General features: G+C 63.8%; 65 protein-coding genes (2 of these 65 cut by a window edge). 13 read left to right on the forward strand and 52 right to left on the reverse strand.

Annotated elements, in window-relative coordinates:
• Together BM310_RS05740 and BM310_RS05745 are read right to left on the reverse strand one after the other, a co-directional pair.
• On the reverse strand, positions 1 to 19 hold the 5' portion of the coding sequence (locus tag BM310_RS05740; RefSeq protein ID WP_089805458.1) for a DUF7541 family protein. The gene continues 347 nt to the left of window position 1, outside the view; only the first 19 of its 366 coding nucleotides appear in the window; the start codon lies at positions 17 to 19; its stop codon lies off the left edge, out of view.
• 53 nt (positions 20 to 72) lie between these two features.
• Complete coding sequence (locus tag BM310_RS05745) at positions 73 to 273, reverse strand: VNG_1110C family protein (RefSeq protein ID WP_089805460.1); 201 nt, start codon at positions 271 to 273, stop codon at positions 73 to 75.
• Between the two features lie 119 nt (positions 274 to 392).
• Here BM310_RS05745 and BM310_RS05750 point away from each other — a divergent pair, with 119 nt between their 5' ends.
• The 3 genes from BM310_RS05750 (at position 393) to BM310_RS05760 (ending at position 2846) form a co-directional block, all read left to right on the forward strand.
• Positions 393 to 1505 (forward strand): OBG GTPase family GTP-binding protein, encoded by a 1113-nt coding sequence (locus BM310_RS05750; RefSeq protein WP_089805463.1) that lies wholly within the window; start codon positions 393 to 395, stop codon positions 1503 to 1505.
• A gap of 33 nt (positions 1506 to 1538) precedes the next feature.
• Entirely contained in the window at positions 1539 to 2351 is an 813-nt protein-coding gene (locus BM310_RS05755; RefSeq protein WP_089805465.1) for a hypothetical protein, read from the forward strand.
• A 63-nt stretch (positions 2352 to 2414) separates the two neighbouring features.
• Positions 2415 to 2846, forward strand: coding sequence for a TIGR04206 family protein (locus BM310_RS05760; RefSeq protein WP_089805467.1), 432 nt, complete (start codon positions 2415 to 2417; stop codon positions 2844 to 2846).
• On the opposite strand, the gene BM310_RS05765 is transcribed toward BM310_RS05760, so the two are convergent.
• On the reverse strand, positions 2843 to 4282 hold the full coding sequence (locus tag BM310_RS05765; protein WP_089807047.1) for an MATE family efflux transporter: 1440 nt from the start codon (positions 4280 to 4282) through the stop codon (positions 2843 to 2845). The two genes, BM310_RS05760 and BM310_RS05765, sit on opposite strands and share 4 nt — an antisense overlap.
• A gap of 133 nt (positions 4283 to 4415) precedes the next feature.
• On the opposite strand from BM310_RS05765, the gene BM310_RS05770 reads away from it, so the two are divergent.
• From BM310_RS05770 to artA, 3 genes are all read left to right on the forward strand, one after another.
• Positions 4416 to 5192, forward strand: a complete 777-nt coding sequence (locus BM310_RS05770; protein WP_089805469.1) for a VOC family protein — start codon at positions 4416 to 4418, stop codon at positions 5190 to 5192.
• Between the two features lie 322 nt (positions 5193 to 5514).
• Complete coding sequence (locus tag BM310_RS05775; protein ID WP_089805471.1) at positions 5515 to 8223, forward strand: BGTF surface domain-containing protein; 2709 nt, start codon at positions 5515 to 5517, stop codon at positions 8221 to 8223.
• Between the two features lie 183 nt (positions 8224 to 8406).
• Entirely contained in the window at positions 8407 to 9351 is a 945-nt protein-coding gene (gene artA, locus BM310_RS05780) for an archaeosortase A (RefSeq protein ID WP_089805473.1), read from the forward strand.
• A 15-nt stretch (positions 9352 to 9366) separates the two neighbouring features.
• Here artA and dph5 read toward each other — a convergent pair whose 3' ends face one another.
• Positions 9367 to 10146 (reverse strand): diphthine synthase, encoded by a 780-nt coding sequence (dph5, locus tag BM310_RS05785; protein WP_089805474.1) that lies wholly within the window; start codon positions 10144 to 10146, stop codon positions 9367 to 9369.
• 593 nt (positions 10147 to 10739) lie between these two features.
• Here dph5 and BM310_RS05790 point away from each other — a divergent pair.
• The gene (locus BM310_RS05790) at positions 10740 to 12041 is read left to right on the forward strand and encodes a tyrosine-type recombinase/integrase (RefSeq protein ID WP_089805476.1); all 1302 of its coding nucleotides are present in this window, start codon (positions 10740 to 10742) and stop codon (positions 12039 to 12041) included.
• Here the strand turns inward: BM310_RS05790 and BM310_RS05795 are convergent.
• The 8 genes from BM310_RS05795 to BM310_RS05830 are packed head-to-tail and all read right to left on the reverse strand — an operon-like array spanning position 12002 to position 16070.
• Positions 12002 to 12166, reverse strand: a complete 165-nt coding sequence (locus BM310_RS05795; protein ID WP_089805478.1) for a kinesin — start codon at positions 12164 to 12166, stop codon at positions 12002 to 12004. The genes BM310_RS05790 and BM310_RS05795 overlap by 40 nt on opposite strands.
• Positions 12159 to 12467, reverse strand: a complete 309-nt coding sequence (locus tag BM310_RS05800) for a hypothetical protein (protein ID WP_089805480.1) — start codon at positions 12465 to 12467, stop codon at positions 12159 to 12161. The genes BM310_RS05795 and BM310_RS05800 overlap by 8 nt, the downstream gene beginning before the upstream one ends.
• Entirely contained in the window at positions 12467 to 12967 is a 501-nt protein-coding gene (locus BM310_RS05805; RefSeq protein WP_143105111.1) for a hypothetical protein, read from the reverse strand. Before BM310_RS05805 ends, BM310_RS05800 begins: the two co-directional genes overlap by 1 nt.
• Positions 12968 to 13012: 45 nt before the next feature.
• A complete protein-coding gene (locus tag BM310_RS05810; RefSeq protein WP_089805484.1) occupies positions 13013 to 13390 on the reverse strand; it encodes a hypothetical protein in 378 nt (125 codons plus the stop codon).
• Positions 13387 to 14115 carry a hypothetical protein gene (locus BM310_RS05815; RefSeq protein WP_089805486.1) on the reverse strand — a complete coding sequence of 243 codons (729 nt, stop codon included), beginning with the start codon at positions 14113 to 14115 and terminating at the stop codon, positions 13387 to 13389. Before BM310_RS05815 ends, BM310_RS05810 begins: the two co-directional genes overlap by 4 nt.
• On the reverse strand, positions 14112 to 15194 hold the full coding sequence (locus BM310_RS05820) for a hypothetical protein (RefSeq protein WP_089805488.1): 1083 nt from the start codon (positions 15192 to 15194) through the stop codon (positions 14112 to 14114). Before BM310_RS05820 ends, BM310_RS05815 begins: the two co-directional genes overlap by 4 nt.
• Positions 15187 to 15651, reverse strand: a complete 465-nt coding sequence (locus BM310_RS05825) for a DUF7344 domain-containing protein (RefSeq protein ID WP_089805491.1) — start codon at positions 15649 to 15651, stop codon at positions 15187 to 15189. Before BM310_RS05825 ends, BM310_RS05820 begins: the two co-directional genes overlap by 8 nt.
• On the reverse strand, positions 15651 to 16070 hold the full coding sequence (locus BM310_RS05830) for a PadR family transcriptional regulator (RefSeq protein ID WP_089805493.1): 420 nt from the start codon (positions 16068 to 16070) through the stop codon (positions 15651 to 15653). The genes BM310_RS05825 and BM310_RS05830 overlap by 1 nt, the downstream gene beginning before the upstream one ends.
• 239 nt (positions 16071 to 16309) lie before the next feature.
• Between BM310_RS05830 and BM310_RS05835 the strand changes: the two genes are divergently transcribed.
• Complete coding sequence (locus BM310_RS05835) at positions 16310 to 16654, forward strand: hypothetical protein (protein WP_089805495.1); 345 nt, start codon at positions 16310 to 16312, stop codon at positions 16652 to 16654.
• A gap of 1 nt (position 16655) precedes the next feature.
• Here the strand turns inward: BM310_RS05835 and BM310_RS05840 are convergent, their stop codons facing one another.
• On the reverse strand, positions 16656 to 16916 hold the full coding sequence (locus BM310_RS05840) for a hypothetical protein (protein WP_089805497.1): 261 nt from the start codon (positions 16914 to 16916) through the stop codon (positions 16656 to 16658).
• Positions 16917 to 17059: 143 nt separating this feature from the next.
• Here BM310_RS05840 and BM310_RS05845 point away from each other — a divergent pair, with 143 nt between their 5' ends.
• Positions 17060 to 17953, forward strand: a complete 894-nt coding sequence (locus BM310_RS05845) for a DUF4352 domain-containing protein (protein ID WP_143105112.1) — start codon at positions 17060 to 17062, stop codon at positions 17951 to 17953.
• Positions 17954 to 18069: 116 nt separating this feature from the next.
• On the opposite strand, the gene BM310_RS05850 is transcribed toward BM310_RS05845, so the two are convergent.
• The 6 genes from BM310_RS05850 to BM310_RS05870 all read right to left on the reverse strand — a co-directional run bounded on the left by BM310_RS05850 (position 18070) and on the right by BM310_RS05870 (position 22301).
• Positions 18070 to 20409, reverse strand: a complete 2340-nt coding sequence (locus BM310_RS05850; RefSeq protein ID WP_089805502.1) for a pentapeptide repeat-containing protein — start codon at positions 20407 to 20409, stop codon at positions 18070 to 18072.
• 200 nt (positions 20410 to 20609) lie between these two features.
• Positions 20610 to 21122, reverse strand: a complete 513-nt coding sequence (locus BM310_RS05855) for a hypothetical protein (protein ID WP_089805504.1) — start codon at positions 21120 to 21122, stop codon at positions 20610 to 20612.
• A complete protein-coding gene (locus tag BM310_RS05860; protein WP_089805506.1) occupies positions 21119 to 21490 on the reverse strand; it encodes a hypothetical protein in 372 nt (123 codons plus the stop codon). The genes BM310_RS05855 and BM310_RS05860 overlap by 4 nt, the downstream gene beginning before the upstream one ends.
• Positions 21491 to 21853 carry a hypothetical protein gene (locus BM310_RS05865; protein WP_089805508.1) on the reverse strand — a complete coding sequence of 121 codons (363 nt, stop codon included), beginning with the start codon at positions 21851 to 21853 and terminating at the stop codon, positions 21491 to 21493. It abuts the gene before it with no gap.
• Entirely contained in the window at positions 21850 to 21984 is a 135-nt protein-coding gene (locus BM310_RS21825) for a hypothetical protein (RefSeq protein WP_281246517.1), read from the reverse strand. Before BM310_RS21825 ends, BM310_RS05865 begins: the two co-directional genes overlap by 4 nt.
• Positions 21984 to 22301 carry a hypothetical protein gene (locus BM310_RS05870; RefSeq protein ID WP_089805509.1) on the reverse strand — a complete coding sequence of 106 codons (318 nt, stop codon included), beginning with the start codon at positions 22299 to 22301 and terminating at the stop codon, positions 21984 to 21986. The genes BM310_RS21825 and BM310_RS05870 overlap by 1 nt, the downstream gene beginning before the upstream one ends.
• A gap of 205 nt (positions 22302 to 22506) precedes the next feature.
• On the opposite strand from BM310_RS05870, the gene BM310_RS21265 reads away from it, so the two are divergent.
• Positions 22507 to 22647: a hypothetical protein gene (locus BM310_RS21265; protein ID WP_177232540.1), complete on the forward strand. Its 141-nt coding sequence runs from the start codon at positions 22507 to 22509 to the stop codon at positions 22645 to 22647.
• Positions 22640 to 23080: an HNH endonuclease signature motif containing protein gene (locus BM310_RS05875; protein WP_089805511.1), complete on the forward strand. Its 441-nt coding sequence runs from the start codon at positions 22640 to 22642 to the stop codon at positions 23078 to 23080. The genes BM310_RS21265 and BM310_RS05875 overlap by 8 nt, the downstream gene beginning before the upstream one ends.
• A 426-nt stretch (positions 23081 to 23506) precedes the next feature.
• Here BM310_RS05875 and BM310_RS20865 read toward each other — a convergent pair whose 3' ends face one another.
• Positions 23507 to 24139 (reverse strand): hypothetical protein, encoded by a 633-nt coding sequence (locus BM310_RS20865; RefSeq protein ID WP_143105113.1) that lies wholly within the window; start codon positions 24137 to 24139, stop codon positions 23507 to 23509.
• Between the two features lie 932 nt (positions 24140 to 25071).
• Between BM310_RS20865 and BM310_RS05890 the strand changes: the two genes are divergently transcribed.
• Positions 25072 to 25329 (forward strand): hypothetical protein, encoded by a 258-nt coding sequence (locus tag BM310_RS05890; protein WP_089805517.1) that lies wholly within the window; start codon positions 25072 to 25074, stop codon positions 25327 to 25329.
• 403 nt (positions 25330 to 25732) lie between these two features.
• Here the strand turns inward: BM310_RS05890 and BM310_RS05895 are convergent, their stop codons facing one another.
• From BM310_RS05895 to BM310_RS21275, 30 genes are all read right to left on the reverse strand, one after another.
• Entirely contained in the window at positions 25733 to 27736 is a 2004-nt protein-coding gene (locus tag BM310_RS05895) for a hypothetical protein (RefSeq protein WP_089805519.1), read from the reverse strand.
• Entirely contained in the window at positions 27733 to 28044 is a 312-nt protein-coding gene (locus BM310_RS21915) for a MarR family winged helix-turn-helix transcriptional regulator (RefSeq protein ID WP_394328053.1), read from the reverse strand. The genes BM310_RS05895 and BM310_RS21915 overlap by 4 nt, the downstream gene beginning before the upstream one ends.
• 125 nt (positions 28045 to 28169) lie before the next feature.
• A complete protein-coding gene (locus BM310_RS05905) occupies positions 28170 to 28667 on the reverse strand; it encodes a hypothetical protein (RefSeq protein ID WP_089805523.1) in 498 nt (165 codons plus the stop codon).
• A gap of 184 nt (positions 28668 to 28851) precedes the next feature.
• Positions 28852 to 29295, reverse strand: a complete 444-nt coding sequence (locus BM310_RS21920; RefSeq protein ID WP_089805525.1) for a helix-turn-helix domain-containing protein — start codon at positions 29293 to 29295, stop codon at positions 28852 to 28854.
• Positions 29276 to 29536: a hypothetical protein gene (locus BM310_RS05915; RefSeq protein ID WP_089805527.1), complete on the reverse strand. Its 261-nt coding sequence runs from the start codon at positions 29534 to 29536 to the stop codon at positions 29276 to 29278. The genes BM310_RS21920 and BM310_RS05915 overlap by 20 nt, the downstream gene beginning before the upstream one ends.
• A 140-nt stretch (positions 29537 to 29676) precedes the next feature.
• Complete coding sequence (locus BM310_RS05920; RefSeq protein WP_089805529.1) at positions 29677 to 30360, reverse strand: hypothetical protein; 684 nt, start codon at positions 30358 to 30360, stop codon at positions 29677 to 29679.
• Between the two features lie 19 nt (positions 30361 to 30379).
• The gene (locus tag BM310_RS05925) at positions 30380 to 32164 is read right to left on the reverse strand and encodes a hypothetical protein (RefSeq protein ID WP_089805531.1); all 1785 of its coding nucleotides are present in this window, start codon (positions 32162 to 32164) and stop codon (positions 30380 to 30382) included.
• Position 32165: 1 nt separating this feature from the next.
• The gene (locus BM310_RS05930) at positions 32166 to 33233 is read right to left on the reverse strand and encodes a hypothetical protein (RefSeq protein ID WP_143105114.1); all 1068 of its coding nucleotides are present in this window, start codon (positions 33231 to 33233) and stop codon (positions 32166 to 32168) included.
• A 139-nt stretch (positions 33234 to 33372) separates the two neighbouring features.
• Positions 33373 to 34731 carry a hypothetical protein gene (locus BM310_RS05935; protein WP_089805535.1) on the reverse strand — a complete coding sequence of 453 codons (1359 nt, stop codon included), beginning with the start codon at positions 34729 to 34731 and terminating at the stop codon, positions 33373 to 33375.
• 106 nt (positions 34732 to 34837) lie between these two features.
• Positions 34838 to 35335 (reverse strand): hypothetical protein, encoded by a 498-nt coding sequence (locus BM310_RS05940; protein WP_089805537.1) that lies wholly within the window; start codon positions 35333 to 35335, stop codon positions 34838 to 34840.
• A gap of 6 nt (positions 35336 to 35341) precedes the next feature.
• Positions 35342 to 39106, reverse strand: coding sequence for a hypothetical protein (locus BM310_RS05945; RefSeq protein WP_089805539.1), 3765 nt, complete (start codon positions 39104 to 39106; stop codon positions 35342 to 35344).
• Between the two features lie 413 nt (positions 39107 to 39519).
• Complete coding sequence (locus BM310_RS05950; RefSeq protein WP_089805541.1) at positions 39520 to 40041, reverse strand: hypothetical protein; 522 nt, start codon at positions 40039 to 40041, stop codon at positions 39520 to 39522.
• Positions 40042 to 40065: 24 nt separating this feature from the next.
• On the reverse strand, positions 40066 to 40554 hold the full coding sequence (locus tag BM310_RS05955; protein ID WP_089805543.1) for a hypothetical protein: 489 nt from the start codon (positions 40552 to 40554) through the stop codon (positions 40066 to 40068).
• A 105-nt stretch (positions 40555 to 40659) separates the two neighbouring features.
• A complete protein-coding gene (locus BM310_RS21270; protein ID WP_089805545.1) occupies positions 40660 to 41121 on the reverse strand; it encodes a hypothetical protein in 462 nt (153 codons plus the stop codon).
• Positions 41122 to 41124: 3 nt separating this feature from the next.
• Positions 41125 to 41589 carry an HK97-gp10 family putative phage morphogenesis protein gene (locus BM310_RS05965; RefSeq protein WP_089805547.1) on the reverse strand — a complete coding sequence of 155 codons (465 nt, stop codon included), beginning with the start codon at positions 41587 to 41589 and terminating at the stop codon, positions 41125 to 41127.
• The gene (locus BM310_RS05970) at positions 41589 to 41969 is read right to left on the reverse strand and encodes a hypothetical protein (RefSeq protein ID WP_089805549.1); all 381 of its coding nucleotides are present in this window, start codon (positions 41967 to 41969) and stop codon (positions 41589 to 41591) included. The genes BM310_RS05965 and BM310_RS05970 overlap by 1 nt, the downstream gene beginning before the upstream one ends.
• Before the next feature lie 3 nt (positions 41970 to 41972).
• Positions 41973 to 42155, reverse strand: a complete 183-nt coding sequence (locus tag BM310_RS05975) for a hypothetical protein (protein ID WP_089805551.1) — start codon at positions 42153 to 42155, stop codon at positions 41973 to 41975.
• A 1-nt stretch (position 42156) separates the two neighbouring features.
• The gene (locus BM310_RS05980; RefSeq protein WP_089805553.1) at positions 42157 to 42855 is read right to left on the reverse strand and encodes a COG1361 family protein; all 699 of its coding nucleotides are present in this window, start codon (positions 42853 to 42855) and stop codon (positions 42157 to 42159) included.
• 5 nt (positions 42856 to 42860) lie between these two features.
• The gene (locus BM310_RS05985; protein WP_089805555.1) at positions 42861 to 43298 is read right to left on the reverse strand and encodes a hypothetical protein; all 438 of its coding nucleotides are present in this window, start codon (positions 43296 to 43298) and stop codon (positions 42861 to 42863) included.
• Between the two features lie 2 nt (positions 43299 to 43300).
• Entirely contained in the window at positions 43301 to 43696 is a 396-nt protein-coding gene (locus BM310_RS05990) for a hypothetical protein (RefSeq protein WP_089805557.1), read from the reverse strand.
• Position 43697: 1 nt separating this feature from the next.
• Positions 43698 to 44063: a hypothetical protein gene (locus BM310_RS05995; RefSeq protein WP_089805559.1), complete on the reverse strand. Its 366-nt coding sequence runs from the start codon at positions 44061 to 44063 to the stop codon at positions 43698 to 43700.
• Position 44064: 1 nt separating this feature from the next.
• Positions 44065 to 45198, reverse strand: coding sequence for a hypothetical protein (locus BM310_RS06000; protein WP_089805561.1), 1134 nt, complete (start codon positions 45196 to 45198; stop codon positions 44065 to 44067).
• Positions 45199 to 45200: 2 nt separating this feature from the next.
• On the reverse strand, positions 45201 to 45713 hold the full coding sequence (locus BM310_RS06005; RefSeq protein WP_089805563.1) for a hypothetical protein: 513 nt from the start codon (positions 45711 to 45713) through the stop codon (positions 45201 to 45203).
• Entirely contained in the window at positions 45713 to 46990 is a 1278-nt protein-coding gene (locus tag BM310_RS06010) for a DUF2213 domain-containing protein (RefSeq protein ID WP_089805566.1), read from the reverse strand. Before BM310_RS06010 ends, BM310_RS06005 begins: the two co-directional genes overlap by 1 nt.
• 30 nt (positions 46991 to 47020) lie before the next feature.
• Positions 47021 to 47902 carry a phage head morphogenesis protein gene (locus BM310_RS06015; protein ID WP_089805567.1) on the reverse strand — a complete coding sequence of 294 codons (882 nt, stop codon included), beginning with the start codon at positions 47900 to 47902 and terminating at the stop codon, positions 47021 to 47023.
• On the reverse strand, positions 47903 to 49816 hold the full coding sequence (locus tag BM310_RS06020; protein WP_089805569.1) for an anti-CBASS protein Acb1 family protein: 1914 nt from the start codon (positions 49814 to 49816) through the stop codon (positions 47903 to 47905).
• 6 nt (positions 49817 to 49822) lie between these two features.
• The gene (locus tag BM310_RS06025) at positions 49823 to 51340 is read right to left on the reverse strand and encodes a hypothetical protein (RefSeq protein WP_089805571.1); all 1518 of its coding nucleotides are present in this window, start codon (positions 51338 to 51340) and stop codon (positions 49823 to 49825) included.
• A gap of 1 nt (position 51341) precedes the next feature.
• Positions 51342 to 52031, reverse strand: coding sequence for a hypothetical protein (locus BM310_RS06030; protein WP_089805573.1), 690 nt, complete (start codon positions 52029 to 52031; stop codon positions 51342 to 51344).
• A gap of 50 nt (positions 52032 to 52081) precedes the next feature.
• Entirely contained in the window at positions 52082 to 52432 is a 351-nt protein-coding gene (locus BM310_RS06035) for a hypothetical protein (RefSeq protein WP_089805575.1), read from the reverse strand.
• Positions 52429 to 52566, reverse strand: coding sequence for a hypothetical protein (locus BM310_RS21275; protein WP_177232541.1), 138 nt, complete (start codon positions 52564 to 52566; stop codon positions 52429 to 52431). The genes BM310_RS06035 and BM310_RS21275 overlap by 4 nt, the downstream gene beginning before the upstream one ends.
• Positions 52567 to 52785: 219 nt before the next feature.
• Here BM310_RS21275 and BM310_RS06040 point away from each other — a divergent pair, with 219 nt between their 5' ends.
• Positions 52786 to 53202, forward strand: coding sequence for a DUF7522 family protein (locus BM310_RS06040; RefSeq protein ID WP_089805576.1), 417 nt, complete (start codon positions 52786 to 52788; stop codon positions 53200 to 53202).
• 143 nt (positions 53203 to 53345) lie between these two features.
• On the opposite strand, the gene BM310_RS06045 is transcribed toward BM310_RS06040, so the two are convergent.
• Both BM310_RS06045 and BM310_RS06050 read right to left on the reverse strand, forming a co-directional pair.
• Positions 53346 to 53885, reverse strand: a complete 540-nt coding sequence (locus BM310_RS06045; protein WP_089805578.1) for a hypothetical protein — start codon at positions 53883 to 53885, stop codon at positions 53346 to 53348.
• Positions 53878 to 54084, reverse strand: partial view of a hypothetical protein gene (locus tag BM310_RS06050; protein WP_089805582.1) — the 3' portion only. 90 nt of this gene lie beyond the right edge of the window; only the last 207 of its 297 coding nucleotides appear in the window; the start codon falls outside the window, past its right edge; the stop codon is at positions 53878 to 53880. Before BM310_RS06050 ends, BM310_RS06045 begins: the two co-directional genes overlap by 8 nt.

Below are 54084 nucleotides of genomic sequence, written 5' to 3' on the forward strand. Positions count from 1 at the left end.
GTCCCGGCGCGTCGTCCATACCGCACGTAGGTGTCGCGTCGTACAAAGCGCTTCGGAAGGCGCTCGTCCCGGTCAGGGAATCGTCACGCCGTGTCGGGTGAGGAACTGGTTGACGGCCTTTATCTCGACGGGGCTCCCGATTATCTTGCACGTCCCGTTCACCGGAAAGACCGTCACCGTGAACTCCCGTTCTAGCTGGTCTCGCACGTCGTCCAGCGAGGAACACGGAACGACTATCTGTGTACTGTCCCGGAGTTTGGACGGGTCGGGCATACTACTCCGTGCATCCTCTCACGAGTTCGAGTGATAACGGTGTCGAAGTCTTCGCGCGTGCGCGCGAGCCGACGAGCGAAGGAACAACTTTTTCGACGTACGTGGCCGAGAAGTAGCCGATGGGACTGGAGGAGGAAATCGACGAACTCCGCGAGGAGATCGCGAACACGCCGTACAACAAGTCGACCGAGTCGCACATCGGTCGGTTGAAGGCGAAACTCGCGGAGAAAAAAGAGAAACTGGAGAATCAGTCCTCCAGCGGAGGCGGTCACGGCTACGCCGTCGAGAAGACGGGCGACGTGACCGTCGCACTCGTCGGGTTCCCGAGCGTCGGCAAGTCGACGCTCATCAACGCCCTCACGAACGCGGAGAGCGAAGTCGGCGAGTACGAGTTCACGACGCTGAACGTCAACCCCGGCATGCTCCACTACAACGGCGCGAACATCCAGATTCTCGACGTGCCGGGTCTCATCGAGGGTGCCGCCGGCGGCCGCGGCGGCGGGAAGGAAGTCCTCTCCGTCGTGCGGACGGCGGACCTCGTCGTCTTCATGCTCTCGGTGGTCGAACTCGAACGCTACGAGCGACTGCAGGAGGAACTGTACCAGAACAAGATTCGGCTCGACACCACGCCGCCGAACCTCTCCATCTCGAAGAAGCACAAGGGCGGCATCCAGGTGACGATGACCGACGACGTGTCGCTGGAGGCGGACACCATCAAGGACGTGCTCCGCGAGTACGGCTACGTCAACGCCGACGTCACCATCCGCGGCGACCTGACCATCGACGAACTCATCGACGGCATCATGGACAACCGGGTGTATCTCCCCTCGATGGTGACCGTCAACAAGGTGGACCTCATCGACGAGGACTACCTCCCCACGGTGAACGAACAGCTCCGAGAGCTTGACATCGACCCCGACGAGGCCGTCTTCATCAGCGCCGAGGCCGAGAAAGGCCTCGAGAGCCTGAAAGAGACGATGTGGGAGCGCCTCGGACTCATCCGCGTCTACATGGACAAACCCGGCCGCGGCGTCGACTACGAGGAACCACTCGTCCTCCGAGAGGGCGAGAACACCGTCGACGACGCCCTCGGTAAACTCGGCGGCACGCTCGACGAGCGGTTCCGGTTCGCCCGCGTCACCGGCCCGAGCGCGAAACACGACGAGCAACAGGTCGGCCGCGACCACGAACTCCTGGACGAAGATATCATGCGAGTCGTCGCCCAGCGGTAAGGTTTTTCTCCCGATACCGAACATCGTTCGACCGTGCCCTCCACCAGACGCCTCGCCGTCGCCGGCCTCCTCGTCGCCCTCGCTCTCGGCGCGGCGTGGGCCGGCGGCGCGTTCGACCGCCGTCCACCGAGCGACCCGGCCGCAGAGCGACTCGCGAATCGAACCGCCGCGGCGACGGCGGACGTGCCCGCGTACTCGTTCACCGTCGGCGGGAGCGTCGTCGTCGAACGGGGCGACGAGCGTCGGACGGCCGCCTACGACGGCCGCGGCGCGTTCAACCGCTCCGAGCGGGCGTACCGCATCGAAATCGCCCTCGGCGAAGCCGGCGGCGGCTTCGACGCCGACAGCGAGACGCGGTTCGTCCGCGGTCACACGCTCTACACGCCGTGCCCGTACTCGCGGTACGTCAACGTCGAGGACGTCTCGTACGCGACGGCGCTCCCGGAGAATCGGTCGTGGACCGCGTACACGATGCTCGGCGGCCAGCGACGCCTGTTCGGCGTCTCGCGCGTCTACGACCGCGGGACCGACACGGTGGACGGCGAGCGAGCCCGCGTCGTCGAAGTCGTCCCCGACCGCTCGAAACTGTCGTCGTTGTCGGCGGGCGTCCCGGGCGACGACGAGGTGCGGCGGACGAACGCCGGGGCCGGGAACCTCCACGCGACGCTCTATCTCGCTCCCGACTCCGCGCTCCCCCTCCGCGTCGTCGTCGAACGCGAACGCGGCGGCGGGTTCGGCGGTCCGACGGTGCGAGAGCGAATCATCTACGACTTCGACTACGGGCCGACGACAGTCGAGCCACCGGAGCGGACCGTACGGAGCGAGGACGCCTGCCCGAGGCCGTGACGCCGGTGCGTCGCCTCGACCCGGACCGTGCCCTTCTTCTCGCGCCGCACCCGACGTTCGGACGTGTCTCGAACGCCCGACTGGACCGTCCCCGCACTCCTCGCACTCCTCCTCGTCCCGTGGTCCGTGCAGGTGTTCTCGGGCCGGGACGCCACGCTCGTCTTCGCGTGGGGGCTGGTCAACACGAATCCGCTCGGCGTGACGACGCTCACCGACTTCCTGTTCGTCTACACCGCCGGACTGCCCGACTACATCCACTCGTGGCCGCTGTCGGTGGCGCTCTACCTCCTCGCACTCGGGTTCGCCGTCGTCGGCCCGCGGGTCGGCTACGACGACAGGCGCGTCGTCGCGGGACTCCTCGCCGTCGCGGGCGTCGCCCAGTTGTCGCTGGCGCGGGGGTTCTCGGTCCAACCCGGCCGGATGGCGTGGCCCGTCGGGACGCTCCTCCTGTTCGGCGTCGCGGCGTACGTCTACGGCGTCGGCCGCGGCGATTAATCGCCCGCCGACGCGCCGGGGCGGTACTTCTGACTCACCTGCTTCCACTTCCCGGTGGTGAAGCGGTAGTAGTTGATGGCGGCCGGCACCGTCGTCTCCGCGAGGAACGCGACGTACAGCGCTTCGATGTGCCCGGTCTGCGCGCCGAGGTAGGCGATGGGGATGGAACAGCCGAACATGCCGAGCAGTTGGCTGTAGAACGGCACGCGGGTGTCGCCGCTGGCGTCCAGCGGTCCGGCGGCGGCGCCGGAGACGCCCTGCATCACCACCGCGAGGCAGGCGGCGTAGACGAGCGACACCGCGACGGGAATCGCGGGCGACGACGGGTCGTTCACGAACAGGCGGACGATGGATTCGGCGAAGACGGCGACGAGAACCGCGCTGACGACGTACGTGGCGACGGCGAACCGCACTATCTCGCGGCCGTACGCCTCGGCGGTGTCCTCGTCGTCGCCGCCGAGGCTCTGCCCGACGAGACTCGAGGACGCCAGTCCGAAGCCCCACCCGGGCGTGTTCATCAGCCCCCAGATGCGCCGCGCGATGACGAACGCCGCGACGACGTTCTCGCCGAAGCCGTCGACGATGGCGAGCATCGGGAACTCCGCGACGGTCCAGACCAGCGAGCGTCCGAAGACGGGCAGTCCGATGGAGACGATGTCGGAGACGGTGTCCCGGTCGACGTACCGTCCGAACGGGTCGATTCGGATGGGGAACTCGCCGACGACGGGGAGGCCGCCGCGCGCCAGTCCGAGGACGAACGCGGCCGTGACGACGACGTTCGAGAGGACGGTTCCGACCGCCGCGCCCTCGACGCCCATCCCGAGGCCGAAGATGAGCGTCGCGCTGAGGACGACGTTGACGACGGCACCGCCGGAGCGGAGCAGCATGGCGATGTAGGCGTCGTCCGCGCCGACGAGCGTGCGACTCCCGACGAGGTTCAGCCCCGCGAACGGGACGCCGATACCGACGAGTCGGAGGTAGCGCGCGCCCAGTTCGACCGCCTCGGCGTTGTCCGTCAGCACGGCGATGAACTGCGTCGAGAACAGCCAGAAGGCGGCCGTCACGGGGAGACTGGCGAGGAGGACGAGCAGCGAACTGGACCGGACGGCGAGTCCGAGTCCGTCCGAACGCCCCGCGCCGTAGCGCTGTGAGACGAGGGCGAGGGTTCCGGCCGCGACGCCGCCGCCGAGGGCGAACGCGACACCCCAGTACGGCCCGGCGAAGCCGACGCCGGTGATGGCGGCGGTGCCCGAGGCGATGCCGACCATGGCGACGTCCACCGCGTTCTTCGACATGCGCGCGATGCCGGTGACGATGCGGGGCCACGCGAGTTCGGCCGTTCTGACGGCTCTCTCGCGGTCGACGACGCCGAAGTGGGCGAGGACGAGACCGATGACGACGATGCTGCGCCTGATTGGGTTGGGGAGTCGAGACACGTCGGAGGGACACCTATTTCGATTCGATACACCCCCTTTCGATTCGACCGTCTTGTGCGTATCGAAGCGGTCGTTCCCGCCCGTCGCTTCCTCGTTCGGTACCCTTTTCGACGCGCCGTGCGTCGTCTCGACCATGTCCGGAGTACTCGACCACGTGATGATGCGCGTCGAAGATCTAGAGGAGTCGCTCGACTGGTACCAGACGCATCTCGGCTACGAGGAGAAGGGTCGCTGGGAGGCGGACACGTTCACCAACGTCTACCTCGGTCCCGAGGAGATGCACGAGGAGGGCGCGATGCTCGAACTGACGTACAACCACGACGACCGGACGTACGAGATGGGCGACGCGTGGGGGCACATCGCCGTCCGCGTCCCCGAGGGCGAACTGGAGTCCTCCTACCAGCAGTTGATGGACGAGGGCGTCGAGGACTACCGCGACCCCGAGTCCTGCGGCGGCCGGTACGCCTTCGTGAAGGACCCCGACGGTCACGAGATAGAGATCGTCAAGCGCGACCCCGACCTCGGGTCGAAGTGGAGCATCGACCACACCATGATTCGCGTCGAGGACGCCGACGAGGCCCTCGGGTTCTGGACGCGGAAGTTCGAGTACGAACACACGGGTCGCTGGGAGTCCGACACCTTCGCCAACTACTTCGTGAAGCCCGAGGGTGCCTCCGACGAGGCGATGGCCGTCGAACTCACCTACAACTACGACGGCCGGACCTACGACCTGGGCGACGCGTGGGGTCACCTCTGCGTGCGCGCGGACGACCTCGGCGACTACTGGGAGACGCTCATGGAACGCGAGGCCGAGGACTACCGCGACCCCGAGTCCTGCGACAACCGCTACGCGTTCACCAAGGACCAGGACGGCCACGAGATAGAGGTTCTCGAACCGAGCGACGACTGACGACCCCGCTCCGTCTTCCGCTTTTCTCCGACCCGTCCGCAGGTGCCGACGAGTCTCGCGGCACGTGACTCGGGGATGACATTCTCTGCGGAATGCTGTTTCGTTACGAACAGTTACGGCGGGAAACAAGTATTTTTCTCGGAAATTTACTAGATAGAGTCATTCAGGAACACAAGACATTTATCCGGGTGGTAATAGACTTGCATCGTACCCCTACCCAAGGTGACACAGTGAGTACCGCCGTGCAAGTCCGGTCTATCCGGGCGTCAGCGCTCAGGACGGCCGAAAGGTGTCGTTGCCACTGCAACACTACTAACAAAACATGACACGGAAATCACAACAGTTCCGCGCTGTCGTGCTCGCGGCGCTGATGGTTCTGTCGGTCTTCGCCGGCACCATCGCGTTCACGGGTTCGGCTGCTGCGGCTGCTGCCGATGGCAATATCGACCTCGGGGCAGGCAACGGGACGCAGGTCTCTGTCGAGGCCGGTCCTTCTGCCACCCTGACGACTGTAGAAATTGGAGACACCGACCCCTCGTCCAACAGCCGCGCGGTTGTTTGGGTTGACGAGAACGAGGACGGTTACTGGAACTCGTCCGAGCCTCAGGTCAACGTGACCACGAACGGCAACGGACTCATTGACGTTGGCGACCTTGATGTCTCGTCCCTGTCGGCTGGTACGTACAACGTATCCGCTGCGGACGAGCCCAACGACAATGCCTACGACGGCATGATGGCTAACACGACCGTCGAGGATCAGCTCGAAGTTACGTCCTCGAAGGCTCCGGTGCTCCAGAGCGCCGTTCACTACGACAACGACACGACGTCGTCCGTCGACGCCGAGGTCGAACTCGCGTTCAACGAGGACGTCACCGTCGACGAGCTGAACGTCTCTGTCGAGGGCGAGAGCTCGAACCTCACGCAGGACGTCATCGACGTGAAGAACGGCCGCGTCGTCGCGACGCTCGGTCAGGTCTACACGCAGGACCTCGAAGTCACCTACAAGGTGACGGACACGCAGGGTAACACCTACTCCAACGCGAAGACCGAAGAGGTCGACTTCGCCGCCGTCTCGGTGAAGGCCGACGACACGAAGAACGCCTACAAGGGCTCGACGGCCGCCGTCATCGCGGGTAACGCGAGCGCCGACGTCGAGATTACCGGCACGGACGACGACAACAACTTCTTCCGCTCCGGTTCCACGGGCACGAACAGCCACGTCTACACGTTCGACACGACGAACCGTGACCTCGGCGACTACGAAGTCGTCTTCGACGGCGGTCAGATCGCGAACGTCACGATTCGTGACCTCGGCCTCGGTGTCTCCATCGAGGACCTGACGGTCACGAACGCCGACGACAGCGTCATCGAGGGCACGGTCTCCGCGAACGCGGGCGACCGCCCGGTCACGATCGAACTCCTGGACTCCGACGAGGACGTTCAGATGACCATCGGCGCTGACCTCACGGGTCAGGCCGAGTACGACTTCGAGTTCAACGCCTCGGACCTCGACACTGGCAACTACACGGTTCTGGTGACGGACAACCAGTCCAGCGTCGAGACCGAGTCCTCGTCTATCGAGGTCTCGAAGGCCGGCAAGGGCAGTGCAGACATCGGTGGCACGGGCATCGTCACCGAACAGCGCGGTGACATCGCGAACATCACCGTCACGCTCTCGAACACCGACTACGCGACCCTGACGTTCGGGTCCGAGGACGTCGGCTTCGTCAGCAACGTGACGGTCGAAGACGTCAACGGTGACGGGCAGGTCAACGTCCTGTTCAACACCCACGCCGCGACCGGCGTGACCAACCTCGCCAACGACGGCGGCAAGGTCTACGACGTCCCCAGCCTCGAGGGTGACGACGACGACATCACCAAGGCTGACATCAGCGAAGACGTCAGCACGCTCCTCGACGCGGGCGAGTACGACGTCGAAGTCCGCTCCGGCGAGGACGCCAGCGACGACTCGCAGGGCGTCGGCACGCTCGTTCTCGAGGAACGCAACACGACGTCCCTCGCGAGCTGGACGGCTCCCTCGGGCACGACGCTCGAAGACACGGACGACGTCTACGAAGCGATCAGCAACAACAACGTCACGCAGGACAACGGCATCGCCTACGGCGACCTCGCCGTCCACCAGATTCAGGCCTCCGGTCTCTACGGTGCGATCGAGGCAGACGGTGACGCGACGGACGTCGCCTTCTACGACGTCGCAGACACCGGTGCGTTCAACTTCTCGGTCGAGCAGGTCGACCCCGGTGCGAACCGCGACCCGTACAGCCTCATCCTGAACGAGACGAACACGGACGTGTTCGCTGACGAGGAGAACGACACGTACTTCATCGTCTACGACACGGACGACAGCGACATCGACACGACCGAGCGTAGCATCGAGAACGACCACACGCTCGAAGCCAACTTCACGGTCGCCGAGGACGAGGGTAACCTCGCCGACGACCGCCAGACGGTCCTCGACGAGTACGACCTCGTCGAAGGCGAGCACTCGCTCGGCGAGCCCGTGAACGTCTCGGCGTCCGCGACCCAGACGATCTCCGGTGAGACGACCGTCGCGCCCGGTACGGAACTCAGCCTGCGCGTCCGCTCTAGCGGCGACACGCAGCCGAGCTTCCTGAAGACCGCGACCGTCTACGTCACCGAGAACAACACGTTCTCGGGCACGTTCGACTTCAGCGAGCAGGAAGTCGGCGACACGTTCGAGGTCACGGTCCGTAACGGTCCCGCAGACTCGGTTTCGGTCGACGGTAACGTCGTCGAAGGCGGCGCTGCGACCGAGACGGCGATGACCGAGACGGACGCGCCGGACACGGCCACGGAAGCGCCGGACACGGCCACGGAAGCGCCGGACACGGCCACGGAAGCGCCGGACACGGCCACGGAAGCGCCGGACACGGCCACCGAGGAACCGGCTGACGACACGGAGACGAGCACGGGTACGCCCGGGTTCGGTGCCGTCGTCGCAGTCACGGCACTCCTCGCCGCCGCGCTCCTCGCCGTCCGCCGCGACTAACGTCTGAACCACCGGCTCACGCCGGTCACCTCACTTCACCTTTCTTTCGACGCCACGGCCCGAGAGCGGTCGCGCCGGTCCGACCGCCGGAGGACAGTCCGCCACGGGCGACACTCCCGCGGTCTGACTGGAGGGGCGCACGGAACGACAAGGGATTTAGTCGGGGCACTCCATCTGTGCTGTATGCCCGGATTGCTGTCTGACGCCCTCGCGTGGGCGGCTATCGTCACGTTCGTCTCCGGTGCCCTCCTCGTCCGGCGAAACGACCGCGCGGCGCGGTACGTCACCGCCGCCGCGTGGGGGCTCTTCGCCGTCTTCTGGCTCCAGTTGGTTCCACACTTCGCGTTCGAGCACAAGAGCTACATCGAGGGGTTCCTCTCGCTGGCCGCGGTCCCGGCGTGTCTGTACGCCGGCTACCTGCTCTACGCCGGACGCGACACGCTGTTCGTCCTCTCGAAAGCCGTCGCCGTGATGGGCGTCATCTACCTCCCGTTCGAGACGATTCCGGCGTTCACGCTACTCGGTCTCTCCGTGCCGGCCCCCAGAGGCGTGCTGATGGAAACCGTCGCCGCACAGACCAAGTTCCTCGTGAACGCGTTCGGCTACCACCCCGAGTTCATCACGGGCGACCAGGGCTACCTCAACACGTTCCTGTTCATGGACGGCGACCACCGACTGAGCGTCTCCGTCGTCCTCGCGTGTACCGGACTGGGTAGCATGGCCATCTTCGCGGGTCTGGTCGCGGCCGTCGAGGCACCGCTTCGTCGGAAGTTCCGCGCGCTGGCCATCGCAATCCCGATCATCTACGCGCTGAACCTCCTCCGGACGACGTTCATCACCATCACGTTCGGCAAGCAGTACTTCCAGTTCTTCGTGGACGAGATACTGCTGCTGTTCGGGTCGAGCGACCCGTACATGGTCTCCTTCTTCATCTCCGACCGCATCATCAGCCAGTTCCTCGCCGTCGTCGCACTCGTCGGCATCACCTACCTCGTCGTCCGCGAGGTGCCGGAACTCCTCACGGTCATCGAGGACGTCCTCTACATGGTCACCGGCGACGAGTACGACCTCAGAGACGCACTCGATCTCGACGCGCCGGCGGGCCGCGGCGGGAGCGGCAGCGTCTGACCGGTCGTCTGCGTTTCAGACTTCGCTCTCGGCGACCACGTCGTCCGGTGCGCCGCCCAGCGTCCGGAGCGCATCGGCTTCGACGTGGTGGACGTCGCCGGGAATCACGAGCATGTGTAGCGGGTCGCCGAACTCCCGGTCGGCCAGCGCAGACAGACGGTCCGCGACGACCACGGGGTTCTCGCTGCCGGCGCGTGCGACGGCGACGCCGAGGACGTCTCTCCACCCCTCGGCCAGCATCTCCGCGGCGTAGTCGGCGCTCATGTACTCCTCGCGGTCGGCCTTGATGTCGAGGTAGACCAGCGTGTGCAGGCCGCGTTCGCGGTTCGCCTCGATTGAGTCGGTCACGCTCTGGGGGACGCCGTCGGCCCCGTGAGCGTAGGGGAACGGCAGCGTCACGGCCTTCCCGAAGCGGTAGTTCTGCAGGCCGGTCAGTCCGCTCGCGGCGGACTGCGCGGTGACGCCGTGTATCAGTCGCGTCTCGATGCCGCGTTCGACGGCGCGGAGACGCAGGTCCACGTGCGTCGTCGAAATCATCGTGTCGCCCGCGGTGAGAAAGACGACGTGGTCGTCCGCGGCGGCGTCGAGAATCTCTTCGGGGTGTTGTTCGACGCCCGCCCGGTCGCGGACTTCGATTTCGACGTCGTGGTACGCTTCGAGGTCCGCCACCGTCGCGCCGACGAGGTGGCTCGTGTAGAACTCCGCGAACGCCCGGTCCGCGTCGGCGAGGGCGTCGCGCCCCTCGACGGTTATCGAGCGCTCGTCGTACAGTCCGAGTCCGACGAAAGTGAGCATACTCTCCCTGTGCCGCCGTCCGGGATAAGTGGCCTGTCCCGACGCGCGTCGTATTGACGAACCGACACGACTAAGAGGGCGGGTGGCAGTTCCACGCACGGGTGCAGTTCTGTCGTTACTGCGACGACCGCACCTTGGTTTGTTCGGTTGACACCCTCGCTGCCGGCGCGACTGGTCATCGCGCCGCCGGGGTGTCTTTGGTCGGGTCTGGAGGTTCAGCACTGACGGTGGCGACGGGCACGACCGCTCGGTAGGTTCTTCCTCGACGCTGAATCAGGCCGCCGCCAGCCACGACCTCGTGGTGATGGGCGAGACGCAGGACCCGTCGTTCGCCAGCGTGTTCGGGGACGCGTACCAACGCGTCGCCGACGCGACGGACCATCCCGTCATCGTCGTACGGGAACACGAGTGACGGGCGTTCGCAGGAGAGTGAAGCCGGTGGAGGGGATTGTGAACCACGGTCGCTCACTTCGTTCGCTCCCTGCTTCAAGTCCCTCCACGCAGGGCTGTTCAGTCTCACTTCGTTCGACAGAAAGAGCCGGTGGAGGGCTTTCAGCCAAACCCTTACCAGCCCATGGATAAACGGTGGTGGTATGCCGAAGCCGAAGCGTGCCATCGAGACGCTCCGCGACAAGCTCGAATCGGACGACCGTGGTGGGTGCGACCGTGACCGTGAGCTGCTCGTTGACTTCTCCGACGAACTCCGCCTCCGGCGGGAGGACTACGGCCACCACCGCCACGAGAAGCTCCTCCGCCACTGCGTCCGGATGAGCGAACACGCGGAGGCCTGTCTCCACGCCACGCTCGTTCGCGAGCGAGATGGTGATCCCGACGACGAAGAGACGTTCTACGCCGCGAAGGACGCCGCGAAGGACGTGGTCGGATGGATCCACGAGACGTACGACGTCGAGGACGGCTCCCAGGAGACGAACCGCGACTACCGCGTCGCGTTCCGTCTGTTCGGCAAGCACATCACGCGCGGTGACGAGATCCCCGACACGCACGACTGGATCTCGACGAAGACGACGCGCGACTACGACCCCGCGCCCGACGAGGCCGACATGCTCGACCGCGAAGCGGACGTCGAACCGATGGTGGAGATGGCGCGAAACCCGCGCGACGCGGCCGCGATCTATCTCCAGTTCGAGGGTGGGTTCCGCGGCGGCGAACTGTACGACATGCGCGTGCGCGACCTCACGGACGGCGAGCACTCGCTGAAGGTGCGCGCCGACGGGAAGCGTGGCGAACACGACGTCCACCTCATCGTCGCCGTCCCGTACATCCAGCAGTGGCTCGCCGACCACCCTGGTGGTCCGGACGACTACCTGTGGACGAAACTCGACGAGCCCGATCGGCTCTCCTACCAGCGCTTTCTGCAGATGTTCCGCGCCCCGGCCGAGCGGGCGGAGATTTCCAAGCCCGTCACGCCGACGAACTTCCGGAAGTCGAACGCATACTGGCTCGCGACGCGCGAGAAGTCCCAGGCGTTCATCGAGGACCGCCAGGGGCGCGCCCGCGGGTCGCCCGTCATCTCCCGGTACGTCGCCATGTTCTCCGGTGAAACCCAGGAGAAGCAGTACGCGGCGATGCACGGCCGCGATATCGTCGAGGACGAACCCGAGGACGTCGCACCCGTCCCGTGCCCGCGCTGCGAGAAGGACACGCCCCGCGGGAAGGATTTCTGCATCCACTGCAACATGTCGCTCGACGCCGAGGCGAAGCAACTGCTCGACGCGGTCAGCGAGATGCTCGACGACCGCGCCGTCGAGGCCGACGATCCCGAGGTCCGGAAGGATCTGCTCCGGGCCCGCCGGACGATCCGCGAGAAGCCGAACGCGATGGACGCCGACGAGCTTCATGAGTTCGCCTCCTCGCTCGGCGTGTCCGAGGACTGAAGGACGAGTTCGCACAGCCGCGACATCTCGTCGTCGTCCTCGTACTCGTCGGCGAGTCGCTCGAACAACTCGCGGTCGTCATCGGTCAGTGCGTCTGTCTGCGCGGGGGGTGCGGGATTACTCATGGCTCAGGGTGATACCGAATTGGGTCTCGATCGCTTGCTGCAGGACGATGCTCCGCTCGGTCTGTGGCCCCGCCATCGTGAGGACGGTCCGCAGCGCCGCGCCACTCCGTAGGAGCGCGACGCGTTCGGGGTGGTAGTACCGGATCTCGTCGACGTGGTTGTACTCGGGCGTCGGGGGCGTGACGTGCCAGCCCGTCTGCCACGCTTCTTCAGGCGTGACGCTCTCGGGCGATGTGCGCTCGGTCCAGCGCCGGTAGCCTTTGCCCCGGACGACGAGGTCGTCGTACCGCTGGATGGCCATCAGACGATCCCTCCCGAGAACATCGCGAGGGCGTACGCGGCGCCGAGCGCCAGCAGGATCATCGCGACCAGACAGAGCAGCGGGCGCTGGATCAGGAGTTGCCCGCGGTCACGCGGTGGGCGAATCCCGCCGTCGAGTGTGGCCTGACCGTCTCCAACGGACCCGTCGAGTCCTTGCTGGCGGAGGAATGCCTGGTCGTCGTGGTCTTCGAGCGCCGGGAGCTGCCAGTATTCACAGTTGCCGCACTCGGGCCCGTCGACCGACTCGTGTCGGGGGACGACCGTTCCGGCGTGCCCGCAGTCGGGGTTCCGGTGCTTTCGACCGGTCCGGACGTCGACGTACACCGTCTCCCGACAGTCGTGTGCCTCGAGTTCGTCGCGGTCGTCGAACTCGCGGTCGCAGTTGGTGCAGCTCGCGGTGATGCGGCGCTTAGGCATCTTCGCCCTCCCGCGGGACGAGATGGCCGGGCAGACGATCCTCCAAGAGACGTGTCTCGACATCCGCGTCCCAGTCGGCGGGCGAAAGCCGTCGAGAGTAGCGCCGAGTCACGACTCACGCACCTCCTCCAAGAGAGGGGCGAGGTCGGCAACGAGCAGGCCTTCGTCCGGGTCATGTTCGAGCGGCAGCCGAACGCTTTCGTCGATGTCGCCGGCCTGAATTCCGAACTTCCCCAATGCGCTCCGAAGCGTGACTGACGCACCGATGCCGCTGTCTCGGACAGTATAGGCGTCGGGGCCCGTACCACCACGGGCGATTCCGAGGCGGTTTGACTCGATGTCGACGTAGAACTCGACGCAGTCGACGTCCTTGAAGAACTGCTCGGTCGCGGTCTTGTTGAACCGGCCTTTCAGTTGCGTGTAGACGGCCAGTTGCGGCGTCTCGTGCGTGTTCCCGCCTTTCTTCCGGACGCGCTCGAAGCTCACGCCTCTTCACCTCCTTCGAGCGTCGCCTGCTCGCTCTTGTCGTCAGTTTCGGGGACGAATGCGACAGGGAGCAGTTCTTCGTCGACGAATCGGGCGAACTGCTCGGGCGTCCACGAAGAGTTGTGGATGGCGACGTAGCCGCTCTGATAGAGCACGCCGGTGGCCACGCGGCCCCGCCACGTCGTCTCGAACCCGATACCGATCTCCGACTGGATGGCGTCCTTCTTTGTCGCGTTGTCCCCGTATGCGATGTTCGTGTGGTCGACCTCGTAGTCGCTGTCGGCCGCCTGTTTCCGCCCAGCCATCCAGACGTCCCAGTTGCGGTCGTCGGCGTCACGCTGGTTTCGGACGAACTGTGGGACGTCGAACTGCACGCGGTCGACGTCGCGGTTCGTACGGGCGCGGATCGTCTCGAACGGGAACGTCGGATTCGTCCCACGCGTTTGCTCGGCGACGAACCAGCCCCCATCGTCAACGTCGGCGATCCACTCGGTCCAGACCTGCTCGCGTTCGGGGATACGCTCGGTCTCGATGCTGCCGTCGACGATGTGGATCTCTTCCTGTTCAGCGTCGACGAGCGACGCGACGCGGCCTTGCTGGACCTGTTTGTCATCGAGGTATCCGAACGTATCGCGGACGTCCAGCGTCGTGAAGCCGACCGCGCGGTAGTCTTCGAGCGGATCGGCGGCGGGACGACTGAGGAGTGCCATCGTCCCGGCGATCATGCCGCATCGACCTCCACGCGGACGCCGACGACTTGCTCGCAGTCGGGGCACTCGTAGCCGCCGTCCGAACGGCGTTGCATCTCGGCACCGTCGTTCCGACAGACCAACGCAACGTCCTGCCCGCCGTCGGTGGGCGTCACGCGCACCAGCCCGTCACCTGGGCGGTACACCTCGCCGCGGCGCTCGAGTTCGTCGAGGACTTCCTCGGCACGGTCGGGCGTGATGTCGATGCGCTCGGCCGCGTTCGAGACGACGTCGGCGACGGGCGCGCCCCGGTCGATGGTGTGGTCCGCGACCGCGTCCAGGACGGCCCGGGACGGGTTGACGGTCTGCCCGCCGTCGGTGACCAGGTCGTCGTACCGACGCGCTGACTCGTTATCGGTCGGGGAGACTTCGATACCCTCGGCGGCCGGGTGCCGCGCACGCGAACTGTGGCGGGCGTGGACGAGATCGAGTTCGTCACCCACATCCCAACTGCCATCCGGGAGTACGGCCTTCGCGTCGCCGTCGTCGTCCTGGTCGTCCTCGTCCGAGCCGTCACGCTCGTCGTCGAGCATGTGCTCGGCGAGTTGGAACTCGCCGCCGATCTCACAGCCGGGGCGGCCCTCCTCGTCGCGTGTGAAGTTCGAGCAGAAGCCCGCGCCCATCTCGTTGTGTTTACTGCAGAGCGGGAGGCCGCAGGACTGACAGCGGAAGTTGTGTGCGGCGTCGCCGCACTCGGTACACTGGTTCTCCCAGTCCGGGTCGGGATCCTCGTACTGCCGGCGGTGGATGTGCGACTCGGCGGCGGAGATGAACGGCTCGTCGAGTTCGACGACGTCCTCGGGGTCGACATCGCCGGGGACGTCTTGGCCGCCGTCGGTGACGAGCGATGGGTCGATCTCGTCAGTCTGGTCGGCGTGGCGCGCTTCGATACGGACGATGTGCGACTCGTCGGTCGCACCCTTGTGTTTCGTGACAGTCCGCTCGACCTCGGTCGGCGGTCCGTCGTGGTCGTGCGGGTGGCCGTCGGTGGTGAGCGTCCCCTCGAACTCGCAGTCGAGACAGACGAGCGCCCACTCCGTCTGGACGTCACTCATCCTCCCCCTCCAGCCGCATGGCGGCGAACTGCGCGATCTCGTGGAACGCCTCGGTCTGTTCGGTCGCGTTCACGTCCTCGGTCTCGCGGTCCCACGTACACGCGCCCGCCTCGACGAGTCGCGGCAGGTGCGTGTGGACCAGCGAGATCCGGACCGTGTCGAGCGACCGGCGCGTCCGGGAGGCGACGAACCCCGCGACGCTGTCGACCGTCGCGTGCGGCTGATCGGCGAGATACGCGATCACGGCCGCACGCGTCTCACTGGTGAGGACACCGTGGACGGTCGCGCGGTCGGCGGTGATCTTCGCGGTGGTGGTGCCGCCGTCAGTGACAGCTCGCTCCTCCATCGCCTGCAGTTGTTCGTGCGGGCGCACGCCGACCGCCTGTGGCCGCGTCGCGTGAGCGAGAATCCGCTGCTGTGCTGCCGTCTCCTCGGTCTCGTCTCCCTCGGCGGGCATCACTCCGCACCTCCGTCGGTCCGCACCGTCGTCGCGTTCGTGGCGCTGGGCGCCGTTTCGTCGCCGTCGACGATGGGGGCCGCGAGGTAGTCGACGTACGCGACGTACACCTCGCGCCCGCCCTCGGTCAGTTCGTACTCGTTGGTGCGCTTGTCGAGTTCGCGCTTCGTGACCAGGCCGTCGTCGACGAGTCTGTCGAGATTCGGGTACAGCCGGCCGTGGTTGATCTCTTTGCTGTAGTAGTCCTCTAACTCGCGCTTGATCGCGAGGCCGTAGCGCGCCTCGTCGGCGAGGACACGCAGGATCGTGTGCTGGAAGGCCGTCAGATCGCTCGCGTGGACCGAATCGGTTGGTTCTGCAACTGTTCCGCCGTCCGTCCTGAGGGAATGCTTTTCCCCTTGGTTGTGCGTATTGCTCATTGGGCTAACCCCGGTGGTTTCGCATCGTCGAACCCCCGTCCGAGGGGTTGGCCCATCCGACCGGCGTGTTCCAGCACGCCGGTTTTCTGCCGAGTGGATGGGACATTCTGTCATTAACAGTCCGCCTACATATAGCTTACTGAGCAAAGCTCATTCAGACTATGTAGAACGCATTTTGAATGCGCTTGGCGATGGATATAAGCAGGAAAGACGCGTAAAAATCGGCAACCGGTGTTGATATGAGCGTCGTAACAGACGGTTCGGACATGCGCCAGCGAGCGGACTGGATGTCGTACCCCGCCGACGACACCATTCTCGAACTTTTGCGGGACTACGGCAACCTCACGCCGTCCGCGATCGAGTCCCTCGGAGGACCGTCCAAGAGCTGGGCGCAAAACCGACTCCCCGTTCTCGCGAGATACGGAATGGTCGGCCGTATTCACCGGGGGCTCTATTACATCTCGACACTCGGCGTCGGTTACCTCGACGAACACGTCGACGCCACCGAACTGAGTGAACGGGATGAACCGCTGGGTCCCGAGGACCGGCCGGAGTTCGTCTACGTCACTGACAACGACGAGTGAGTCAGTCACTGGCGGCCTCTTTGTACGGCGTTCCATCACCGTATCGGAGCTGGACTTCTTCGCGACGGTACTGCTGTCGGTCGCGATGATCGGTCAATAGCGTGAACTCGGCGTCAACGTCCCACGAGCTCGCGCATGTCTGGCACCACCAGTGATGGTTGACCGGCTCCCAGTTCGCGTGCCCTCGCGGGCACCGGAACGCCTGGCGCTGGATCGTATCGTCGAGATTGATGACGATCGCGACTGTATCCTCTGCTGACATGCGCTTCGTGCTGACGGGGAGACGGATAAAAGAGGCGAGCCTTGGATGCGGAGTGAAAGTGAAGGAATCGGCGAAAGTATAACTGACAATAGGTTAGTATTGGTGAGATAACATTTACCACAGGACAGACCGTCGTCCGTGTTATGTCAGTTGCTGATAGTATCCCCGGGATGGCCGCGGGATCCACCGGTCGTAACGTGATTGTCGGTATCGTGTATCTGTTCGCCTTGCCGTTTCTCATCGCCCTCCTGCCGCTGACGCTCGGCGCGATCGTCGGCTTCAACGTCGGCGGCGTCGCGGACAAGCTCTCCGGGCTTCCGGGGGTTAGTGACGGCGGTGGCATTGTCTCCGGCGTCGCCGCGGCGGGGTTCGCGATGCTGCTATTCGTCGGCCTGGGTATCGCCATGCCGGCCGACGATACGAACGACACTCAACAGAGCATCGAGGATAGTGGCGCGACCGCGACCGACGCTGGTTCACAGGCGGCCGCGACGGCGACCGCGACGCAGACCGCCGCGCCGACCGCAACTGCGACGGCGACTGCCGAACCGACGGCGACGGCGACCGCGACGCCCGAACCAACACCGACGGCGACAGCGACACCCGCCCAGGACCTGTCGCATAGCGTCGGAGAGTCATTCACCGTTGGCTCCGGTGCGCAGACGATCGAGTACACCGTGACGGACGTCTCGACGACCGATCGCGTTGGGAGTGACGCCGTCGGCGAGGATGCGGACGGGCAGTTCGTCATCATCGAGATGGAGATGACGAACACCGGTGACGAGTCGCTCGACCTCTCCTCACGCCCGTTCACGCTCGTCGACTCACAGGACCGAGAGTTCGAGGTGGATACGATGGCGATGGGCTACACCGAGAACAGCATCGTCTTCGAGCAGCTGAACCCCGGACTCTCGAAGACCGGCGTGATCGTCTTCGACGTCAACCCCGACGGCGAGTACGACCTGCACATTGCGCCCGCGGGGATGTTCTCGACTGCCGAGACGCATACCGTCGATCTGGAAGGCGAGATACAATAGCGAACGAAGCTATTGGAATCCTCAGTTTGTGACAGAAATCGCGTGTTGAACTCAGAGTATTGAGTTCGGCATGTTGAATGGAGGTCACGAAAGCAGTCAACATGCCTGCAAACCCGTTATCGAGCGACACGTCGCCCCAGTACGAATACGAACAGAGCGATCAACAAACCACCTGCGAGAGATTCGAGCCCGACAAGCGCCTTCGATAGTAATCCGGTTGGATAGAGATCACCATAGCCGATCGTGGTGAACGTGATGATACTGAAATAGATGCTCTGGGCGAGAATAGGCAGGCTCTCGAATATGCCGCTTACCGATGGGTTGAGTGTCAACTGAAGCCGATAGCTTTCGTTTGTGCTATCAGCTGCGAACCCACCTAAAAAGGGGTACAGCAAACCGAAGAACATGATTGTAGTTACCCACCCGAGGAACAGACGTTTGAAGCTCTCACCATAGTTGGTGAGCCACTTACTGAAGGATGCAATTGCCCACTGTGAGTAGTTCTGTTCCCGGCAGTGGTTCTTTCGTTGGACTTCTTCCTTTCGGATATGGAATTGACGTGTACGTCCAGAGAGTGCGTTTTCCTCGTGGAGAGACTGGAGGCGTCGATAGGTCCACGCTGCCGCTTCGTAGGGATGAACATCGTAGTCGAACGTCTCCTTATCAGATGCAAGAATTTCAGCGGGTGAGTGTTCGTATACGCATTTCCCGAAGAAATCATCCCCCTGCTTGACAAACTGTGTGGCACTATTGATACGGGTATCTCGAAAAACAGTTTGGTAAAGGCGGGCATTGCGAAAGTTGGCCCCACGACACTTTGCTGCGCTTAGCACGGCGTCTTCAAGCGTGGCACCTCGGAGGATTGCATCTCGGAGGATGGCGGTTGAAAGATCCGCGTCGGTAAGATTCGCGTTCGGCATGTCGGCCTCTCTGAGATTCGTACCCGATAGATTGGCTTCCCCGAGGTCGGTCCCCGACAGGTCCGCTTCCTTGAGGTCAGCCCCCGACAGGTCGGCTCCCGCGAGGTGAAAGTTCGACAGGTCAGCATTTCCGAGGTCCGCTCCCGAAAGGTTAGTTTCCTCGAGATTTGCATCCGATAGAGCAGTCTCCCTGAGGTACGCACCTGGAAGGTCAGCTCTTCGGAGGTCCGCCCCAGACAAGCTGGTCATCCGGAAGTTCGCACCTGACAGGTTGGCTTCCTCAAGGTTGGCCCGTGACAGGTCAGCTCCCTCGAGGTCAGCCCCCGACAGGTCGGCTCCCGCGAGGTGAAAGTTCGACAGGTCAGTATTTCCGAGGTCCGCTCCCGAAAGGTTAGTTCCCACAACAGATACATTCGACAGGTCAGTCTCTCTGAGGTATACCCCCGACAGGTTGGCTTCCTCGAGGCCCGCTCCTGACAGGTCGACCTTTCGGAGATTCGTCTCTGACAGGTTGGCTTCCTCAAGGTTGGCCCGTGACAGGTCAGCTCCCTCGAGGTCAGCCCCCGACAGGTCGGCTCCCGCGAGGTGAAAGTTCGACAGGTCAGCATTTCCGAGGTCCGCTCCCGAAAGGTTAGTTTCCTCGAGATTTGCATCCGATAGAGCAGTCTCCCTGAGGTACGCACCTGGAAGGTCAGCTCTTCGGAGGTCCGCCCCAGACAAGCTGGCCATCCGGAAGTTCGCACCTGACAGGTTGGCTTCCACGAGGTCGGCTCTTGACAGGTCGGCCCTCCGGAGGTTCGCACCTGACAGGTTGGCTTCCGCGAGGTCGGCCTCTGACAGGTTGGCTTCCGCGAGGTCGGCCTCTGACAGGTCGGCCCTCCGGAGGTCCGCCATCAGCAGGTTGGCTTCCGCGAGGTCAGTTCCGGACAGGTCGGTCCTCCGAAGGTCAGCTTCTAGTAGGTCGGCTCCCCCGAGGTCGGCCTCTGACAGGTCGGCCCTCCGGAGGTTCGCCTCTGACATGTAGGCGAATTGGGGCTCTGACTCCGACAGATTGGCATCCTTGAGGTCCGCTCCTGACAGGTCAGCATTCCGGAGGTATGCTCCCGACAGATCGGCGTCCTTCAGATCTGACTCTGATAGATGGGCGTCCTCCAGGTCCGAACCCGACAGGTCGACATCTTTGAGACCCGCTCTTGAGAGGTCAACGAACTTGAGGTATGAACCAGACAGGTTGGATCCACCAAGCAAACAGTTGGAGAGGGAAATCGGTATATCAAATTTTGTTCCGACTAAGTACGCTTTGGGGAGTCGTTCTGGACCGTCACTCCGTGCGGATATGAGGCCATCAACAGGTTTGTTCTTAGTTTCAGCGTGCCAGATACAGTTCTCGCTATCTTCCCACGGTGGTCGCAGACAGACTACATCTCCAGAACCGGTCTCGGTCCATTGCGCACCGTCCACGAACTCCTTACTGTCCCAACCCCTAGGCTTGGGTAGACGATACCCGCACTGATCAGCTGATTTGTCCGTGGCCATACCAGTTATACATAGATGCGTGACGATAGGCGTTCTTCTGGTTACCCGAGAACGACCTAACTGACCAACCACCACAACTTCAATTAGGTGCCGAAAGGGCCGAAGCAGAAGGGATACTCCCAACTCGCGGGCCGCAGATTGAATCGGTACTTCTCCGGAATAAGCTTTCAGGCAGAATACCAGCTAGGAAAACAGAGGTTTCAGTCCCGCTGCCCGCCGTCGGTCGCGACGCGCCCGACCGACGCGTCGGCCTCGTTCACGCCCTCCAGCGAACAGCCGTGATCGTGGACGATCTCCCAGACAGTCTCGTCGCTGTTCCCGCACTCCGCGCAGCGATATCCCACGACCTCGCTGTTGTGCGCTTCAGCAACTTCCCCCTCTCGGATGTCCCGAATCGACGAGAAGTAACTCATCGCGGGGTCCCCACTGGCCCCCGACACCAACACGAGAAACTCGTGTTCGGGGCTGAGTTCGGGACTGTCGAGCCCTCGGTCCGCACCCGGCAGCGTCTCGTACAGCTCCCGGCCGTGCTCGCCGGCGAGGTCGCACGTCTCCTGGTGGACCAGCTGGCCCAGCGTCTCGTCGGCGTGGCCGCACTTGCGACAGCGGAACGCGAGCGTCTCGCCCTCGTGGATCCGCAGGCCGTCGACGTCAGTCGTCGCGATGAGCTCCTCGATGGCAACGCTCGGGAGGGGCCGACGCGCGACTTTCATCCCAGCGTCACCTCACCTGACAGGCGCACCACCGCGCCCGACAGCTCCTCGACGCCACTCAGCGTCAGCTCCTCGCTCAGGTAGTCGTCGAGCGCTTCCAATCGAATAGTCCCGTCTCCGGTGGGCTCGAATCGAACCTCGTGGTCGACGCCGTCGCGCGTCGTGTAGGCGACTTCGAGGTCGCGCCGCTGACCACTTACGGCACGCAGCGCCGCGGCGGCCTGTTCCCACGCCTCCGCATGGGCTTCGTGTCGCTCAGCTCGCGAGAAGTCGACCGGTCCGCGACCGTCGTGTTCGGCGGTGACGATTTCGGCGTGCTCGCGTGCCTGGGCGTCGAACGCCTCGGCGAGAGCAGTGAGATCGAGCATCTACGCGTCCTCCCTTGCCGCGTCACTCCCATCGTCGGACGGGCCTTCTGGTGCGCCCCATCCCTCTCGGAATTCGGCGAGCCACTGCGCGACGTAGTAGTCGACCGCAGCAGCGAGCGGGGCGTCCGTCGCTGCGACCGCACGGAACAGACTCGCCCGCGTGTCTTCGTGGATGTCGGTGTCGCCGGCGAGGTCGCCCTCCAGCTCGGAAGCGAGCCAGCGCACCTCGGCCAAGCGCTGGTACACCTCGTCCTGCGACAGCATCTCGAACTCGTAGTAGGTCATGTCGCCGGCGTCGACGCGATCGCGCTCGGGCTGGTACGGCTTCGAGCCCGCGTACTCGAGTTTGTGGGCGAACGTCATGCCGTCAGCACCTCACGTTGTTCGAGGCCGCATTCGTCGCACTCGTAGAACTCGACTCGCGTCTCGGGGTACTCGGCGCCGTTATCGTCGACGAGGACGACGATACCGCCGCAGTTGCGACAGCGCTCCATCAGTCCTCCCCCTCCACGCGCCGCAGGTCCACGTTTCCGGCCGGCCCGTCGCCGAGGAAGCGCTGCGTGCCCGGGACTTCTCCAGTCAGCGGGTTGACGACGTCGGCGACGACGTACGTGGTCGCGTTCGCCCAGTCGCCTTCGAGTTCGGCGAGATGCTGGGTGATCGTGTCGCCGTCGCGGGTCCGGACGGTCCGGGCGCCGACGCGCTGGACGTCAAGCGGTTTCGTTCGGTCGCCGACGCGGACGCGGTCGCCCACGACGAGGTCCGCGACGGTGTCGATGCGTTCTTCTGCTCTGGATTTCGTAGTGTTCATCGCTGGGTCCGGTCTCAGCACAGGTCACGTGTCTCAGCACGTGGCCGTCTTCTGCGACGGCGCCCTGTGCTTACCCAATAGTACGCCAGCCGAATGCATAAATGTATGCATAGTATGCAACTTGTAATAGTGCATACTCTTATGCAGTTGAGCATACAAAGGCATGTGTAGAGGTACTATGAATGCAGACATCGAATCGCCGGACATGTCGGATACCTCTATCCGCGTGTCGAACGAACTCGCCGACGAACTCTTCGACCGGAAACGGCGAGGAGAGAGTTACGAGGACGTCATCTGGCGACTCATCGAACAGGCGGACGACACCGAGGAGGACGGTGATGCCTGAGACAGGATACCGCGAAAAGTGCCTTCGGGAGAAGGGCGAAGAGTGCGCAGATTGCGGGGCGACTGAGGACATCCATGTTCACCACAAAGACCGGGATAGATCGAACGACGATCTCGACAACCTCATCCCACTCTGCAAAGAGTGCCACGACGGGCGGCACTACGGAGAACGTGCTGAACGGATGTCTGGTCCACAGAATGTGCGCAACCGGAGAGCACCGAAGCGAGCCGAGGACAAGACAATCGAAGAGGCTGTACTAGACCTACTCCGTGAAGGGCGCGTCACCGCGCCGTACGCTGCCGATGAGACGGGGTACAGTCTACAGTACGTTCGCGACGTCCTCGGACGACTTGTCGAACACGGCCACGCACGCAAGGTCTACCAAGGACTCTACGAGTTCGTCGACGACCCAAGAGAGGAGGAGGATGACTAACAATCTCAACTGGCCGCCGAACTTCGAGCGGACACCCGAGGGGGAGCGCACACGGAACAATCCTACGACGTCTCCCTCTGAAGGCGTTCTCGAATCTCGAAAACGAACCCGACCGCCTCAACGTCGACGACTATCACTACAGCAATGATTGAGGTTGACTCGCCACTCTCAGGGACCACGGCTCTCAACCGGGGGGGTTGAGCGGTTACTCCCGACCACGGATTCGCCGGATCGCGGTCACAAAGCTGTTGACTGGTCCTCGGGGGGGCGAGTTCGACATCTCCATACCCCAGTCGGACCCCTTATGCGACTTCTCTTCGCCACAGTCACTCGAGGTCATTTCAGGTGTACCTACAATCGGGTGCGTGTTGAATACTTCGATTTGTATGACATGTATAACTTATAGAATGAGAGAATGTCGGGGTTTCACCGAGAATCCGGCTTCAGAGTGTTGAATATGCCATCTGAAGAGTACACCATCCCGCCTAAGACAGCAGCGAGGAACCCTTCAGCTGCAAGCATTCCATAGGAAATTCCAGCGCCTCGGATTTGAATTGCACCAACGACGATTCCTCCAGCAAAGAAAACAATACCAGCAATTGCGATCGCCATTGCCCACGTAATTGCGTAGGAGTTGAACTGGTGAACCTTCTGGTTATGGGTAACCCAGTCACAGTATTCCGCATGTAGTTTCTCGTAGAAACCTTTGTACGTTTTATCGCTGTTTCCGTCCGCTTCAACTCTTGAGAGGTCAATCCCCATCTCAAACGAGGAAGATGTATAGGCCATCGCAGCTACAACTGATGATCCAAGTAGCGCCAAAGCACCAAGAGCGGTGTGGGCGTTCAGGAAATGGGAGGTAGCAATCGCGTCTGTCCGAATCGACAAGGAAAGGGCACTACTGAGAATACCAAGAACGAGCAGATTCAGACGGAAAATTCCTACTGCCTTCTGGTCTTCTCGATGGATCTTTTCTATTTGTTGGTCCATCGTGTGACGCGCCTCCCGGCAGGCAGCTTCAAGTTTCAACTGCGCTTCGTCCCCTCCATTCCCGGACATACATGAGGGAATTCCGTGGGCGGACTATAGTGTTATGGAATTATCATTAGATTCGAACAGGTAGGTTATCAAATTAGCTGTTACCGCTCCACGCCGTAGTCTATGTCTCCTCATCACCGAGGTCGCAGGCCCACCGGTAATGGGGATGGACCCAATCGGACTCATGAATATGCGCGTCAATCCACGATGCCGGATCGCTGATTTGCCGCCACAACACCTCACTCTCCTCAAGATAGACACCGTGCTTGTCGAACGGGGTTGATTCCAGCGTTCGAGATGCGGTATTGAACAACACGGCCCGCTCACACTCGTCTACGAGCGCGACGAGTCGCGAGCCCTGGTGCGTTCCTCGATGGGTTTCACTGAGCTTCGAGTAGAGATCGGTGTAGAGTTCGGTCCGGTCCGTAGTCGGCAGCTGCTAGTCGATCGCCATATCGGTGGATCGGACGGGGACCTAAAGACGCTCAGCCATGGGTGCGGAGTGAAAGTGGACAAATCGGTGAAACTAGATGGGATACACTCAGCCAAATGCCTATCGTCCCTGTTTCTCAAACTTGTGGAGCGATTCCGTGATAAAGCTGGAAATCCCAACACAAGCAACGACGAACAACTGTAGATTTTCGACCCGTTCAAGCATGAACTGGCGGGTGAGGTAGTAGAACGGCTCCCCTTTCGAGATATACGATTGCTGCAGCGCGACGCTGAAGAACTGAACAACGAATACGGCTATTATTCCGACGGTGATGAGTAGAATAAGATGAGCGATTAGACGGCTGCCGATGGGCCCCTTTTGAACCATGACCTTCGGTTTCAGTCCGGGGTTCTAAAAGCCGATGCTGAATACTTTTGCTACTACCTGCTTAAACTGAAACTGAATCTACTTTCACTCTCCTTGGCGGACCTATTCGTTCTCGCCGTCCAACACGACCAGCATGGGCAAGACGAACCCAACGGTACGCGACAAGATACAGGCGTACGAAGACTCGCTCACGAACTTCAGACGCGCGATGCCGGTCGAAACCCAGCAGTATTTCGACGCGGTGTTCGACCGGATCCACGGGTACGGCGCGCCACTCGGTGCTGCGAACCCCATCCAACCGAAAACGGAGATGTTACTCGCTGCTGTGATCGACCAGGAGCGAGAGATCCAGCGCCTCCAGGAACGGGTCGAAGAACTGGAAAGCGAGTAGCTGAAGAGCTGGCTAAAATACACCGTTTAATACACCGAATATAGTGGACACAAACATAAGTAGCCATTTGAATATCGCCCATAGCCTTCTCAACGCCGTCCGCAGCCATTTATTTGGCAAATATATTTGGGTGGCGAGACTATAGAAAATCCCAATAGACCAGATTCCTGCTTGTTCGAGCCGCGAAATCTCTGTATCCAGCATAATAGCCAGCATCAGATACACAATAGAAGAACCGATTAAAAGTTCAGAAATCCATTCTATATCTATTTCTGCGAGCGTTTTGAGCGTCAACTTCGCGTTTACCATACTAGCTATTCGAGATTCAAATATAAATACCCACTAGACAGATCAACTGTGTTGCCACTGATGGCGATACGTACACAAACTCCAGAACGCCGCCCTATTCCTGCAACACGTCGTCGCCCAACACCACTCTCGCGCCGGAAGGCCACCGCGACTCGGCGATCTCGCCGCGAATCTCGAACTCGGGGTCCCACCAGGTCTGCATGTACGCGACGATCCAGCCGTCGGGATACGCCGTCGCACTCCCGGGCGCGTCGACGACGTCGCCCTCAACGCGAAAGTGGAACGCGACCGACGACTCCTCGGTCGGCCCCTCTACGCGAAGCGTCCGCGTGTCTGACTCACTCCGTCTACTCTCGTCGTCCTCTCGCTCACTGGGCGGCGTCCAGCCCGTACTCGGGTCGATGCGCACACGGCCGTCCACCCCATCGCCCTCGACGAAAAACGCCGCCAACTCAGCTCCCTCCGAGACGTCCAGTCGGAGCGGGCCCTGGAACTCGAACTCGTCGACGCCGCGTTCGGGCCCGACGCGATCGGCGACGCGACCGTCCACGACAGTCCCCTCCGCAGCGGGCGTGCCGCGGATCTCCGCAGCGGCGGCGACGTAGCGACACACGCCACCACCGAGGGATTTCACGACGAGGCGATACGGGAGCGGGTCGTCCGATCCACCGCTCGGTGCCTCCCCGTCGTCCCCACCGGTCTCCCCGTCACTCTCGTCCCCACCGGTCTCCCCGTCACTCTCGTCTCCACCGGTACCTGACTCTGGTCTGTCCGCCGTTCTCTCACGCTCGGACGGCAGGACATCGGGCTCGGTCGGCCGTTCCAACGCAGGTCCCCCATCGTCACCTTCACGATCGGTCTCACCGTCGACGGCGACGGTCGTCGCCTCGAGGCGCGTCCCTGGTGAGCCCGACAGCTGAATCCCGTCGCCACCACCCGAGAGATGCGACCCCTCGATTCGAGAGTTCGGCCGCCCCTCGAGCGTGACGGCGCCACGGCCCCACGCCGCGCCCGAGACGTGGACGCCGTCCAGCTGCATCGCGAGCGGCTCGCCTGCCTCGCCGGTCGGCTTCGTCGCTAGTACTGGAACCGCGCGCCCGTCGTCGACCTGGAGGCGGACATCGCGAAGGATCGCCCCGCCCGTATCGAAGTTGACGTGCACACCGGAGATCGCCTTGTCGCTGTTCCTGATGAGAACGTCGCAGTCCTCGATGACGGGCCCCGCGAAGCGCTTGTCGTTCGTCTGCGCCCAGATCGCGCGGTTCAGCTGGATCGGCTCACCGTCGTCGTACGTACTCTCGACTTTCTGGTTGCGGGAGTCCCACGCTTCGGTATCCATCACGACCGTGCAGCCGCGAATCGTCGTCGAGCGCCCGGCACCGCGAATCGCCGTGTGGACGACGTTCTCGAAGTACGAATCCTCGATCAGATAGCTCCCGTCGCCCTTCCCGGTGTAGATGCCCGACTCCGAGCCGTTGTGAATCTCGATGTTCCGGAGGATCATGTGGCCCTGGTGCCCGCGCCCCGACCAGATGTCGAGCGTCGAGTCGGGATAGCGCCGGAACGCCGTGGGGCCAGTCCGGTAAAGCCCGTCGACGATGGCGACGCCAGCCGGATCCGTCACGTTCGCGGCGAACAGCTGGGGCCCAGAGGGCGTCCAGCCGGTGTAGTCGACGTTCTCGACGAGGACGTCTCGCTTGATGCGGCCGCCCATCCCGACCGACGTCTCGTAGTCGTCGCGACGGTCGATAGTGAAGTTCTGGAGCAGGGCCGATTCGGGCACCCCGAACTTCAGCCACCGCATCGACGTCCCCGTGGGTGGCCGAAAGACAACGTCCTCACGGGCGTCCGCGAGGCCGACGATCCCGCAGTGACTCCTGAGGACGGACGGCGAGGTGATCTTGTACGTCCCGGCGGGGAATTCGACGAGCGTCCCGGCATCGAACGCCTGCTGTAGTGCCGCGTCGATCGGCGCGCCCCAGTCGGGATCCATCCCGAGGTCACGAACGGCGTGTCTGGTCCGCTCGAACGAGAGGCGGTCGCGAAGCTGCTGTTTCTCGCGCTGGGCGTGCTCGGGGTGGTACTCGACAGAGGTCATGGATTAGTCGGACGGTCGCAGAGCGGGTCGATGAGGTCATTCTCGACGGCGCGGTCATAGGCGGCGCGGCCGCTATCGGTCAGGGCGTACAGCCGACCGCGATGTCGCTCCTCGTCGACGAGAAGTTCGGCGAGTCCGGCGTCGGCGAGCTGGCGAACGGCGCGGGAGGCCGAGGAGGTAGTCGTATCGGTCCGGTCGCCGAGGTCGCCTGGTGTCCCCGGACGGTCGGCGAGGGCGCGACAGACGGCGACTCGGTGCGTCGAGGCGATGAGGCAGCCGACGTGGTCCCAAGTCTGGTCGGAAGGCATGATTATCGGTCGGCCGCGAACCGTCACCTGAAACGACTAACAGAGACTGCCGCCAAAACCGATTCAGAAAACGTCTCAGATAAGGTCCAGGTACAACTTGCGGACTGAACTTCGCAAGCCCGCTCTCAGTTGTTCAGATGTTTGTTCTGGAAGAACGGCATTAGCATGATACCGAACACCACCGGAATCTCTTTCTTGTAGATTCCGAACTCTTCTCCGTTCGGGCTAGAACCGGCCCAGGTTACATCTTCTGAAACGACGTAGCGGTCATCTTCTTCGAAGATGTAACCGTAGGTGTCTCCCTTTGGACCGGCGCCAGCCCAAGTGATATCTTCTGAAACGATGTAGTAACCCTCCTCTTCTTCGAAGATGTAACCGTAGGTGTCTCCCTTTGGACCGGCGCCAGCCCAAGTGATGTCTTCTGAAACAATGTAGTGACCCTCCTCTTCCTTGAAGATGTAACTGTAAATGTCGCCGTTCGGGCTGGAACCGGCCCAGGTGATGTCTTCTGAAACGACATAGTACTCGCCTTCGGAAAACCCGTAGGCACGATCGTCCTCTAACCGACAATGGTCGCCTTCGTCCCTGATGTCGTATGGGTTACCTGTTAATAATCCACACATATCGTCACAATATAATCTAAATTATAAGTATCTTTCTATAGCTTACATTTCTGATGGTAGCGATGGTGGTCGGATTACGTTCAAAATATGGTTTTCTTTTGGAAACAGTAGAGGCGTAGCTATCAGTTTCCATCATCGATGAGAAATTCAGTGTGAACTCTGTGACGAACCAATGAAGGAGACGTCAGTCGTCCATCCCCATTGACTCTATATCGACATCGAACAGCGCCGAGAACAGTTTCCGCTCGGCGACGCGGAGATGCCGCGCGAACGTGGGTTGGGCGATCCCCAGCGACTCGGCCAACTCACTGGCCGTCGTCTCTCGCGGCCATTCGAAGTAGCCCTCGACGACAGCGACGCGGAGTGCGGTGCGCTGCTTGTCGGTCAAGGTCCGGACGACGGCGTGATCGATCGTCCCGACGTGGCCAACCGGACCGTGTCGGAGGCAGTCCTTGCAGAGGTCGATCTCGAACCGCTGTCGGAGCGCTCGCGAAAGCGGACGCGTCCCCGTCGCTGGATCGAGATTCTCACAGAGCGCATCGCCTTCGGCAGTCGGATGAGGGATGTGGGCGGCTGTCGGTATCCCCCTGCCTGTAGCAATGACGTAGTCACACTCCGTACTCGCCACGCCCGTACCCTCCTACACCGTACGCGGTCGTCGGCGCTACATCGTCGGGTGACTCGTCACTATCCGAGTCGTCACCTGGATCCAGCCCGTCATCCTCGTCGCCGTCCGGCGTGCCGTACCCGGCCGGGAGCGCCCGATACGTTCCGCCGGGGATGCGCACGTGTACGCGCTCGTCGACGACGACCAACCACTCGTCGTTTGCTGCGTCGGTACTGTCGTACTCTGGGAGATCGAGCTTCATGGCTTCTGACTCAGGTTTGGAATCCGGATCGGGGACGTGTGCTTTACAGAACGAGTCGGCCCGCGGGTGATCCTCGGCGAGCCCCCAGCCGGCTGGCCGTCGGCACTGATCGCCGTCGTCGGTCGTACCCTGACACTGTGTCATCGGTTGGTAATGTGGAAATGGTCGGTCACGATGGGATTCGACGCGGAGAGGTTGCTCCCGGCCGGGTTGTACCCGGTTCCGGTCCCCGTCGTGTGGTCGGAGTTGTTCTCCGGGCCGACCGTCCCGAGCGCCGTGTTCGTGCCGAACGGATCCTCGACGAACTCGACGGTGATGTCGTTGTCCGCACCGCCGAACTCATTTCCGTCGTCCCACTGCACTTTCCCGCCGTACCACGTGTCGGGCGCTGCGGTCGCCGAGACGGTCCCGAGGACGCTCCGATTCCCGCCGACGACCGTGTTCAACCGAAACGCGTCGCTGTCGGCGTCGAACGAAATCTCGTATGTTTCGCTTGTGCCCGATTCGAGGCCGAAGAAGACACGCAACCGGTTCAGTTGGTTCGTGAAGTACGCGTACACCCAGAACTCGTCACCCTTCTGCGGCGCTGGACTCGGGTTGGCGTCGTAAAAGGAATCGAACGACTCCATCGCGAGCGCGTACGAGCCGGCGAGAACGGGCGAGGTGACGAACGAGTGGTCGCCGGTGTCGAACCCGGAGTAGTTGCTGGCGTCCTGGTCCTCCCACGACTCGACGATAGTGACGGTACTCCCGGTCTGTGCAGCTGTCTGTGCGATCGCGCCACCGCTGGTGCGGATAGCGCCGCCGCTGACGTATTTTGGCATAGGTCTTGTTCGGAATCGCTCAGGCGTTCGGGCGCCGGAAGAAGTCGTACCGGGTCGTCTCGGCGTCCGCGTTGTTGTTCCAGAGGCCGATGCCTTCGTGATCGGTGTAGTCGGGGTCGTTGTACGGGCCGAGCGACGCGAGTGTGTTCTCGGCACCTCCGGGATCCTCGACGAAGTCGATACTGATGTCGCCATCACTCCCTCCGAATGCGTTGCCGTTGTCGCGCTTGATGCGGAACTCGTGGTGCACCTCGTCGGCGAGATCCGACGTCCCGATATCGACCTTCGTGAGTTGCGACTCCGACCCACCGGACCGTTTGCGAAGGCGGAGCTGGCGCGTGCCGCTGGCGTTGAAGAGCTCGGCGACGTAGCAGTCGGCGACTGACGCAGGGTCGGGAATGCCGAACAGAATGCGCCGTTTGTCCGTATCGAGGTCAGTCGACCAGACGACGACCCGTGCCTCGACGCCCGTCGGGAAGTAATACTCCAAACCGTCGCCCGGTGCCGACGCAACGTACGACTGTGCCTCATCTGGCCCCTGCTCGAGGTAGGCCGTGCCGTCGAAGGCGTTGGCTGAATCGCCCGTAACGACCTCGAAGCCTCCGTTGATGACTGAGTACGACGAGAGATCTCCCGACTCGAAGGAGTCGATCCTGAACGGCCCCGTCGGCTCTGATGTGTCGCCCGAGCCCGAGGCGACATCCGTCGGTTGCTGGAGGTCGTGGAGCTGACGCTTGATCTGCGCGAGTTCGTCGATGGGGCCGAGCGGGGCGTTCACCTCAATCGTCGCGATAGCCTCGCCTTTCGATTCGCTAAACGAGGTCCGGTCGTGACTCAGCGTGCGATTGCCCCACTCAGGGATGGTCCGGTAATAGCCGGGGAGGACGGGTTCGGCGACGACATCCAACTGACCCGAGAGGGCGTCGTTTTCCAGTCGCGATTCGAGTTCGGACTCGGCGCGGGCCTGCGCGTCGGCGTTGGTCGTGATGGACTTATCGTCGATGCGCCATGGTTGCTCGCCCACAGCGTCGATCTCCGAGTCGGCGCGTGCCGTCGCCGAGACACGCGTCCCGTCCGAGGCCTTGCCGCCGTACACCCGGACGAGATTCGCGTAGTCGTACACCTCGCCCGAGGAGTCGTGTTCGACGGCGGTCCAGTCGGCCGTCCGGACGAGTTCGGTCGGATCGTAGCTCTCGACGACCCGACCGGGCGTAGTGTGCTGGACGGTGAAGCGCATCCCCGCCCGCTCGTGGAGCGTCTGCAGGATTTCCAAAACGCTCCCAGTGGACTCGAACTCGGTCAGCGTCGTCTCCGTCGACGGTGGTGTGACGATCGCGTCGAAACTCGTGTGGCTATCCCAGACCTGCTTGATGGCGCGCCACGCTGCGATGTCCGCAAAGGAGATGGTGAGATTCGAGCGGGCTAACTCCCGTGCTGGGCCGCGCCCAGCGATGGTCGCCTCGGCGTCCGTCCCGTACGAGGGCCACTCCTCCAGCGTTCCCGAAAAGAGAATCTGGTCGCCGCGGTAGACGTCGAACGATCCGAACTTGAAGTCCGCCAGCCCGGCGATGCGCGGGACCGTCAGACTCGCATCGGAGATGGCGGTGTGTTCGTAGTTGATCTCGGTGTTCGTGACCGCGGTGACGTCTGTCCGGCGGCCGTCCTTGGTCGTCAGGACCGCCCGGTAGATCTGCCGGCGCTGGCCGGAGTAGGCGGCCCCGTACTCGGGGTCACCGTACGCCGCACCGTGTTCTGGGTCACCGTACGCAAACCCACGCTGGAGCGGAGAGTCGTCACGCACCATCTTATCGCGTCTTCGTCAAGCGGTCGATGCGCCCGGCGACGGCGACGTGGACGCCGACGCCCCGGCCGCGATACGTCGTGTCCTTCGTGGGCGCTGCGTTCTCGGCGAGGATGCTGTCCTTCGAGCTGCCGCTGGTCGACCACAGCCGGCTCGGATGGACGCCCTTGCCACCGCCGTCGTAGTCGATTTCGAGGATGTACCACGTGTCCGCTGAAGCGGAAACAGAGGAGGACCCGAGCGTCTCCGTCTGGTTCTCGTCGACGCGGACCGTCTCGACACGGCCGCCCTCGAAGTCGAGTCGGGCGCGGATGTCTCGCTGCGCGTCGTCCTCGTCTTTACAGATGGCGAGGTCGATACGTTTCGTGTCTGCGAGCGGGTAGACAGCGAGGTTGGCCGTGTCGCCGATATCAACGTACTGCGGCAGGCCGTCGTCGGGTAAACTCCAATCGGTGGTGTAGCCAGGACCATCCCAGAGCGCGCTTGCCGAGCCCTCGAACGCCGGCGTCGAGTACTCGAACGACGAGTCGCCACCGCGCCAGTTGTCACTTATCGAGTCATCGAAGTTCTCGAGGACTTTCGTCGCCGATCCGGTGAACGATGTCACCGGGCTGTCGTCGAGCGCCCGGATTTCGTCTGACTCCGAGGAGTACCAGTGGATCTTGTCGGTCGTCGTATTGTGCCAGAACTGCGACTTCGTCAGGTCCTCTTGCGGCGGATCACTCGACCGCGTGTTGAGAATCCCAGACGTGTCCGGGACGCGCAGGTCGAGAATGTCGGTGGAGTTCGAGAGATCGCCCGATTCGGTCGCCCCTGGTGGGACGTTCACGACTGCGATGGCGACGCCGTCGACGCCCGTCAGCGACGGCGGGGCGGGGACCCATGTTTGCCAGCCCGATCGGTCCGATGGAACTGCCGCGGCTGCCCGTCCCTGCTTGGCGCGGACATCTCCGAAGCGGTCGACGTAGATGAGGTCTTTGCGCGGATGTTGCGGGTCCCCTGGCTGGAGCGCGATGTCCTGCGTGGAGACACCGACGAGGTCGCCATCGTGACGGACTACGCCGGTCGACACCCGACACTCGATGCTGGACGTCGAGTCGCCGACGACCGTCCCGCAGCCATCCACGTGACCGTAGCCAGCACCGGGCTGGAGAACGGCGTTGAGGTACAGTGAGACTGCCGCATACGCGTTTTCGACTTGTAGTGGCATCTCAGTTTACCCGGTAGGCGACCGTGCGTTCGACTCCGATCCCGTTGCCGCCCTCGTCAGATGGGGTGTAGTCTGTCCCCGTCGTGTTCGCAAGCCGGAGATGTGCGACCTTTGGCGACCCTGTCGAATTTGAATACGAGGCGACGCCCGACTCGTTCTCGGTGTAGTTCGGCGCGACCGAGGCGTCGATAGATGCCTGCGTTGTCCCGCTCGGGTCGTTGAGTTCGAGGACGATCCCGGAGTCAGTCGACCCGTCGTCTAATCGAAGGCCCCAGGCGTAGACGGTGAGCGTCTTGCCATCCGGCACGAACACTGGTTGCTCGTAGTCGTCGTTTGCTTCTATCGAGAACGAGTCAGCGTCGGGTTCGGCGATGGCCTCGGCGGCGAGGTCCTGGTCGGTGCGGACCATCGCCTCCTGGCCGGTCGTCCCGGCGGCACCGAGACTCATCGTCCCATCGTCGTAGATACGAAGCAGCCAGTCGTTCGCCGTCTTATCGTACGCTCCCCAGACGTGTCCCAAGGCCCGATTGATTTCGAGCGTGATGGTGTTCTTCCCGCCGTCGTCGAGCACCCGAGCGAGCGAGAAGTAGTTCGTGCCCGACCCCGTGTCGAGCGTCACCTGTCCGTTCGCGCCGTCATCGGCGGCGGCAAGCGTGAGTTCCCCGCCCGCAGAGAGGTCGACTGCCGTGTCCTGCGTGATGGTGACATCCGAGTCGAACGTCCACGCACCCGTGACGGACTCGGACTCGGCGAGAGCGGCCAGGTCGCTCCCCTCGTAGCCGTCGACCGTGTCGGCGTCGAGGCCGTTGCCGTCACCCTCGTCCGCACTCGTCAGCGTGGCGTCGGGCCACGGGCGGACTCGCCTATCGGAGACGTACGTGACCGTGCTGTCGTCCATCTCCGAGGACGCGGTCGTCCCTGCGGGCACCCAGACCTCGGCGATAGGTGCGACCTCGGTCCACGCCGAGGCGCCACTCACGTCCGAGAGGTCAGAGAGGTCGGGCGGCTCGGGCTGGTACGTCTGTCGGTCGGTCGCCGTGTCGGCGAGGATGCCGTTGGCCTTTGCCTCTCTGGGAGTTCCCTCGACGACGTGCAGCACGCCCGTACTGTCGGCGACGATGACGTCCTTGCGCGGGTACTGGGCGTCGCCATCCGCGAGCGTGACCGTTGCTGAGGAGACGGCGACGGTGGTGTTCTCGACGGCCACCTCGCCCGAGGCGACGTCGACCGTGATGTCGGTGCTACTGCTGGTGAGCGACGCCGCACAGCCCGATGTGACGCCCGTCCCCACCGCACGTTGGAGGAGTTGGACGGTGTCGAGCCCGACGGCGCCGTCGAAGTTTCTGACTTGAAGTGTCATTTGCGGTTATGATTAAATTATGAAAAGTCGTTGCGCTCGGCCGCCGCGACGACGCCGTCCCGCGTGGGGTAGCGCTCCGTCGAGGCGATGGTCGTCGTCTGGAGCGTCACATCGTACGGGGGCTGGCGAGCGACTGGTTGGACTGGCCGCCCGTCACCACCGCCCAGCGGCCGTCGTACATCGACCCCTCGCGTGTCGGCGGCGGGTTGCCGTCCGTGTAGGTGCCGTCCGACGATTTCGCGAGGGGTTCGATCCGGACGAGTTGCGAAAAGGAGTCGTCGAACTGCTCGCGGTAGAAGACGTCCTGTCCCGGCGGGTCGTAGGTGATGACGTCCCGGGAGCGGACGAGGTACTCGCGGAGGTCGTCGAAGCGAGCGCGTGGGTCGTCGTCAGGGTCGCCGTTCGAGGGCTGGGCGGCGCAGACACACCGATACGTGACGGAGCGGCCGGGGACGACCGGGGAGAGTGGATTCTCGGCTGAGAGGCCGTCGACGCGAATGCCGTTGATGTGCCACGGCGCGTCGAAGCCCGCGTAGCCGGTCGCCGGTGCGCCGTAGTGGCCGGTGCTGTAGCTCCGGTCGCTGTAACTCGGTGTGGGTGTCATGATGGGTTAGGACCGCGAGAAGCTGCGCCGCTGTTTGCGCTGGTTGAGTTGCTCCAATTCGTCGTAGATCAGCCGGGCAAGTGTCTCGGGGTCGTCCTCTCGTGCGTCGATGCTGATGTCGACGTTGTACGTGTCGCCGCCGCCACCAGCCGCGCCGGCGCTCTCCAACGCGTCCGCGAGGACGCCCGTCCCCTGCGAGTTGAGTGGTATGATGGCCTCGTCGTCGCCATCCTCGCCGATGAGCGCTGACGTGGGGCCAGTGACGATGCCGCCTGAGGCCATCGGCGAGAGCGGACCGCCTGGTGACGCGCCTTCGGAGGGCGCGCCGGCGACGCTCCCACCAGAGCCGCCGCGGTTGCCGCCCCCTTGGGAACTACCACTACTGGACGACCCGCTGGACGAGTCGCTGCCCGAGTCGTCACTCCCGTCGTCGCCGCTGTCGGGACTGCCAGACAGAATACTGGAGGCGCGAGAAACGGCCTCTTGCGCCTCCGAAATGATGTTACCGGCGATTCGCTTCACCGACTCGAACTTGCTCTCAAACTCGCCAACAATGCTCCCGAGGACGTCCTCGACGTCCGAGAGCATGTTGTCGAGCGCCGTCTTGAGCGCGTCTTTCGCCTCGCCGGACTTCGTCTCAACCGTCGACGCAACCTCCTCGAATTTCGACGTGACCTCCTCAAGGATTTTGCCGAGTATCTCGACGACCATGTCCTTGATCGCCGTCCAAATCTCGGTCGCGCGCTCCTTGAGCCCCGTCAGAATCTCGACGGCGTTCTCTTTCAGCGTCGTGATGAGTTCCGTCGCGCGGTCTTTGAGGTCGGTGACGAGTTGGACGACTGTCTCTTTCAGCGTGGTCACCAACTCGACGGCGCGGTCTTTCAGTTCCGTGACGAGACGGACGAAGTCTTCCTTGAGGCCGGTGACCTTCTCGACAACAGTCGATACCCACTGCGTGATTTGCTCCGTGACGTCGGTGATGAACTGCGTGAAGGCCTCGCTGATGGCCGTCAGCATCTCCGGGATGATGGACCCGCCAATGAGTTCCTGATACAACGTCTCGAACCAGCCGATAACATCTCCGATGAGTCCAGCAACCGCAGAGATGAACCCGCCAATCCACGTTTTTAGATAGCTCAGAATGCCGGACGTGATCCGACGGACCAACCCGGCGATGAGTTCCAAGAACGTCCGCCAGTCGGACGCTTGCGCTGCTTGGAATGCCTTGATGAGCGTGTCCAGCGTGTCGAGTACGCCCCCAATGAGCGACAGGACGGTGTCGATGAAGAACCGAGTCGAGGCGATGATTTCGTCACCGAACAGGTCCCAGACGGCCGCGATGGCCCCCACAGCCACCTCGATGATTCCGCGCAGTGTGTTCAGTGCCCCGCGGGCGACTGAGATGACGACGCCGAGGAACGTGGAGACGATATTGATAATCGTCTGTCCGTGCTGCTCCCAGAACACCGCGAAGCGGTCCAGGAGCGGCGCCGCGAACTGTAAGAGTGCCGAGAGACTCCCGCGAACGATATCGAGGACGAGCGCGTACGTCTTGCGGAGCGACTTGAGAATCTTCGAGCCGTGCGTCTGCCAGAGGCGGAACAGCGCGGTCGTGACTGCGGTGAGCGTCGCCTGGAGGACCTGTCCCGCACTGCGGAGGATGGACACCATCTCCCCGCTCCGTGTCCGGAACAGACTGGTGATGTCGTCGAACGTGACGGTGAAGATGTCGACGAAGAACGTCGCGAAGTCCTGTTCGATGACGCCGATTGCGGCCAGTCCATTCTGGACGGCAGTCTGGAGTGCGGTGAGTTTCGCGACGACGGCCGCACGGTGCGTCTCCCACGCCGCTTCGATCTGGGCCAAGCCGTCGGCGACAGCCGCACGGGCTTGTGTGATACCCGCTTTCAGCCGCGTTTTGATGGCTGCAACGGCCTGCGAAACCTGTGTTTTGATGCCTGCGAATGCTGTCTTCGTGATGTCCTGCAGGCCGAGGATGTTCTTTTCCCACGCCTGCTTGAGCAGGAGCGTCGCCCCGATGGCGGTCGTGATGGGGTTCGTCAGGCCAAGGATGACCAGCCCGAGTTTGGTGATGGTCTTGATAGTCGGGCGGCCCTGTTCGTCGAGGAAGCCGAGTTTCTTTCCAAGGTCCTGAATCTTCGACAGTACGGGCGTGATGGCGTCGGTGACCTTGTTGATAGCCTGCTCGACCTGCGTTCCGTGGCGGTTCCAAATTTCAGTCGCCCGCGTGACAGCTTGCTCAACGATTGTGCGAACGCGAGTGACGGCCTGCTCAACCTGCGCTTTCAGCGAGTTGTAGTAGTCGATGACCGCCGTCTGCAGCGTCTGTCCGTGCGTGGTCCACAGTTGCTCAATGCGCGTGACGGCCTGCGCGACGCGCTCGCGGATGCCAGCAACTGCCTCGGTGATGCGCGCTCGCAGGTTGGTGTACGCGGCGACAACCGTCGGCACGACCGTCCCGGCGTGGGTCTCCCACGCCGTTCCGATGGTCGTCAGGACGCCCCGGATTGTCTTGCCCGCGGCCTTGATACCGGCGACGAGCGTCTCCGCGACCGCGGTGGCGATGCGGTCAATCGCTCGGATGATGTCGGTCTGCGTGATGCCGACTGCCGCCGTGATGTCGTTGAGAATCGGGACGACGACGTTCCGCGCCGTCTGCCACGTCTTCGTGAACTCCGTTGCGAGGGCGTTCGCGACGAGCGTGATGTCATCACGAATCCCGGCGAAGTTGGTCGCCACCGCGGCGCCGAGAGCAACGACCGCGGCCGTGGCGATGCCGAGCGGCCCCGTCAACGCGACCAGTGCGGGGACGACCGTGCCGGTGAGCGCTGCGCCGAGTGACGTCGCTGCCGCGGCGGCTGTCAGCACCGCCGGCGCGAGCGTCGACGTGACGACGACCGCTGACTGGATAGCCGGCGGGAGGCGTGTGAACGCCGCCAGCGCCTCCCCGAGCGCGCCGATGAGCGCCGTGATGCCGGGGAGCACTGTGTTCGTGACCGTGACACCGATATCCAACAGCGGCGGGAGGACCGAGACAATCGCCGCCGCGAACGCCTTGAACTCGGGGTACGTGTCGGCGACGACCTGTCGGAGCGTAGCGAAGCCGTCCGCCGCCGGTCCCGTGAGATACGAGATGAGCGATTCCAGCGCCGGAAGCGCGATACGCGCGAGTTCGACCATGCCGCCGACCACCTGCGGGATGATGGTCATGGCGGCTTGGCCCATCTGCACCATCGCGGCGCGGAACTGGTCGACGGGGCCGACAACGGCGAGGATGTTCCGCACCAACTCGGGTAACGCGTTGACGGCCTGCACCAACAGCGGGCCGAACACTTCGCCGAGCGGCTGGATGAGCGCCCGAATCTCTTGCTTCGCGTCTTTGAACGCAGTGGTGAGTTCCTTGAAGTGCGTCGCCACGCCCGTCGCAGCGAGACCGCCCATCACGGCGACCAGCGATCCTGCCGCCGCCGCGACGCCGCCGAACGTGACGACGAGTGGTGCGAGGATCGTCGACAGCGTCAACAGCGCCGGGATGGCTGACGCCGTCAGGACCGTCCCGAGAGTCGCGGAGGCGACCGACGCCGTCGACGTCGCGCCCGAATAGGCGCCGACGCCCGCCGCCGCGGCCGAGGACTTCGCCCCCACCTCGGTCATCTGGTCGCCGAGATGGTCCAGTCGCCCGGCCGCGAGTTGCGCAGAGGCGGCCGTCTGCGTGACCTCGTCCTGTGCAGCACCGAGCCGCGAGTCCATCCCCGACGCGGCGGCCGCGGTCTGGGCGGCTTCATTCCCAAGGTCCGACAGCCCCGACGCCGCCCGCGAGGCCGCACTTCCGAGGATCGTCGAGGCTTTCGCCAACCCCGACGCTTCCTTCTCGGCCTTGTCGGTGGCGCGGTTGAACGGACTGGCGTCTAAGTCTAAGGATACGGAAAGATTCTCGAATGCCACGGGTGTGAGGGCGGAGAGTCAGTTCTGCGCGCGATACGGTGCGTCAGTCGTTGGTGTCGAGCGGCATCCCGAGCGGCGAGACGCCGAACTCACGGGCCTGCCGGTAGGCCATCCGCTCTAAGAAGAGACGGTCCGAGCGCGGCAGGTCGCCGTATTCGGAGGGTGTCTTTCCGAGTGCGACGAGAAGTTGCCAGTAAATCGGGGCGAGCGTGTCGAACTCAGCGAAACTCGGCGGCCGCCTCGACGCCGTCCGCCATCTCTTGGCGGACCTTCATGAGGAGCGACTGTCGTACCTCGGGCGGCTCGGCCGCCCAGAACTCGTAGTCCAGCGTATCGTCGACGGAGTGCTCGGCGAGGAGTTCGGTGATGCGGCGCGTCGCCGACTTGTACGTCTCGTACTGGTCGTCGTCCAGGCCGTCCTCGTCGAGGCCGGCGAAGTCCTCCGCGAGGTCCTCCAGCCACTCGATGGTGTCGCCCTCAAGGCGCGTGAACCCGACATCCTCGCCGTAGATGGTGACGTCGACGCGCTGGTCCTGCCGCGCCTGTTCGAGTCGCTGCTTGAGTTCGGAGGCTTCCTCCTGTTCGGCCCGGGCGTCGTCGAACTTGGCTTGCGCCTGTTCGCGCGCCTTCTGCGCCGTCTCGGGGTTGTCGTAGTCCGGGGCGTCCTCGACGGCCAGCGAGTCGTCGACCTGTGCGCCGCCGTCCGTGCGGATGTCGTCCGCGGTGTTGGTGTCGGTCATGATGTATCGAAAGAAGGAGTGGGGTTACGGCGAGGTGCTGCCAACGTGGTAGCCGCCGTTCGCGTCGACCTGGAACGTGACTTCGCTCCCGTCCTGTGGGAGCGTCATCTCGTTGAAGTTGACTTCACAGCGGTAGAACTCGAGCGTCTGCTGCGGACTCCCCGCGTTGGCGGGTTCGTCAGCGTAGACGTGAATCCGCAGGTCGAGTTCCTGGCGGGCTTTCGGCTCCCCATTGGAGTCGACGATGCCGAGCGTCTCCAGCTGCGGCATGTCGGCCGCCAGTGAGGTGACGAACTCCAGCCCGAGCGCTTCGTGCTCGTTGAAGCGCTGGACCCAGCGGCTCTCGTGGAACTGGAACTCGGTGGTGGTGTCTTCGGACGTGACTGTCGTCTCGCCCATCGTGAAACCGACGATGGATTCGGATTCGCCGGCTTCGCCGATGGAGTCGACGACTGCGATTTCCATGAACGCGCCACTGAGGGCGTTCTTGAGGTTAGCGTTGTCTGCTGTCATTGGTGTGTTGGGTGGTGGTGAAGCGAACTGTTGACTGCTGGTGAGCGAACGATGCGACTCTCAGACCGGGGTCGGGAGAACAGCGGCCGCGCTGGGGGCAGTCGCTCAGACGCCGCGTGTCTGGTAGCGGAACCGCTGCGGGAGCGTCACGTGGCCGACGATGTCGTCGTCCTCGCCGCCGCCGACCTGTATCTCTCCCGGCCCGTTCGCGCCGCCGATCGGGACGACGCCGGGCGCGATGCCGCCGTCGAGTGCCTCGGCGACCGTGTCGGCCACGTCGTACAGGTGCAGGCGGCCGTGCGACTCCCAGTAGGGCTGCGAAGCGACGACGGCCACCTGGAAGCCCGCGCGGACGCGGTTGCCGACCGGCCCCATCCGCGACTCGTTCTTGTCGACCAGTTCGACGTTGACGAACAACTCCGCGTCAGGGATGCCCGTCTTCGATGGCTGGTCGATGACGCGCGCCGGGTTGCCGTCGAGATAGCCGTCGACGAGCGGGTCGTACGCTTGGAGCGTCGTGACGATGGCTTCCAGGAGGTAGGCGAGACGGCCCTCTACCTGTGCCATCAGTTAGACCCTCCGTTCGGCGCGGCGGACCGCCTCGCGCAGGCGGTCGTTGATGTCGTCCTCGACGGCGTGCAACGCGGGGCCGAGAAACGGTTGAGCAGGCGTTCCTGGATGCTGGACCGTAGTCGCAAAGACAGTCTCACCGTCGGCCGTGAAGCGCAGCGGCGTGCCCGTGATGGTGTGCGGGCCAGTCCCGAACTCCACCTCGGGCGCGTACTCGACGTTGGTTCCGATGACGGCCCGAGCGAACCCCGCACCGATCTGCTCGACCACGTGGCCGATACTCGCCCGAAGCGTGCCGGTGTCGACCGGGGCACGCTGCTTGGCCTCGCGTTCGACCATCAAGGCGAGGTCCTCCAGCGCCCGGTTGACCTCCTCGACGACGAGTTCGCCGAAGCGGTCCAGGTCGCGGGCGAGGTCGGCGGGCGTATCGCCCTCCCACTCGACGTCGGCGGTGACGCGGACCATCAGACGGCCTCCGAGTAGCGCTCGCAGTCGAAGACGTACATCTCGGGCGTCGCTTTCCGAGCGTAGTGATGGCGCTCGTTGACGACCTTGTAGAGGTCGGCCGCCGACTCGTCGCGGTAGCGCGGCCAGACGCGGACGCGGTCGCCCACTTCCATTTGGCCTGCCCTATCGCGTGGCGACCAGATGGTGAGCGCGGCGTCGACGACTTCGCCGGCGGCCGTCCGGCCGAGGTTGCCCGCTTCGGCGGGCGAGGCCGCCATCACGTCGAGCCGGAGTTGCTCGACCCACTCTTCGGTGGGCTGGTTGAGGTCGTCGGTCCCCCCCGTCTCGACCTGTCGCTCGGCGACCAGTCGGTGGGCGTCGCGCTGGCGGTGGGACATGGGTTAGATGACCCCGACGTAGGCGACGACGGCGAGGAACGTGAACAGGAGCGCGAAGCCGCCGTAGGTGGCGACATGCCGCCACGAGTACGTTATCACGTGCCCTCGAAGAGCGGCCGAAGCGGCCATGTTGAGGAGTTGCCACGCGGCGAGGGCGAGGAACGCGCCGACGAGGAACTCACTCATCTTACTTCACGTCCTCGGCGACTTCCAGATGGATGTTCGAGTCGTGCGGGACTGGTCGATACGAGCCGTCGCCGTACTCGATGACGAACTCCACGGAATAGTCGCCCGCGGCCGCGAAGTCGCCCGACTGCACGTCGTAGGTGACCTGCCCGTCGCTGCCGTCCGTCACGTTCGTGGTCGAGGCGCCCGACAATTCGGCCGACTCGTCCGGCGCGTCGGCCCAGACGGTGACGGCGGTCGCCGACGACACGTCGATGGCGTTGCCGTCGCGATCCGTCAGCGTGTGCGTCAGCGCCGTGTAGTCGTCGCCGGGCTTGCGCTGGTAGTCCGGCGTCGACGTCTCGGCGATCGTGGGCGTGCCCGTCTGGACCTCCTCGACGACGTCGATGCGGAGGTTCCGGCCCGCGGGGACGTGCTGGTAGGAGGTGCCGGAGTTGCGGTTGATGACGAACTCGGCGTGGTACGTCCCCGCCGAGTCGAGTTCGGTCGTCCCGAACACGAACGAGACGACGCCGTTGGCGCCGTCCTCGATGGTGGCCGCCTGCCCGGAGATGACGGTACTGCCGGCGTCGTCCTCGACGTAGAGGTCGACGCTCGTCACCGACGAGACGTCGATGGCTGCGCCATCGCTGTCGGTGAGTGTGTAGGTGAACTTGCTATGGTCGTCACTCGGCTTGCGAGTGTGTGCGGTTGCTGGCATCTATATCAGGCCTCCGAACTTTCGGAGACGGTGTCGCCGCCCTCGTCGGGCGGTTCGTCACCTCCCTCGGGCGCGTCCGCTGTGGCATCCCGCCTGTCGGCGAGCGCATCAAGCGCCCCCGTTCTGTTCTGCCCCTCCCGTTCGGCGTGGGCGAGGCTGTCGAGACGGTCGTCGTACGCGCCCGTCGCGAGGGCGTCCTCGATTTCGGGGATGGTCTTGTCGAGGAGTGGGTACTCCGATTCGACACGCTCGAAGCCGTGATCGCGGCAGAGCCACTCGGGGACGGGGAGCGTTTCCTCGTCTTCGTCGTCCGTGTCGGCGTTCAGCGTCACGGTTTCCGCGGCGTCCACCGTGATGGTGTTGCCTTTCTCGACCTGGATGCCGAGCGGCCGGGACCGGTAGCGATGCGCCGGACCAGTGTAGCGAAGTTCGACGTCGGTCATGATTACTTCACCTCGGGGAACGAGACACCGAGCTGCGATTGCGTCCGATAGCCGGCCTCGCCGAGTGCCTGCTTGACCTCGTCACGAAGCGCCTGCGGGGGCCGGTAGTCGTAGCCCGCCCCAGAGACGAGGTCCTCGCTGTTGATGCCGTCCTCCTTGATGCCGGCGACGCGTTGGCGGGCCAGCCGGATGACGGCCGTCTGCACGATGAACGGGACGTCAGCGCTGGCCGCCCGCCAGCCAACGTCCTCGGCGCAGTACGCCTCGACACGCTCGGATTCTGCCTTGAGTGCGTCGTCGAGCAGCTGGTTCCAGTCGCTCTCGTCGAGCGCGAAGTCGACAGCCGTGAACTGCAGTTCAGTTGCGAAGCGGTCGCGGTCGACGTACGGGAACGGCACGTTAGGCCTCCGACAGCGCGTCGTCGAGGACATCGGTCGCGCCATTGCGATGCTTCCCCGACTTCTCTGCCTCGAGGAGTGCTTTCAGTTCGGCCTCCGAGAGCTCTCCGTCAGCGAGCGCCGCTTCGAGTTCGTCGATGGTCTTCTCTGACGGGTCGAACGGCGCCTCGAGTTCGACGTCTTCGTTCCCGTCTTCTTCCTCGCCGTCTTCGCCATCCGCGTCGTCGACTGCGACGGGGTCGAGCGAATCGCCGAACGCCGCCCACTCCTGCTCGGTCGGCTCGAACTCCTCGCCGCGCTCGATGATCTCGTCGTGTGAGTGGCGGCGGTACGAGTGGGTGCCCGTCCAGCGTGCGCGGTCAGGCATTTCAGACCCCCGTGTAGTGCAGGACGCCCGAGACGCCCTGGTACGTCGAGCGGAAGAAGGGGTTCCGGCACGAGAGGGCCTTGAAGTTCGTCACCATCGGGCCCGAGTCCCACGACAGGTTCGTCGGCGCCTGCGAGTCGACGACCGACAGCGTCTGCGGGTCGTTGATCACCATCACGATTTCGTCCTCGGGGATCATCGGCGTCTCGCGCAGCTGGACGTACGGGTGATCTTGCTGGAGGCGCGTCCGGACGTTCATGTTGCCGTCGCCGCGCGGGTCCTTCTTGTCCAACACCGCGTTGTGAGCGGTGTTGTAGTAGAGGTAGGCGCCACGCGAGCGCGGCATCATGTTCCGGTCAGAGTCGCCGCCCTGGTTCTCGAAGTCCGACAGCGCCTTCTCGATCGTGTCCTGGACGTTCCCCGGCGAGGACGTCGTCCAGCTACCGCTTGCAGAGCCCTGGATCCGCCCGGCGGTGTTCCGGTAGCCGTCGACGGTGAGTGTCCCGCCCTCGGGCATCGGGACAGCCGTGTCCCAGCCGTCGAGCATGAGCTTGTCCTCGCTCTCGCGGAGGATCCGCCCGGCCTCGCGGGCCTTGCGGGCCTCCTTGTCCGAGCCCATGTTCTCCGACTGTGCCTGTTCGCGCGAGGAGACGCGGTAGTCGACGTGCGTCATCGGCGTCGCGATGCCGACGGTCCCCTTGGCGGTGGCGATCTGGTCGGATTTCGCGCGGCCGTCCATCGAGCGCTCGGCCTCGATAGCGCCCTCGCTCTCGACCTGCTCGGTGTACTCGGTGTACGACAGGGAGGACGAGACGGTGTCGATCGCGAGCGCGTCGTCCATCAGCGTCAGCTGCAGGTTGACCTCGTCGATGATATCGTCGGAGCGGTCGACCCACTCCTCGTAGTCCATCACCTGCGCGTTCGCGCGCGGCGACGAGTTCGCCTTCAGCGTCGGGTTGAGATACCCCATCCGGAACGCACCGTCGAGCGTCTTCCAGAATGACGGGCCGTGCGCGGAGTTCGCGCGAATCTGCTTGATCGCCTGTTCCTGCTGGTCTGGCGTCCCGAAGACAGCCAGCTGGTGGAGGTGCGAGGGCGGTTCGAGCGCGTCGGTCGTGTCGTGATGTGCCTGCATGATTAGATCCTCCGAACGTTGATGCGAGCGCGTTCACCGGCGGCCGCACCGGAGTTGTCGACCGCTTCCGTCGCGACGAGAAGGCCAGCGCCGGCGGTCGTCGTTGCCTTCAGCGACCCATCCGAGTAGCTGCCGAGGATGTCGCCGGCGGAGATGTCCGCGTCCGCCGCCGCCGAGAGGTCGGTCCCCGAGGCGAGCAGTGCGTTCTGGGCGGTGTCGCCCGACCGCAGCACCATCGCCTGGACGACTGTGCCCGAGGTGATCGTGTCGTCGATCGGGTCCGTCGTCGTGTCGGCGTTTCGCAGCGGCGGCGTCGACGGGACTTCGATGAGCATCACCTCGGCGTCGGTCTTGTCGACGCTGTCGACCGGCGCGAGGATGGGCGTGCCGTCACTGGTGGTGCCGGTCTGTTCGACGAGTTCCCCCGGCGTGAGGTCCTCGCCAGCCTCGCCTTCGACGTACGGTTCGTCGTCGAGGAACCGCTTGCCGTCGATCGCAGCGGGAGACTTGCCCATCAGTCAAGCACCCCCGTTCCGTACGCGTCGGCGTCGTCGTCCGTCTGGGTGTTCGCCGTGACGCGGTCGGCCGTCCCCGTATGCCCGGGGAGTCCGGATCCGGCCGCCACTTCCTGTTCCTTGCGGTCGAGTTCCTCGTCGGGGAGGTCCGCGAGCCACTCGACGTCGTCCTGGTCGTAGTCCGCGGAGTTCGCCGCGATCTCCTCGGCGCGGTCGCGCTTGGATGCTTGCTCACGTTCCGTCCGGATGTCGTCGATGAGCGACTCGCGGAACTGATCGAGGTCGTCCGTGGTGACGACGTCGTCGGGGAGGTCGCCGTCGTCGACGCCCGCTCCACCGTTGTCGTCGTCATCGTCGTCGCCCGAGTCTGCGTTTGCCACCACGTCGCGGTGGAGTTTCTGTACGTGGTCGTCGCACGCGTCGTTGAGTGCGTCTCGCGTGATGTTGCTGTTCGCCGTGATTTCCTTGATGAGATTCTCTCTATCCATATCAGAGCCGTTCGCGGTCTGTGACTGCGAACTGGGACCCACACGGGATTCCGCCCGCTCGTCAGATGTGTCGGTGCCTTGGTCGCCGCCCGCTCGGTTGACGAGCGAGCGGATCTTCTCGAGAACGCTGGCGCCGTCCCCCGTCTGGGGCGCGGAGTCAGCGTCAGCATCTTCGTCGTCACTGTTCGCGCGGACGGGGACACGGAGCGTCGTATCCTCGGTGTTCGCCGTCACACCGCTGGGGTCGAACCCGCAATCCGGGAGCGTACAGCGGCCTTTCTTGTTCGGCAGGAGAGCGATGCTGTCCGGTGTGAGATTCCCCTCGACGTTCGCGCGGTGCTGGCCGTCGTAAACGCCCGGCGCAAGCGGCGTGGCGAAATACTGCGAGGAAACGTTCAGCGGCTCGCCGTTCTCCAGGGCGGCGACGATGTCTTCGGCCTCGCCGCCCAGCTCTGCGGCTCGATCGGCGTTCACCGCGAGATCCGCGTCGACGGAATCATCGGCGTTTCGTGTCGGGTCCAGCGCCTGACCGACAGTGATCTGCTTGCCGATCTCGGTGTTCGCCGAGACGACGCCGCCGCTATCGTCACGCGGATGGTTGACAGTGAGTGGCTTGCCGTCCCACTCGTCTGTCGAGGCGGCTACGTGGTCCGCGGGAACGTAGCCGCCCGCCAGCTGCATCGGGCGGATGAACGTGACGTCTTTCGCGACCAGATGGCGGTCACCATCGATCACGCGCTCTTCGACTTGGTCGGTGTCAACGCTGTTTGTGACTAACTGGTACTGCATGAGTTCGGGTTCGAGCTCGAAGGACTGGTTTCAGCCGACAACGGGGAGAATCGCGCACCGGCCGTTCGGATGACAGGGCGGCTGGAGTCGATACGCTCCAGCGAGTGAATCGGGCTCGTCGTCGCCGAGTTCGTCGGCGGTGATCTGGAACGTCCCGGTCCGCATCTCGCTGATCGAGAACTCCCGGCCGTCGAGGCGCTTGCAGATCGGGCAGACACGAGAGTCGCCCGCTGTGGACCACTCGCCGTGACTGACGGTCTCGACGCCGGCGTCCTCGTAGCGGTCGAGCGACGCCGTCGAGTAGGAGTTGATCACCTCTGTACGGGCCAAGGTTTCTGCCCGGGTGCGCTGGATGGTGCGGACCTCTTTCGTGATGCGGTCGGCAATCTTCCGCGGGTTCTGCCCCTGCGCCAGGCCCTTCGTGAGTTCGCGACGGAGTGGCTGGGCCATCTCCCGTGTGATGCCGCGGAGGTTCTCGAACGCCCGGCGGTACAGTTCTCGGAGTTGGCGCGTGGGGATCGGGAGATTCCCAAGCTCGTCGAACTCGCGATCCGGGACGTCGACGCCCTGTTGTCGGAGCCGGCCGGCCGCCCCGCTCCAGCCCTGCTTGTAGGCGGCCTTAACGTACCCGCCTGTCCAGTGGCCGCCCGAGGCGAGCGTCCCCTGCGGGACGCGTTCGAGGATCATGTCGTTGATCCACTGCTGGAGGTCCCGCTCGAACTGTCGAACCATCTCCTGACGCGTCGGGAAGTCGTACCGCTCGGTGGGTTCGGAGTCGTTGGCGGTGAGCCCGAACGCATCGTGTTCGTACCCGACGGTCCGTCGGATGAGTCCACGAAGCCGGCCGAAGCGGCGGCGGATCTCGCGGACGAAGTCCTGCCGAAGCGCGCGTGTACCGGTCGGGTCGGCCATCTATCCTCCATCTCGCCAGCCAGTCCAGCCACCGAGGACTTCGTCCTTCATGGCCGCCGCCAGCCGCGCGGATTTGAGGTGCCGCCGGGCGCCGCGGAACGTTCCGCCCATCGACGACCAGGCGTCGAGCAGGATAATCCGCGCAGGGGTCGAGGCCTGGCGCCACGATTTCGGCATCGTCCAGTCGTTGGCGGTCGGTCTGCCGCTACCAGTGGCGTTGCTCGTTACGTCCGCGACCGGGCTGTCCAAGTCGATCTTCGGCATCTCCGTCGCCTCAAGTTGCGACGCCGTGTAGAACCCGACGCCCACGCGAGCGTCTTTCAGCCCGACGATGTACGTCGGCGACGACGTCGACGCCTCGACCTCGCCGTTCTTTCCCTCGAACGGCTCCGTTCGGATGTCGGTGACGACGCCCAACCCCTGCGGTGTCTGGACGGGGTCGCCCTCAGCGAACTGCCGGGCGTTGCCGACCGCCTGGTGGAACGTCTCCCAGACGGCCGGGTCTGTCTCGTCGACGTTGTCGGTCGGCCCCTCTGTTCGATCTGGGAACGTCCCCGTCTCGACGAACTGCTCGGCCCGTTCTCCTCGAAGGTCGGGGACGGCCGTTTCGAGGTTTTTGACGACCTGCGATCGGTCGACTTCGAGTGAGGCTTTCTGCTCGTCGGACAGTTCCGTCAGATCCGGCCAGTTGATATCGTACGTGACGCCATTGGGCGACGGAAGGACGCCGTACTCGACGAGTGGATCGAGCGTCCCGCGGGCGATATGGGGTCCGGCGTACTGCTGCTGGCGTTCGCCGACGGTCCCCAGATAGTCTTTCTCGTCCTGCTGTGCGGAGGCGAGTTCGCCCGCACTCGCGCCCTCGATCATCCGTTTCGGGATGCCCGTATAGGCAGAGAGCGCCTTGATGTTCGGATCGATGATGCCGCTGGGGTCCTTGACCTCGCCGCCCAGGCGCTCGACGTCGGCCCCGACCGTCCGCATGAACGGCTGGAGGCCGTGGTACCAGTTGCGTGCGTCCTCGCCGACCAGTTCCTTGACGGATTCGGGGTCGACCTTCTCGGGGTCGATGTTGATCGCGAGACCGTAATCGGCAGCTCGATAGGAGAGTTCGGCAGTGGAGCCGTACGCCTTCTCCATGTCGAGGATGTTGTTCAGGACCGGCTCCATCCGCGGCCGCGACTTCGTCTCGTCGTCGTCCAGCTCTCGCGAGGGGATGTCGACGACGCGGGAGTGATGGACGTGGAGGACGCCACTTTCGTCGTCATCGGTCTCGACATCGGCGTCGTCGCCCAGGTCGATCTGGTACTCGATGGGCTCGCCCCACCGATCACTCCCCGGCTGGCCATACTCGATCTCCTCGATCATCGGCTCCGGGTAGACGCGGAACCCACGGAGGAATTCGAGGTTTGGCGCGTCACTGTCGGGCGGTGAGACCTGCTTCTTGAAGTCGTCAGGTCCGTTCGTGTCGGCGAAGTCGTAGACGAGAAGCCCGTGCTGACCGATGCCGGCCATGCGATCGGCACGGGCGGCGTAGCTCCAGACGTCGTGTTCGCGGGCGAGTGTTGCGACCGCTTGTTCGAACTCCGTCTGGTTATCGTCAGATTCGGAGTTGCACTCGCGACGGCCGCCGCGGTCGACGACTTCCGGTGCGTGCTTCCAGGTCGTCTTCGCCTTCTGTGCAACGACGGCGTAGGCCCAGGGGTTCCGGAGATACAGCGCGTAGTAGTTGTCCTCGTCCCAGCCGTCGTCACCGTCAGGCCAGCCGAACGTCTCGTAGTGATCGCGATGCTCGAAGCCCGAGTCACCGAGTTCGGAGGCGAGTCCCTGCCGAAGCCCGTTCGCGACGGCGTTGGCGACGAGAGTCTGGTCCTGTTTTGTCAGGCGACGGTCGGATGGTTCGTCTTCAGACATGCGTAGTTACCAGTCGAAGTAGTCGCTGTAGTCGCGGCTCGTCTCAGTCTCGGAGAGCCAGACCGCCATCAACGCTGCGTCCAGGTGGTCGGGCGACCGGCCCAGGCGTTCCTTCACCTCCGCCTTCGGCGTCGCAGCCAGCACGTCCGCGCCCCCGTCCCCGCGAGAACCGAGGTGTTTCTCCTCCCACTGGATCGTTCGAGCGGCCACCTTCGCCTGTTCGTAGAGATCGCTGTCGGCGAACGTCCCGCCCTGTTCGAGCCAGGTCGCGAACAGTCCGAGCGATTCGGCCCACTTGTCGTCGTACGCCGTCCCGTCGACGGCCTCACTCTGGTTCTTGAATCGCGTGACTGTCCCGAACCGGTCGTCGAGTCCATCCGCGAGGCCGGATCCTTCACCGACGGCGTCGACGGCCAGTCCCGGCGTGGGCCACTCGCGAATCTTCGCTGCCAGTCGCTGCTCCTGTGTGACGTGGTCGGTGCCACGTGCTGCGTACTCGTTCTTGAGGAACCGATTGTGGACGCCGAACGCGACTGTTTCGTCACCGCTGCGGGCGACGTCGATACCGAGTTCCGACGGCGTTTCGCGGGTCGGAGTAGCATCGGGGTCGTACGCGGTCTCGACGAGCGACGGGTCGAGTGGGCGGTAGACGCTGGCGCTTGCGGGGGGCGTCACGCCGATCCGGCGGCGGTACCAGCGAGCGTCCAGGTCATCGCGATGGACGTGCGCAGTCTTCGCCTGTTCGAACCCGGGCCACTCCTCACCGACGTACGACTCCCAGTCCTGCTTGATCTTCCAGACCGTCGCGAGTCCGTCGATTTTCTCACCGTCGACGGTGCCGCGTTCGACATGGACGTTGTGACTGTCGAACGACGTCAGGCGGATCGTCTCCCACGTCGGATCTTCGTACAGCTGCTGGAGGGAATTCGACTCGTCTTCGGGTGGATTGGCGATGGCGACGAGGCGGTCGCGCTGGTCGGAGACGAGCGACTCCATCGAGTCGAACGTCGCCTCGGTGACGTCGTCCTTGTCGGCTTCCTCGATTATTCCGAGGACGTATCCCCCGTGGACACCCTCGAGTTCGCCCGTGTCTTTCGGCGACGCGGCCTCGAAGTACTGGTTCGGGCGGCCGTCGATTTCGATGCGCGGCGGCGAACGCTTGTACTCGCCCGGGAGACCGATGCCACCGAGTGCGTTGTCGTGCAACGACTCGACCGGCTTGCAGAACGTCCGCTTGAGCTTCGGGTACGTGCCGGACGTCGCGAGGACAGAGCCAGGAGAGAGCGTGACGAGCCAGACGTTCGTGACACAGGCGAGGATGAACGACTTCCCGATGCCGTTCGCGGTCTGGACGAGGAGTTTCTCGTTCTCGACGATCGCCCGGCAGATCTTTCGCTGGGCCTCAGTGACCGTGACGTCCAGGTACGCTTCGATCGCGTCTTCCAGCCACGTGGGGTCGCCGCGCCGAGCGCGTTCGGAGAAGCGGCGGCTGACGTCTCGAAGGGAGGTCTCGGTCGTGCTCATCTTACTCGTCAGCGTCTTCTGCGGCGTCCATCCCGGCGAGCAGTTCCTCGTGGACGTTCACGTTGACCGTCGCGCCCTCGTCGTCTTCGTAGATCCCCGCCGCCTCACCCTGCTGTTCGAGGTGATGCGACTGCTCGCGACGCAGGAACGACCGCTGCTTCATGTCCGCGACCTCCTCGACGGCGGCGACCATCTTCTTGTAGATCGGATCGCCATCGGGGTCCTGGACATAGTAACTCTCACCCGAGTCAACCCGGCGGGTTTCGTCAGTAAACCGGATCCGCTTGTCGTAGGGCGTGGCTTCAGGCGGGAGTTCCTCTTCGTCGAGGACCTCCCAGTCGGGGACCTCGATCGGGTGGTCCTTGTGGTTCGTCGTCGACGCCGGTCGGAGGGCGACGACCTTCTCGCGTTCGGTGGCCGATAGCTCGGCTTCGCGAGCGCGGTCGTACAGGCGTTCGTGCCGGTCGATGATGCGCTCGCGGACGTGCGCCTGCTCTTTCTCGATCTGCTCGATGACCTCCTCTTTGGGGGCTTCGTTCAGGTAGCCGCGGATGGTCGACCGGGCGTACTCGTCGTAGCCGTGTTCGACGAACCGGTCTTGGATCTCGTCGACGTCGCAGCCGTCGAGATGCTTCCATTTGAGAGCGAGCGTGACGCGGCGGTCACGCGCGGACGTACGCGAGTCGGTCATGTTGCGGAGCGTTGAGGATTCGTATATAGTTTAAATACGGTTCGCGGGGGTTAGGGGCCGGACAGGACATCGCCCGTTCCGGGGTCAAGTTCGACAATTCGGACGTCGTCGCGAAGCAGCGCCAGCTCCCGTCGACTGCTGGCCTTGACCGGTGGGAGGACGAGCAGCGGGACGTACTCGGTGGCGTGTTTCGCGTACAGCCGCGCCTGTCCGAATCCGTCGGTGAGGCTGTCGGCGTCGTTCTCGACTTCGACGGCCCACGTGGCGAGCGAGCCCTCGGCGAGAAAGTCGGGTTCGCGACCCGTTCGGAGGGTTGGTTCGTGCGTGAGGTTGCCGGCGCCGACGCAGTCGGTCAGCCAGACGCGGACGATGTCGTGGAACGCGGCCTCGCTGATGGTCATCGATTCCTATCGCGGCGTTCACGACGCTGCTGTTTCTCGTAGACTGGCCGGAGGATCGTGGTCGGGTCGACGGTGAGGCGGTCGAGGAAGAACGTCAGGATGCTGCCGAGGACGGCGCCGGCGAGCATGAGCACGATCGGTTCGACCGGGTTGTGGGCCATGAGCTCTGTTGAAATCCTTGGGCTGTGACAGAAGCGCGTGCTGAATACTGAGGGTGGGTCTCGCTCGGAAGCCTTGTTTATCCCAAGCTGTCAGCACTGAACTATCTATCAAGTAGCGCGTGCATATCGGCCGCTTCCTAGAGAGTTATTTAGTCTTAAGAGAATAGCTCATTTGAGGGTCGATTATTCAATATGCCAAAGGAATCTGCTAATCGTCTGGTAAATTATCTCGAAAAGCAAGCGGGTCCATATTTCCGCGGAGCAATCCACTATTCTGAAGATGAATATTATATATTATATCTGCGAGACGACGTAGATTCTCTATACTCAAATGAGAAAATGGAGGAGCTGGTACAGTATTACCGGGAGGAAAATCAGTATCATTCTTCTGAGGAGCCGTTCGAACTCGGAAATAACCATTGTACTGTGAATTTTTACGACGGCGCGATACTATTCCACTTCACACAAGGAGACAGGCTCGGTACTGTAATCACCCTTGAACCGGAAGCAGGCCGAGATATTGTCGGATTCATCACAGAGTGTCTAAAACAGTTACACTATAACTCTCCACAGGAAATCCCCGAAGCACCGACGTGGTTGAGTGAATGACGCTCTCGTGTCGCATTCGTTCTGTCTCTATCCGCTCAGTACTGCTGAGCCTGTGAGTGTCTCGTGACTGACTCACGCCACGTATTCAGCACAGCCTCGACAAACTATCATAGGCAGAGGATTTCAACAGGCCTGGCCACGAGTTACCCTCCCAGCCCGAGCCAGTCGGGGACGACGTCGAACGAGCCGAACCCGTGCATGTGGTTCAGGAGGAGTGCGCCAGCGACGATGCCGGCGCCGAAGTAGTGCATCTCCTCGCGAGCCTGCCGGACGATGTAGTTGGGGATGCGTTTCGAGCGGTTCGCGGCACGCTCGCCGAGGAAAACGGCACTGATGACGGCGGCGAGGACGTTCTGGGCGGCGACGGGGTCGTGTGCCCACCAGATGCCGAGGACGACACCGAAGAAGAACGCGTGGAACTCGACGCCGTACGAGAACGGGCCGTTGTATTCGGTGTCGCTCTCGGAGTCGATGTTCGAGAGCTGCCCGAACAGCGGGACGCGGTCGACCAGCTGTTGATACGCGTTGGTGATGCGCGCGGTCCCCTCGGCTTCGGCGCTGACGGGGTCGGGGTGGTCTGTTCGGTTGAAGTGACCGGCGTACGCCTGCAGCGGGTTCTCGTGAGAGTCCGCGTCGAACGTCTCCCCGCAGCTCGGGCACTCGTAGGTCTTCTGCTCAGTCATGGATCGCGTGGTAGTGGTCCGTCAGTTTCGCGTGACCGTAGGCGAACACCAGCAGCACGCCCACGAATCCAGTGAGGATGAAGAACGCCGCTGTGAACGACGGGGGGAAGAAAAACCGCGACGACAACGCCGCGAGCGAGAGCCCAGCGACGAGGTACGCCCAGTGGAACACCGGCGGTGAGGAGTTGTCGCCGTACCG

Origin of the sequence: Halogeometricum rufum, assembly GCF_900112175.1 — an archaeon.
Taxonomy (GTDB): domain Archaea; phylum Halobacteriota; class Halobacteria; order Halobacteriales; family Haloferacaceae; genus Halogeometricum; species Halogeometricum rufum.

Bases quoted from the DNA above. Each gene is read 5' to 3' on its own strand.
- BM310_RS05940 (WP_089805537.1), bottom strand. From the start codon at position 35,335: ATGACACCCACACCGAGTTACAGCGACCGGAGCTACAGCACCGGCCAC.
- BM310_RS21825 (WP_281246517.1), bottom strand. From the start codon at position 21,984: ATGGAGCGCTGTCGCAACTGCGGCGGTATCGTCGTCCTCGTCGACGAT.
- BM310_RS05920 (WP_089805529.1), bottom strand. From the start codon at position 30,360: ATGCCAAAATACGTCAGCGGCGGCGCTATCCGCACCAGCGGTGGCGCG.
- BM310_RS21915 (WP_394328053.1), bottom strand. From the start codon at position 28,044: ATGCCTTCCGACCAGACTTGGGACCACGTCGGCTGCCTCATCGCCTCG.
- BM310_RS06010 (WP_089805566.1), bottom strand. From the start codon at position 46,990: ATGCAGTACCAGTTAGTCACAAACAGCGTTGACACCGACCAAGTCGAA.
- artA (WP_089805473.1), top strand. From the start codon at position 8,407: ATGCCCGGATTGCTGTCTGACGCCCTCGCGTGGGCGGCTATCGTCACG.
- BM310_RS05875 (WP_089805511.1), top strand. From the start codon at position 22,640: ATGCCTGAGACAGGATACCGCGAAAAGTGCCTTCGGGAGAAGGGCGAA.
- BM310_RS05845 (WP_143105112.1), top strand. From the start codon at position 17,060: ATGTCAGTTGCTGATAGTATCCCCGGGATGGCCGCGGGATCCACCGGT.
- BM310_RS05820 (WP_089805488.1), bottom strand. From the start codon at position 15,194: ATGAGTGACGTCCAGACGGAGTGGGCGCTCGTCTGTCTCGACTGCGAG.
- BM310_RS05790 (WP_089805476.1), top strand. From the start codon at position 10,740: ATGCCGAAGCCGAAGCGTGCCATCGAGACGCTCCGCGACAAGCTCGAA.
- BM310_RS21270 (WP_089805545.1), bottom strand. From the start codon at position 41,121: ATGGCACAGGTAGAGGGCCGTCTCGCCTACCTCCTGGAAGCCATCGTC.
- BM310_RS21265 (WP_177232540.1), top strand. From the start codon at position 22,507: ATGTCGGATACCTCTATCCGCGTGTCGAACGAACTCGCCGACGAACTC.
- BM310_RS05800 (WP_089805480.1), bottom strand. From the start codon at position 12,467: ATGGCCATCCAGCGGTACGACGACCTCGTCGTCCGGGGCAAAGGCTAC.
- BM310_RS06025 (WP_089805571.1), bottom strand. From the start codon at position 51,340: ATGAGCACGACCGAGACCTCCCTTCGAGACGTCAGCCGCCGCTTCTCC.
- BM310_RS05915 (WP_089805527.1), bottom strand. From the start codon at position 29,536: ATGAAGCTCGATCTCCCAGAGTACGACAGTACCGACGCAGCAAACGAC.
- BM310_RS05850 (WP_089805502.1), bottom strand. From the start codon at position 20,409: ATGGCCACGGACAAATCAGCTGATCAGTGCGGGTATCGTCTACCCAAG.
- BM310_RS05905 (WP_089805523.1), bottom strand. From the start codon at position 28,667: ATGTGTGGATTATTAACAGGTAACCCATACGACATCAGGGACGAAGGC.
- BM310_RS05795 (WP_089805478.1), bottom strand. From the start codon at position 12,166: ATGAGTAATCCCGCACCCCCCGCGCAGACAGACGCACTGACCGATGAC.
- BM310_RS06045 (WP_089805578.1), bottom strand. From the start codon at position 53,885: ATGACTGAGCAGAAGACCTACGAGTGCCCGAGCTGCGGGGAGACGTTC.
- dph5 (WP_089805474.1), bottom strand. From the start codon at position 10,146: ATGCTCACTTTCGTCGGACTCGGACTGTACGACGAGCGCTCGATAACC.
- BM310_RS05825 (WP_089805491.1), bottom strand. From the start codon at position 15,651: ATGCCCGCCGAGGGAGACGAGACCGAGGAGACGGCAGCACAGCAGCGG.
- BM310_RS05890 (WP_089805517.1), top strand. From the start codon at position 25,072: ATGGGCAAGACGAACCCAACGGTACGCGACAAGATACAGGCGTACGAA.
- BM310_RS06000 (WP_089805561.1), bottom strand. From the start codon at position 45,198: ATGCAGGCACATCACGACACGACCGACGCGCTCGAACCGCCCTCGCAC.
- BM310_RS05895 (WP_089805519.1), bottom strand. From the start codon at position 27,736: ATGACCTCTGTCGAGTACCACCCCGAGCACGCCCAGCGCGAGAAACAG.
- BM310_RS05750 (WP_089805463.1), top strand. From the start codon at position 393: ATGGGACTGGAGGAGGAAATCGACGAACTCCGCGAGGAGATCGCGAAC.
- BM310_RS05985 (WP_089805555.1), bottom strand. From the start codon at position 43,298: ATGACCGACGTCGAACTTCGCTACACTGGTCCGGCGCATCGCTACCGG.
- BM310_RS05865 (WP_089805508.1), bottom strand. From the start codon at position 21,853: ATGACGTTCGCCCACAAACTCGAGTACGCGGGCTCGAAGCCGTACCAG.
- BM310_RS06020 (WP_089805569.1), bottom strand. From the start codon at position 49,816: ATGTCTGAAGACGAACCATCCGACCGTCGCCTGACAAAACAGGACCAG.
- BM310_RS05830 (WP_089805493.1), bottom strand. From the start codon at position 16,070: ATGAGCAATACGCACAACCAAGGGGAAAAGCATTCCCTCAGGACGGAC.
- BM310_RS05745 (WP_089805460.1), bottom strand. From the start codon at position 273: ATGCCCGACCCGTCCAAACTCCGGGACAGTACACAGATAGTCGTTCCG.
- BM310_RS05935 (WP_089805535.1), bottom strand. From the start codon at position 34,731: ATGACACTTCAAGTCAGAAACTTCGACGGCGCCGTCGGGCTCGACACC.
- BM310_RS05870 (WP_089805509.1), bottom strand. From the start codon at position 22,301: ATGAACACTACGAAATCCAGAGCAGAAGAACGCATCGACACCGTCGCG.
- BM310_RS05980 (WP_089805553.1), bottom strand. From the start codon at position 42,855: ATGCCAGCAACCGCACACACTCGCAAGCCGAGTGACGACCATAGCAAG.
- BM310_RS05835 (WP_089805495.1), top strand. From the start codon at position 16,310: ATGAGCGTCGTAACAGACGGTTCGGACATGCGCCAGCGAGCGGACTGG.
- BM310_RS06040 (WP_089805576.1), top strand. From the start codon at position 52,786: ATGCCAAAGGAATCTGCTAATCGTCTGGTAAATTATCTCGAAAAGCAA.
- BM310_RS06005 (WP_089805563.1), bottom strand. From the start codon at position 45,713: ATGGGCAAGTCTCCCGCTGCGATCGACGGCAAGCGGTTCCTCGACGAC.
- BM310_RS20865 (WP_143105113.1), bottom strand. From the start codon at position 24,139: ATGTCCGGGAATGGAGGGGACGAAGCGCAGTTGAAACTTGAAGCTGCC.
- BM310_RS05855 (WP_089805504.1), bottom strand. From the start codon at position 21,122: ATGAAAGTCGCGCGTCGGCCCCTCCCGAGCGTTGCCATCGAGGAGCTC.
- BM310_RS05775 (WP_089805471.1), top strand. From the start codon at position 5,515: ATGACACGGAAATCACAACAGTTCCGCGCTGTCGTGCTCGCGGCGCTG.
- BM310_RS06030 (WP_089805573.1), bottom strand. From the start codon at position 52,031: ATGACCGACTCGCGTACGTCCGCGCGTGACCGCCGCGTCACGCTCGCT.
- BM310_RS05995 (WP_089805559.1), bottom strand. From the start codon at position 44,063: ATGCCTGACCGCGCACGCTGGACGGGCACCCACTCGTACCGCCGCCAC.
- BM310_RS05840 (WP_089805497.1), bottom strand. From the start codon at position 16,916: ATGTCAGCAGAGGATACAGTCGCGATCGTCATCAATCTCGACGATACG.
- BM310_RS05860 (WP_089805506.1), bottom strand. From the start codon at position 21,490: ATGCTCGATCTCACTGCTCTCGCCGAGGCGTTCGACGCCCAGGCACGC.
- BM310_RS05965 (WP_089805547.1), bottom strand. From the start codon at position 41,589: ATGGTCCGCGTCACCGCCGACGTCGAGTGGGAGGGCGATACGCCCGCC.
- BM310_RS05975 (WP_089805551.1), bottom strand. From the start codon at position 42,155: ATGAGTGAGTTCCTCGTCGGCGCGTTCCTCGCCCTCGCCGCGTGGCAA.
- BM310_RS05925 (WP_089805531.1), bottom strand. From the start codon at position 32,164: ATGGTGCGTGACGACTCTCCGCTCCAGCGTGGGTTTGCGTACGGTGAC.
- BM310_RS05815 (WP_089805486.1), bottom strand. From the start codon at position 14,115: ATGATCGCCGGGACGATGGCACTCCTCAGTCGTCCCGCCGCCGATCCG.
- BM310_RS05955 (WP_089805543.1), bottom strand. From the start codon at position 40,554: ATGACAGCAGACAACGCTAACCTCAAGAACGCCCTCAGTGGCGCGTTC.
- BM310_RS06035 (WP_089805575.1), bottom strand. From the start codon at position 52,432: ATGACCATCAGCGAGGCCGCGTTCCACGACATCGTCCGCGTCTGGCTG.
- BM310_RS05805 (WP_143105111.1), bottom strand. From the start codon at position 12,967: ATGTCGAGACACGTCTCTTGGAGGATCGTCTGCCCGGCCATCTCGTCC.
- BM310_RS05770 (WP_089805469.1), top strand. From the start codon at position 4,416: ATGTCCGGAGTACTCGACCACGTGATGATGCGCGTCGAAGATCTAGAG.
- BM310_RS06015 (WP_089805567.1), bottom strand. From the start codon at position 47,902: ATGGCCGACCCGACCGGTACACGCGCGCTTCGGCAGGACTTCGTCCGC.
- BM310_RS05970 (WP_089805549.1), bottom strand. From the start codon at position 41,969: ATGTCCCACCGCCAGCGCGACGCCCACCGACTGGTCGCCGAGCGACAG.
- BM310_RS05945 (WP_089805539.1), bottom strand. From the start codon at position 39,106: ATGGACTCGCGGCTCGGTGCTGCACAGGACGAGGTCACGCAGACGGCC.
- BM310_RS05950 (WP_089805541.1), bottom strand. From the start codon at position 40,041: ATGACCGACACCAACACCGCGGACGACATCCGCACGGACGGCGGCGCA.